At 55.5% G+C, this 57,671-nt stretch carries 37 protein-coding genes, 2 rRNA genes and 1 pseudogene (1 of these 40 running past the window's edge); 24 read left to right on the top strand and 16 right to left on the bottom strand.

The genetic code is table 11. The annotated features are described in order from the left end of the window. The 3 genes in view from CGZ80_RS02285 to CGZ80_RS02275 are tightly spaced (at most 12 nt apart) and all read right to left on the bottom strand, a layout consistent with a single transcriptional unit that may run on beyond the window. Positions 1–636 carry the beginning of a bifunctional alpha/beta hydrolase/class I SAM-dependent methyltransferase gene (locus CGZ80_RS02285; RefSeq protein ID WP_094411157.1) on the bottom strand. It extends 1,179 nt beyond the left edge of the window, so only the first 636 of its 1,815 coding nucleotides appear in the window; the start codon lies at positions 634–636; its stop codon lies off the left edge, out of view. A 12-nt stretch (positions 637–648) separates the two neighbouring features. Next, entirely contained in the window at positions 649–1,278 is a 630-nt protein-coding gene (locus tag CGZ80_RS02280) for a CDP-alcohol phosphatidyltransferase family protein (protein ID WP_094411156.1), read from the bottom strand. Next, on the bottom strand, positions 1,257–2,657 hold the full coding sequence (locus tag CGZ80_RS02275; RefSeq protein WP_143543698.1) for a phosphatase PAP2/dual specificity phosphatase family protein: 1,401 nt from the start codon (positions 2,655–2,657) through the stop codon (positions 1,257–1,259). The genes CGZ80_RS02280 and CGZ80_RS02275 overlap by 22 nt, the downstream gene beginning before the upstream one ends. Positions 2,658–2,826: 169 nt before the next feature. On the opposite strand from CGZ80_RS02275, the gene CGZ80_RS02270 reads away from it, so the two are divergent. Together CGZ80_RS02270 and CGZ80_RS02265 are read left to right on the top strand one after the other, a co-directional pair. Further along, the gene (locus CGZ80_RS02270) at positions 2,827–3,804 is read left to right on the top strand and encodes a phosphatidate cytidylyltransferase (RefSeq protein ID WP_094411154.1); all 978 of its coding nucleotides are present in this window, start codon (positions 2,827–2,829) and stop codon (positions 3,802–3,804) included. Positions 3,805–3,815: 11 nt separating this feature from the next. Further along, positions 3,816–4,466 carry a lysophospholipid acyltransferase family protein gene (locus CGZ80_RS02265; RefSeq protein WP_094411153.1) on the top strand — a complete coding sequence of 217 codons (651 nt, stop codon included), beginning with the start codon at positions 3,816–3,818 and terminating at the stop codon, positions 4,464–4,466. A 63-nt stretch (positions 4,467–4,529) separates the two neighbouring features. On the opposite strand, the gene CGZ80_RS02260 is transcribed toward CGZ80_RS02265, so the two are convergent. From CGZ80_RS02260 to CGZ80_RS02250, 3 genes are read right to left on the bottom strand one after another with little or no spacing between them, the layout of a single operon-like run. Beyond that, positions 4,530–6,494 (bottom strand): IRE (iron responsive element), encoded by a 1,965-nt coding sequence (locus tag CGZ80_RS02260; protein WP_094411152.1) that lies wholly within the window; start codon positions 6,492–6,494, stop codon positions 4,530–4,532. Then, positions 6,491–8,386 (bottom strand): ABC transporter permease, encoded by a 1,896-nt coding sequence (locus tag CGZ80_RS02255; RefSeq protein WP_094411151.1) that lies wholly within the window; start codon positions 8,384–8,386, stop codon positions 6,491–6,493. Before CGZ80_RS02255 ends, CGZ80_RS02260 begins: the two co-directional genes overlap by 4 nt. Positions 8,387–8,395: 9 nt before the next feature. Next, the gene (locus CGZ80_RS02250; protein ID WP_094411150.1) at positions 8,396–9,400 is read right to left on the bottom strand and encodes an ABC transporter ATP-binding protein; all 1,005 of its coding nucleotides are present in this window, start codon (positions 9,398–9,400) and stop codon (positions 8,396–8,398) included. Positions 9,401–9,747: 347 nt separating this feature from the next. Here CGZ80_RS02250 and CGZ80_RS02245 point away from each other — a divergent pair, with 347 nt between their 5' ends. The 4 genes from CGZ80_RS02245 to CGZ80_RS02230 all read left to right on the top strand — a co-directional run bounded on the left by CGZ80_RS02245 (position 9,748) and on the right by CGZ80_RS02230 (position 17,045). Further along, positions 9,748–11,322 carry a bifunctional folylpolyglutamate synthase/dihydrofolate synthase gene (locus tag CGZ80_RS02245; RefSeq protein ID WP_143543697.1) on the top strand — a complete coding sequence of 525 codons (1,575 nt, stop codon included), beginning with the start codon at positions 9,748–9,750 and terminating at the stop codon, positions 11,320–11,322. A gap of 34 nt (positions 11,323–11,356) precedes the next feature. After that, positions 11,357–12,103: a 4'-phosphopantetheinyl transferase family protein gene (locus tag CGZ80_RS02240; RefSeq protein WP_094411148.1), complete on the top strand. Its 747-nt coding sequence runs from the start codon at positions 11,357–11,359 to the stop codon at positions 12,101–12,103. A 204-nt stretch (positions 12,104–12,307) separates the two neighbouring features. Next, a complete protein-coding gene (locus tag CGZ80_RS02235; protein ID WP_094411147.1) occupies positions 12,308–13,066 on the top strand; it encodes a sigma-70 family RNA polymerase sigma factor in 759 nt (252 codons plus the stop codon). Next, positions 13,041–17,045, top strand: coding sequence for a WD40 repeat domain-containing serine/threonine protein kinase (locus CGZ80_RS02230; RefSeq protein WP_094411146.1), 4,005 nt, complete (start codon positions 13,041–13,043; stop codon positions 17,043–17,045). Before CGZ80_RS02235 ends, CGZ80_RS02230 begins: the two co-directional genes overlap by 26 nt. 43 nt (positions 17,046–17,088) lie before the next feature. Here the strand turns inward: CGZ80_RS02230 and CGZ80_RS02225 are convergent, their stop codons facing one another. After that, positions 17,089–17,718 carry a thymidine kinase gene (locus tag CGZ80_RS02225; protein ID WP_094411145.1) on the bottom strand — a complete coding sequence of 210 codons (630 nt, stop codon included), beginning with the start codon at positions 17,716–17,718 and terminating at the stop codon, positions 17,089–17,091. 114 nt (positions 17,719–17,832) lie between these two features. Here CGZ80_RS02225 and leuS point away from each other — a divergent pair. Beyond that, positions 17,833–20,663, top strand: a pseudogene (leuS, locus tag CGZ80_RS02220) (leucine--tRNA ligase). A gap of 194 nt (positions 20,664–20,857) precedes the next feature. Then, complete coding sequence (locus tag CGZ80_RS02215; protein ID WP_094411144.1) at positions 20,858–22,039, top strand: PEP-CTERM sorting domain-containing protein; 1,182 nt, start codon at positions 20,858–20,860, stop codon at positions 22,037–22,039. Here the strand turns inward: CGZ80_RS02215 and CGZ80_RS02210 are convergent. The 4 genes from CGZ80_RS02210 to CGZ80_RS02195 all read right to left on the bottom strand — a co-directional run bounded on the left by CGZ80_RS02210 (position 22,028) and on the right by CGZ80_RS02195 (position 26,486). Beyond that, entirely contained in the window at positions 22,028–23,500 is a 1,473-nt protein-coding gene (locus CGZ80_RS02210) for a PepSY-associated TM helix domain-containing protein (RefSeq protein WP_094411143.1), read from the bottom strand. The two genes, CGZ80_RS02215 and CGZ80_RS02210, sit on opposite strands and share 12 nt — an antisense overlap. After that, a complete protein-coding gene (locus CGZ80_RS02205; protein WP_094411183.1) occupies positions 23,497–24,603 on the bottom strand; it encodes a DUF1559 domain-containing protein in 1,107 nt (368 codons plus the stop codon). The genes CGZ80_RS02210 and CGZ80_RS02205 overlap by 4 nt, the downstream gene beginning before the upstream one ends. Before the next feature lie 312 nt (positions 24,604–24,915). Continuing rightward, positions 24,916–25,503, bottom strand: coding sequence for a hypothetical protein (locus CGZ80_RS02200; RefSeq protein ID WP_094411142.1), 588 nt, complete (start codon positions 25,501–25,503; stop codon positions 24,916–24,918). After that, on the bottom strand, positions 25,500–26,486 hold the full coding sequence (locus CGZ80_RS02195; protein WP_233148171.1) for a gamma-glutamyl-gamma-aminobutyrate hydrolase family protein: 987 nt from the start codon (positions 26,484–26,486) through the stop codon (positions 25,500–25,502). The genes CGZ80_RS02200 and CGZ80_RS02195 overlap by 4 nt, the downstream gene beginning before the upstream one ends. A gap of 762 nt (positions 26,487–27,248) precedes the next feature. On the opposite strand from CGZ80_RS02195, the gene CGZ80_RS02180 reads away from it, so the two are divergent. From CGZ80_RS02180 to CGZ80_RS02135, 10 genes are all read left to right on the top strand, one after another. After that, entirely contained in the window at positions 27,249–28,328 is a 1,080-nt protein-coding gene (locus tag CGZ80_RS02180; RefSeq protein ID WP_094411139.1) for a 3-oxoacyl-ACP synthase III, read from the top strand. A 389-nt stretch (positions 28,329–28,717) separates the two neighbouring features. Further along, positions 28,718–29,326, top strand: a complete 609-nt coding sequence (gene rpsD / locus CGZ80_RS02175) for a 30S ribosomal protein S4 (protein ID WP_094411138.1) — start codon at positions 28,718–28,720, stop codon at positions 29,324–29,326. A 222-nt stretch (positions 29,327–29,548) separates the two neighbouring features. Beyond that, positions 29,549–30,988, top strand: a complete 1,440-nt coding sequence (lpdA, locus tag CGZ80_RS02170; RefSeq protein ID WP_094411137.1) for a dihydrolipoyl dehydrogenase — start codon at positions 29,549–29,551, stop codon at positions 30,986–30,988. A 7-nt stretch (positions 30,989–30,995) separates the two neighbouring features. Continuing rightward, complete coding sequence (miaB, locus tag CGZ80_RS02165; protein WP_094411136.1) at positions 30,996–32,399, top strand: tRNA (N6-isopentenyl adenosine(37)-C2)-methylthiotransferase MiaB; 1,404 nt, start codon at positions 30,996–30,998, stop codon at positions 32,397–32,399. 11 nt (positions 32,400–32,410) lie between these two features. Beyond that, the gene (locus CGZ80_RS02160) at positions 32,411–33,640 is read left to right on the top strand and encodes a M16 family metallopeptidase (RefSeq protein ID WP_233148170.1); all 1,230 of its coding nucleotides are present in this window, start codon (positions 32,411–32,413) and stop codon (positions 33,638–33,640) included. Between the two features lie 50 nt (positions 33,641–33,690). Next, positions 33,691–34,962: a M16 family metallopeptidase gene (locus CGZ80_RS02155; RefSeq protein ID WP_094411181.1), complete on the top strand. Its 1,272-nt coding sequence runs from the start codon at positions 33,691–33,693 to the stop codon at positions 34,960–34,962. 169 nt (positions 34,963–35,131) lie between these two features. Beyond that, positions 35,132–36,286, top strand: coding sequence for a tetratricopeptide repeat protein (locus CGZ80_RS02150; RefSeq protein WP_094411135.1), 1,155 nt, complete (start codon positions 35,132–35,134; stop codon positions 36,284–36,286). Between the two features lie 169 nt (positions 36,287–36,455). Further along, complete coding sequence (locus tag CGZ80_RS02145) at positions 36,456–37,289, top strand: hypothetical protein (RefSeq protein ID WP_094411134.1); 834 nt, start codon at positions 36,456–36,458, stop codon at positions 37,287–37,289. Next, on the top strand, positions 37,214–38,131 hold the full coding sequence (locus CGZ80_RS02140; RefSeq protein WP_094411133.1) for a hypothetical protein: 918 nt from the start codon (positions 37,214–37,216) through the stop codon (positions 38,129–38,131). Before CGZ80_RS02145 ends, CGZ80_RS02140 begins: the two co-directional genes overlap by 76 nt. 400 nt (positions 38,132–38,531) lie before the next feature. After that, entirely contained in the window at positions 38,532–38,738 is a 207-nt protein-coding gene (locus CGZ80_RS02135) for a hypothetical protein (protein WP_094411132.1), read from the top strand. 174 nt (positions 38,739–38,912) lie between these two features. Here the strand turns inward: CGZ80_RS02135 and lpdA (CGZ80_RS02130) are convergent, their stop codons facing one another. Beyond that, the gene (gene lpdA, locus CGZ80_RS02130) at positions 38,913–40,307 is read right to left on the bottom strand and encodes a dihydrolipoyl dehydrogenase (protein WP_094411131.1); all 1,395 of its coding nucleotides are present in this window, start codon (positions 40,305–40,307) and stop codon (positions 38,913–38,915) included. Between the two features lie 235 nt (positions 40,308–40,542). On the opposite strand from lpdA (CGZ80_RS02130), the gene CGZ80_RS02125 reads away from it, so the two are divergent. From CGZ80_RS02125 to CGZ80_RS02105, 5 genes are all read left to right on the top strand, one after another. Further along, the gene (locus CGZ80_RS02125) at positions 40,543–41,535 is read left to right on the top strand and encodes a lysylphosphatidylglycerol synthase domain-containing protein (protein WP_094411130.1); all 993 of its coding nucleotides are present in this window, start codon (positions 40,543–40,545) and stop codon (positions 41,533–41,535) included. A 101-nt stretch (positions 41,536–41,636) separates the two neighbouring features. Then, the gene (locus CGZ80_RS02120; protein ID WP_094411129.1) at positions 41,637–44,657 is read left to right on the top strand and encodes a PSD1 and planctomycete cytochrome C domain-containing protein; all 3,021 of its coding nucleotides are present in this window, start codon (positions 41,637–41,639) and stop codon (positions 44,655–44,657) included. Further along, entirely contained in the window at positions 44,654–46,060 is a 1,407-nt protein-coding gene (locus tag CGZ80_RS02115; RefSeq protein WP_094411128.1) for a DUF1501 domain-containing protein, read from the top strand. Before CGZ80_RS02120 ends, CGZ80_RS02115 begins: the two co-directional genes overlap by 4 nt. A gap of 5 nt (positions 46,061–46,065) precedes the next feature. Beyond that, positions 46,066–48,576 (top strand): PSD1 and planctomycete cytochrome C domain-containing protein, encoded by a 2,511-nt coding sequence (locus tag CGZ80_RS02110; protein ID WP_094411127.1) that lies wholly within the window; start codon positions 46,066–46,068, stop codon positions 48,574–48,576. Positions 48,577–48,580: 4 nt separating this feature from the next. Further along, complete coding sequence (locus CGZ80_RS02105; RefSeq protein ID WP_094411126.1) at positions 48,581–49,945, top strand: DUF1501 domain-containing protein; 1,365 nt, start codon at positions 48,581–48,583, stop codon at positions 49,943–49,945. A 26-nt stretch (positions 49,946–49,971) separates the two neighbouring features. On the opposite strand, the gene CGZ80_RS02100 is transcribed toward CGZ80_RS02105, so the two are convergent. Together CGZ80_RS02100 and CGZ80_RS02095 are read right to left on the bottom strand one after the other, a co-directional pair. After that, positions 49,972–51,021, bottom strand: a complete 1,050-nt coding sequence (locus CGZ80_RS02100; RefSeq protein WP_094411125.1) for a tetratricopeptide repeat protein — start codon at positions 51,019–51,021, stop codon at positions 49,972–49,974. Beyond that, positions 51,018–52,853, bottom strand: a complete 1,836-nt coding sequence (locus CGZ80_RS02095) for an ATP-binding protein (RefSeq protein WP_094411124.1) — start codon at positions 52,851–52,853, stop codon at positions 51,018–51,020. The genes CGZ80_RS02100 and CGZ80_RS02095 overlap by 4 nt, the downstream gene beginning before the upstream one ends. Positions 52,854–53,187: 334 nt before the next feature. Between CGZ80_RS02095 and CGZ80_RS02090 the strand changes: the two genes are divergently transcribed. Then, the gene (locus CGZ80_RS02090; protein WP_094411123.1) at positions 53,188–53,610 is read left to right on the top strand and encodes a DUF2784 domain-containing protein; all 423 of its coding nucleotides are present in this window, start codon (positions 53,188–53,190) and stop codon (positions 53,608–53,610) included. A 570-nt stretch (positions 53,611–54,180) separates the two neighbouring features. Here CGZ80_RS02090 and rrf read toward each other — a convergent pair. Further along, positions 54,181–54,289 (bottom strand): 5S ribosomal RNA (gene rrf, locus CGZ80_RS02085). 114 nt (positions 54,290–54,403) lie between these two features. Further along, positions 54,404–57,252: ribosomal RNA gene (locus CGZ80_RS02080) — 23S ribosomal RNA — on the bottom strand. Positions 57,253–57,671 lie beyond the last annotated feature (419 nt).

Raw genomic sequence — 57,671 nt, 5'->3', positions numbered from 1 at the left:
AATCAGCGGGTCGTTTGCGTAGGCGTCGGCTTGATTTTGATCATGGGTCAGCATGCCCGGTTTGACGTAGCTGCTGATAAAGCTCTTCGGGCGAAATTTGTTTAGCAAACGCAGTCCGGGGATGGCGAACGGAACATAGAGTTTGATTCGCAAAGCGGGCGTTGCGAGCACCATCGCTCGAACCGGTGGGGCATAGTCATGAATCCAGGCTGCGGCCAATACCGCGCCGACGCTTTGCCCGACAACTCCCATTTCATCGATCGAGAGCTGGAACTGATGTTCGATGTGCGAAGCAAACTCGTCCGCATCTTGAACCATGCGAGAGAAACTTTCTGCGGCGCCACGCGGTCCCGACGTTTTACCATGTCCACGGGCATCCCAAGCAAAGAACCAACAGTCATCCATTTCGCTAGTGTCAACAAATTCTTGCCAACGGTCGGAGTGCTCGTGTCCGCGATGGAATAGCAAGACCGAACGCTGGCTTTCGTTCGTCGGTTTCCAATACCGATAGAAAATGATTTGTCCGTCACTGGCAACAAACGACGCTTCGATCGACTGGCGAGGTTGTTCACTCGATTGCGAGGCATCAGCCACTTGAGCAGGACATTGGGCATCGAGTTGTGATGGAAGTGTCATTGTTGCCACGGTTTAGGCCTCTGTTGGCGTGTGAAGCGGTGTCTGGACTAAGAGAGCCTGGCGGCAGCGATTCCAAACGGAGACAGTCGATAAAAAAAGCAAAACGATGAAGTAGATGCTTGCCCCGAGGGAATTGATCCATCCGCCCGCCACGAGAACTGAGAACAATCCGATCCAAAACGCTCGATCGCTTTTTCCCATCGGCCCGTCGTAGCGTCGTTCCGATCCGACTTGCAGCGCCGCGATACCGGCAAATTCGACAATCACAGCCGATAGGACGAACAGGACAGTCGCCGGAGCCGAAACCATTGGGACGAATGCCAGCGGCAAGTACAGAAATGCGTCACTGATCACATCGCCTAGCTCGTTCAGGATCGCACCCAGGCGACTTTTTTGGTCAAACTCACGCGCCAGCATGCCATCGATCGCATTGAGCCCCATTCGGAGAAGCAGCGTGAAGGGCATCATCGCTAGCGCCCACCAAGACGTCGGGTACAACGCAATCAACAAACCTTGGCAGACTGACAGAAAAACAGCGAAGAGGGTGACTTGGTTGGCCGTGACTCCACTACGGGCAAGAGTGCGGACCAGAGGTCGAAGTGTGGCTTGGAACTTGGGTTTTAGATCGTAGACGCTAGGCATGGTTGTTCTTGTCGCAGGGTATGTTCGTGAAGGTGTGTGGCGAAGTCCAACGTGTTCGATTCGAATCGCAGGTTTCGGATCTCGGGTCGAACGACGATCTTTGGACGCGCTCGACGAATCAATTCAAAGGCGTCCTCTGTCGATCCGCAGCGCCCTGTCATGACCAGCCAACCGGCAATCAAAGCCGCGCTGCGTGAGTAGCCCGCTTTGCAATGAACCAGCACACCGCGTTCGCGATTGGATTCGATGAACTGGGCGGCTTCGATCAGTTGCTCTGTGGTCGGTGCTGTCAGATCCAGGATGGGCAATTCCAATCGTTCGATCGTTCGGAGCTGAGGTGTTTCATCAAATGCGACGCAGACGTCAATCACCGCACTGATCGCACGATTTACGAGTTGCGTCGCTTCGGATTGATTTGGCAGGCGTCCGATCCAGACGTTATCCAAGACATGGTCGGCCACGTTTGATTGTGTCGCGTAGTACTTCCAGGAAAGCCACTGGCCGGCAAGCACTGGCCCCAGGACGAATCGAGTTGGCCAGGAGAGGCGTCCGCCGCAGCGGCGGTAGATCGATTCACCAAGACAAAGATAACCAAGCGAAGTGATCGCACAGGCGACGCCGGGCCAAAGCGTGAACCAGCCAAGTTTCGGATAAATGGTAATCGGGACGATAAACAGCATCGCAGAAAACGCATAAATCCCTGCGATGCCAAAGCTAGGCGTGTGGTTGCGTCGCCATCCCAATCCGTCGAAGACGTACATGACAAAGGTCGCTAGGATGAATCCGCCTAGCACGTCAATGAAATGGTGCTGGTAAAGAAGCAACGTCGAGCACCCAATCAAGAAAAACCAGATGTTCATTGCGATGCGTGTGAGCCCGCGACAGTGTTTGCCGTAATGGACTGCCAGGACGGTCCGCAGCGCGATATGCATCGATGGGCACAGATTGAAAGGTCGATCCATCGCGGTAAACCAAGTGTAGATATCGCCAAACAGTCCCGTCGGTTGTGGTCGCTGTACGGCAAGTTCAAGTGGATAGATCAGGAAGCAAGCGGCGGCGACAAAAACGATTGCCGAAAGTCGTTTTCCCAGGACCCGCAGTTCACTTCGACTGGAACAAAAGAACGGTGCCGCAATAAAGAATGCGTCGATCGACATGTAGGGGACGATCATGATCGGAACGAATGGGATGATCTGCTCCCACTCGTAGTACCACGTTCCAACATCTTGGCGAAAAGATGTCAGGTACGCGGCACCTCCGTAGAAGACCAAAAACAAGGCAGAAGTGACGAGGGCGACCGCACCCGCTTCGGTCCACGAAGGGCATTGGCGATTTGCCGAGTTCACAGTGGATTCGGCGAATTGTGGGGTTTGAGACATGCTTGGCCCAGTTGTGCGGAAGTTGTTTCCGAAACAGAGCCTTTCTTGACCGGTTTGTTCGCGTTCGTCCACGCAAGCGAAGTCTTGGCGGGCTCCTAGAAAACTCTCCCCAATAGAGGCCCGTCGCACGAGGCAACGGGATGTCGAAATCGTCTATCTTGGTAGCCCTATGGAACACCTCGCCCCCGAAGTCCGTTACTCCCTACTAGGGATTGCCGTCGCCCTTGTAATTTCAACACTCGCGATCACGGGGGCCAAGTGGATGTTTGGCCGCGACCGTGATGGCGAGTTGGTCAGTCGGATCAAAACTTGGTGGGTAATCGTCGGCTTGTTTGTCGTGGCGATTTTGCCATCGAGCAGTTCTGCGGTTTGGCTGTTCGCATTCGTCAGCTTTTTGGCACTCAAAGAGTTCCTGTCGATGACGCCAACTCGCAGGGCTGACCGGCGCGTGTTGTTTTATGCCTATGCTTCGATCCCGCTCCAGTATTACTTTGCCGCGGTGAACTGGTACGGCATGTTCATCGTGTTTCTACCCGTGATCATGTTCATCGCGTTGCCCGCACGAATGATTACGATCGGCCAAACGGATGGGTTTTTAAGAGCTGCGGGAACGCTTCATTGGGGGTTGATGCTGACAGTCTTCAGCTTGTCGCACGTCGCAATTCTGTTGATGTTTGATCCGGGATCGTCAGGGCAAGCTCGGTTGCTTGGGCAGTATCCGTCCGAAATTGGCAAGCTTTATCCAGGGCCGGGACTATTGTTGTTCCTGGTTCTGATGACTGAGTTAAACGACATCTTTCAGTTTTGTTGGGGAAAGTCGATTGGCGGATCAAAGGTCGCGCCGTCGGTCAGTCCCGGCAAGACCTATGCAGGGCTGATCGGTGGTGCATTGACCACGATTGTGGTGTCGTTGTTGTTGGCACCACGATTGACGCTGATGGATTGGAAATGCTCCGCCATCGCGGGCGTCATTATCGCGTTCGCCGGGTTCTTTGGTGATCTGTGCATGTCGTCCTTGAAACGCGACTTAAAGATCAAAGACTTTGGGGCGACACTGCCCGGGCATGGTGGGGTCTTGGATCGTGTGGATTCATTGATCTTTACAGCTCCCCTTTTCTTTCACTTCGTTTACTACTTCTACGGTTGAGTCGCAGTCCAATGAATCACATGCTGCGCTGGCTGTTTTTTGCGATCGTCGTGCGTCCTTTGATGATCATCATCCTCGGTACCAACTTGAGGCACCGCGAACGGATCCCCGCACGAGGTCCCGCGATCATCGTTGCGAACCACAACAGTCACTTGGATGTGTTCGCTTTGATGCACGTACTCGGGCTTGAGCGGTTGCGTTACGTTCGTCCGGTGGCGGCAGCGGATTACTTTTTGACCAAGCCGATACGAAGTTGGTTTGCCAGAAACATCGTCGGTATCATTCCGATCGATCGGAATCAGGTCGGACGGGATCGCGAGGGGCGACACCCACTGCAGGCGATCTCTGATTCGCTCGACAACGAGGACATTGTGTTGTTGTTTCCGGAAGGTACGCGTGGCGAACCGGAGACGATGATGGATTTTCAAACGGGAGTGGCACACTTGGCCCGTCGTCACCCCGATGTGCCCGTGATTCCCGTCTTCATGCGCGGGCTTGGCAAGGCATTGCCCAAGGGCGAGGCAATTTTAGTCCCGTTCCTTTGTGACATTGTGTTTGGAAGCCCGCTGGAGTCCGGTTTGCCGAAGAAGGAATTCATGGGGCGGTTGAACGAATCGATCGATGCGTTGTCCGCAGAACTTGGCGGTGGCGAGTGGGCGTAGGTCAACAAAAAAGGCACAGGGAGTTTGCCCTGTGCCTTTCGTCGTTCGCGTTGCTAAACCGATCTATTCCGATTCGGACTCGCCTTCGTCTTTCGACGGCGCTTCGCTGGCGGATTCATCCTCGGATTCTGAATCGGCCTCGGTAGCCGGCTCTTCGCTTGCCGTTTGCTCCGGCTCAGTCGCAGTCGCTTCCTCGGTGGTTGCGTCGTCCGCAGTTGCGTCCTCAGCAGTTGCTTCGGTCGCGGTTTCAGCTTCCATCACTTCGGCCGCTTGATCTGCATCAGCCGTTGCCTCGACAGATTCTTCGTTGGTGGCTTCGGCGGTCGCTGGTTCTTCTTCAACCATTTCGGCGTCAGAATCTGCGGCAGCTTCTTCTTCAGCTGCTTTGAGGGCTTCGAGCTCACGAGCACGTTCCTCATCAGCCAGTTCTTGCTTCCGCTTTGCCGCCAAGTCGCCTTGCTCTTCACGGACAAGCTTGTAGGCCTCTGCGTTTTGAATCCCGCCTTCGACGTTCATCATGCGAGCGAAGGTTGCCAACGGAAAGTCATCGGGAAGGTCTTCGGAGTCGATCGCGATCATGTAGCGACGGATGGACATGAAGAGGTCTTCGGCCGAATCATCGATCGTCAGAATCGGGTAATCGTCGAAGATCTCGGCCCAGATCTCGAAGGCTTGCTTGTACTTTTCGATTGCCAAGTAGATTTCGGCATCGGCGTTGGCTTTTTCGGCCTCGTAGATCAAGCGTCGGGCTTCGACGGTCCGTTCTTCTTGCTCGGCCATCGCCAAGCTTTCCCAGTAGATGAAGTTGATCTGACGTCGATAGCTGTCTGTCTTTTTAATTCGCTCATCGAGGTCTTTGATCTCGTCAATCAGTTGGATCGCGGTGAGTTGGGCCGCTTGTGGAAGCCGCTTCAGGACGGTTTCGCGATCGGGCTCAACCGAGGCAAGGATGGCTGGCAAAGCTGCTTTGCCGGCTTCGGTGCGTTCCTCGGGGGCTTTTTCAAGAACGTTGCGGACATCGATCGGAAGCGCGGCGATTTTCTCGTTCCGCATTTCCTCGTAGATCTCGTCGGCGATCTTACGGAACTCGTCCATCTTCTCGCTTTTCTGCTCGTTCAAGTCAAAGATCGAACCGAGTTTGATTGAGAATCCGTCGTTGGTTGGGATACTACGACGTCCGAATTGTTCCCAGCCTTCCGAAGCCTTGGTGTAGGCGCGAACGGCACGTTCATCCAGGACGCCTTCTTTTTCGATCGCCTCGGCGTGCTTGTAGAGCCATTTGGGGCCGGTTTCGAAAAAGTTGATCGGCGACTGGCGACGAATTTTGACTCCCGCATCGACGATGTCGTAACCGTGGTTCAGCCAAAGGCGGCCGACCAGCCAGTTGTCCGGTTTTTGTTCCGGGCCTTTGGCTTCGTTGCTGTCGACGGCGATCCCTTCGTTAGCCAGTGACGCGTGCAGAACTTTGTCTTCCGAGAACAGTCGGCGGAACTGTTTCTGCTCATCGGACATGCCAATTTTTTGGCCATAGAACCAACCGGTGTACCAAATCAAGCGAGGTGCTTTGCGGTTTTGGCGTACACCACGCGTGAGGAACTCCGTTCCTTCGCGGACCATTTCGTAGCGTTGGCGATAGTCGTCGAATTCGATCGAAACGTTGTAGGCCAAGTTGTGTGCTTGGTGTTCCCACACTTTGTCATAGTGTGGTTGCAGCAGTGCAATGTTATTGAGAGACGCCTTCAAGCGGTCCCATTCGTGGGCGACACGGTACTTGTGGGCCTTTTCCCACAGCAGCGTCGCGGCGACACCACGAAGCCCCAGCGAAGCGAGTTTCATTGTTTCACTAGCGGGGCTGATTTCGCCAAGATCACTTTCAGAGATCCCGTATTTTTGCCGCATCAGTGCCAACTGCCCACCAGAGTCGGGCGTCCCATCGGACGGCCGACCCAGCAAGTACAACGGAACCAACGTGGCAACCAGGATGACGAGATAAATGATCTTGCGACGGAAAGCAGTCGACTGGTTCATGCCGCGATCTCGCGAGATTTCAAAAAGAAGTAACTGATGAGGAAGGCCAATAAACAATATCCCAGTGTCGCAACACCGTGACGGGCCAGGACCGCGCCAAAGATGTTCACACCACTGGCAGCATACTCGGCTGTACCGACCATGCGCGGCAAGTTGGGCAGTGCGGTCGCGACGGCATCGAGTGCGTACACGATTCCCGCGTCGGCGGATTTGATCAGCGTGTTAGCGACACCTTCGACGTCAAGCTGCGTCGTCATCGCATCCTGTTTGACCAGACGGACGAGCGATTCGATCGGACCGCCACCATGTTCGATCGGCGAATCGATGTAATAACGGGTGTCATAGATCGTTTCTGCGGAGAAACCCATCAAGACACAAACCGCGGTCGCAACCATCGCGACCGGTCCACTCAGGAACGTGCTGAACATCACGCCGAAGGCGATGATCATCGTCATCTGGAACCAGATCGAGATGTAAGCCTTGGTCAAGTTCCACTCGAAAGAAGATTCGGCAGGACGCAAGTAAACCCCACTCTTGGTCACACCCAGGTATTGGCTGCGGTCCAAGCAACGAAGCAGGATCTGCATGCGGCCGTCTTCGGTGGCCAAGTCTTGGTAAACATTCAGTTCGCGGGTTTCGCCGTTGGCATCGGTACCTTCGATGTTCAGCGGCAATGTTCGTTCGTCGATTTGATACTCTTCGACGATGAAGGGGATCGGGTTTGACTCCGCACCTGTATCGGGGTTTTTCATGGTCAGTGAACCACGGATTCCCGATTCGATGTCACCCTTGTACGAACGGTACGCTCGCACTGAAAGGTCGACGGGGATACCATCGGGGTACAGCGATTCGACTACGTTATCGAACGTGAACTCGGCCATACCGAGTGTTCCGCCTTCGACATAACCGTGCTCCAAGCGACGTGGCCCGCGGGCCACACCGATCAGACGCGAAATACCGGCCGACCCATAACCGCCGTCAGCCTTTTCGGCACCGACGTCAATCCCGGCGTCCTTTGGGGCACCGGCACGGTCATAAAACTGGATCTCGCCATAAACGGGAATCCGGGCACGCAGTTGTTGAATCGGAGGGCCGATTTCAAACGTTTGGTCATCAACCTGCGTGACGATGTGGCGGTGTCCTCGATCAAAGTCGGTCAGGCCAACGGATTCGCCCGAGTCGATTGTGAACTCATGTTCGTGCTTGCGGACAAAATCTGTCTTACCGGTGACAGCGCCGCTCTCGTCGCGTGTCGCATCGACCACTTCGACGTGGCTGTGGTCGAGACCTCGGCGAACGAACAGATAGCTCAATACGCCCATCGGTACCAGCATCATGGTGCCGACGCCGATAAATCCGAGCATCCGTCCCAGCACGATCTCGCTGGAGCGAACCGGTTTCGTCACGATCGTGTAGATCGTTCGCGACTCGATATCTTGGGGCAGTGAAAACGCACTGATAAACAATGCAAGCGCGAGCACCAAGTAGTTCGTCGCCGTCAGCACAAAGCTGATATACAGACGCGCGGGGTCGTCACTGTCGGGGTTAAGGAACCAGCCCGCCAGTAGCAGCAGGACCACGAACAAGCCGAAGACAAACAGCACCCTACGGCGGATTGCCTCTTTAAATGCGAGTCGTGCGAGCGCGGTGATACGGCGTGGGCTGGTGCCAGGCAAATCCGATCGGAAGAAATCCCGGATCGCGCGTGCGACAGCGTAAAAGCCTTCACCCGGCCCATAGCGGGCTGACGAAATGATGTAGCCCACCAGTACGCCCAGCACGATCGCCAACACGATCAGCACGCAGCCTTTCAGGAGAGCGCTTTCCAGGAACGCGCCTGGACGCATCAGCCATTCTGAGAATGTCCAGAAATCATCAGGTTGTAATTTCATGACTGGTCACTATTCCCCTTGCCCTTCGGCCGCTTCAGATTGCTCTGCCGCTGAAGCGGAAACACGCCGAGCACCGGGGCGGGCCTCACTTTCGCGAACGATGTCAAGGAACAGGTCTTCCATCGTGGCGGTTGGGTTGTCCATCGATTTCAGGTCGCCGCCGTGGCGGGCGATGACATCGCGGATCTCTTGTTTGGCTTCTTCGCTCAGGCCGGTCGCGTGGACTTCGGTGATGTCGCGGACCTTCAACAAGTCGCTGACGCGGCCGAGTTCTTTTAGTTCGCCTTGGTGCAGAATCGCGACGCGGTCACAAACGTCTTGTACGTCGCCAAGTTGGTGGCTGCACAACAGAACGGTCTTGCCTTGATCACGAAGGGCCAAAATCAGGTCCTTCATCTCGCGGATCCCGATCGGGTCCAAGCCCGTGGTCGGTTCGTCAAGCAAGACCAGGTCGGGGTCGTTGATCAGGGCTTGGGCCAGACCGACCCGGCGTCGCATCCCCTTACTGTATTCGCGCAGTTGGCGGTGACGTGCGGCTTGCAACCCGACCAGCGACAAGAGCTCGTTGACTCGCTCGCGACGCTGCGTTCCGGACATGTCAAACAGCCGTCCGTAGAAATCCAGTGTCTCCTCGGCGTTGAGGAACTGGTACAGGTACGACTCTTCGGGCAGATAACCGATACGTTCGTTCTTTTTGGTTTCTGTCGCGTCTTTGTCAAATACCAGCACACGTCCGCTGGTGGGGAAGAGCAACCCCAGGATCAATTTAATCGTCGTCGACTTGCCGCTACCGTTGGGGCCCAGCAACCCAAAGATCTCGCCTTTGCGGACTTCGATATCAAGCGATTTGACTGCGTGGACCTTCTTTCGGCCCCAGAAATCCTTGTAAATCTTGTTCAGGTTGCGAGTTTCGATAACGACGTCGCTACTGGTGGGCTGGCTTGCCGCGGGGGCGTTTGCATTTTCGACGCCAGCCCCGGTGGTGCTTGCGACAGCTGTTGAATCGGTGTCCACGAACAGCGTTCCGTATCAGAGGAGAGTAAGAATTCCAGTGGATAATCGAGGATTGTTACGCTACGCGAGCCACCCGAAACCGGTTCGAACATTTTCCATGCCAAATTCTGCGGCAGGGGGCAATGATTGCAGCCGTCGATGTTCGTGCGGCGTCGGAGCGGGCTGCCTGCACCATTTTGGCCCGCCCGTGGTATTTCACGTTCACGGTAGCGGACGCGAGCCTGCCCGCCGTAGCGGCTGGTGAGCTGGCCCAGAAGGGGATTTCAACGCTCAGGCGGTGATTCGAATCAGATCGGTCGTTGCCAAAATCGCAGTCTTCTTGCCACAATGCCGCTGACGTGCCCGAAATGAATGATGTGGTCGGATCGAACGACGTGTCCGGATTAAATACCAACCCTACTTCCAGCGTTTCGCCGACCGAGTTTGAATCGACGGCCTACGCCCAAGCTGTCGAATACCTCTATGGAAGGATCGACTACGAGCGGCAAGCGACCCACAGCGGTCCACCCGTGTTTCGGCTCGACCGAACCGCCGAGCTGTTCACAAAGCTGGGGTTAAGCCGGTACCTGCATCCGAGCTATCGAGTCAACGGTTCAGACGACCAAGCGGCCGCGACTCCGCTGGTCCATATCGCAGGCACCAAAGGCAAAGGTTCGACGTCGACAATGGTCAGTTCAATTCTGACCTCGGCCGGGAATCGGGTCGGTCTCTACACGTCGCCGCACCTGACCCATTTGAATGAACGTTTTCGTATTGACGGCGTTCCCTGTACTGACCAGCAATTGGTGGACCTGGTGGGCTGCGTTCGCCCCGTGGTCGAGGCCATGGATGCGAGAGGTCAGTGCGTTTCGTTCTTCGAGCTGACCACTGCAATGGCAGTGCTCTATTTCCATCAACAGCGTTGTGATGCGATCGTTCTCGAAGTGGGCTTGGGCGGGCGGCTGGATAGTACCAATGTCTGCCAAAGTTCTGTGACGGCTGTCACCTCGATCGGACTCGATCACCAACACGTCCTTGGCGAAACGGTCCAAGAGATCGCCGCCGAGAAAGCTGGGATTTTCAAGTCTGGCGTTCCCGCTGTCTGTGGCGTTCGCGACCCTGATGCGAGGCAGGTCGTCCACGAAATCGCGAAGCAGCGGCAATGCGAACTGTTTCAGTTCCAATGCGATTATCAGGCCGAGGACATTGTCGAAACCGAAGCGGGGATTCAATTTCGCTATCGAACGGAAGGGTCAATCGCCGCATCACAACTCGACGTTCGCTTGCCATTGATTGGCAATCATCAAGCAGACAATGCGTCAGCGGCAATCACCATTTGTCGCTTGCTTGACCAGGCGACTCAAAACTCATTGCCACTCCTGAAGCACCGCGTCGATCAGGCAGCAATCGAGAAAGGATTGGTGACGGTATGCTGCGATGGCCGTTTAGAGTGTTTCCAATTGAAGGATCATGGAACGCGATTGGTGCTCGATACAGCACATAATCCCGACTCGGTCGGTGCGTTGTGTCGTGCTGTCCGTTCTCGAATTCAAAGTGATCGTGACGAGGTCATTTTCAGGCAGCCCGTCGTGGTCGTCTTTGGGACCAGTCGGGACAAAGACGTCGCTTCGATGGCAGCACAGCTGGCAACGATCGCTGATCAAGTCATCGGTACACAGTACTGCACCAACCCGCGAGCTTTGTCGGTCGATGCGGTGGTGTCGGCGTTCCGTGATGCAGGTGTCCGACCCGAGAATCTTCAAGCGGAGTTAATGCCCGACTCCGCATTGCAACTCGCGTTGGGGCATGCCGCAGGCGGGACGGTGATTGTGTGTGGGTCGTTTTATCTCGCCGGTGAACTTCGCCCAACGATGATCCGCATGGCCGCGCCAGAAGCGGGGCTTGATCGCGAAACGACAACAGGGTTGTTGGCCCGCTCCTAACTGCACTATCGATTCAGCAATCCATCATTGAATCATGTCTTCGCTTCAGCAATCCGAGTCAACTGATGTGACATTGGATGTTTGGCATGCGCCTGCTGACAGCGAACGACGTGGCCCTTTCGAGAAGGAATGCGAGAAGTGTTTGGCAGCCGACGAGTTGCGAGACGCGGACCGTTTTCGTTTGGTTCGGAGTCGCAACCAGCATGTCGTCGGTCGTGCGATGGCAAGGCGTTTGTTGTGTACCGAAGAGTTTGCCCCCCAGGCGATCCGGTTTGGTATCGGCGCACACGGCAAACCCCAGGTCGAGTATCCCGAATCGGTCAGACGTCCTTTTAATATCGCCCACACCGACGGAATGGTGCTATGCGGCGTCGCTAGCGAAGGTGTTGACTCCGTCGGTGTTGATGTTGAATCACTTCATCGACGCACCACAACCGAGGTGGCTGACCGTTACTTCGCGCTGCCCGAAATCGAGTTCCTAAGAACACGACCTGCCGAGCAGCAGAAGTTTTACTTCTTGAAGATCTGGACGCTGAAAGAGGCGTTTATCAAAGCGATCGGGACTGGGCTGCATACGCCGCTGGCTGACTTCGCTTTCGAGTCAATCGAATCGGATCAGCCAACGATCCGGTTCCTCGATCCAAAGTTGGACAACGGGCAAACTTGGTTGTTCGTTTGCAAGCAACCAAGTGAAGGCTTCATCGCGTCCGCTGCTGTCGCGACAAAAAAGCGTTCTGCGACAGCTTCTGTCACTTGGAATCCATTCGAGCTATTTCGATAGTGCCGTTTTGTGCAGACGTCTGCAAGAGTGCGTAATCGGTTGCATGGATACGCACTCCCGATGTCAAGAGAGTCTGCGAAACGCGCGATGTGAACGTCGAATTCTTTGACATTAAGTGGGTGTTTATGTCAAAATCAGAGGGTCGAGGGCTGGCGGCTCGGCGCTGAGAAATCCGACCACTTCTTCTCTCCCGCCTTGAAATCGATGTCTGATAGATCAATCACATTGATTCTGGATCGTCTACGTCAGGCGATCACAGAAGACGAACGACAAGCAGCGGCTGCAGAGCTTTATCGTCGTTACCGAGCGCCGGTGGAAAAGATCGCCCGTGGGCGACTGAGTCCGGGTGGTGGGTTGGCTGACGAAGAAGATGTCGCCCAAAGTGCCTTTCGGAGTTTCTTCGATCGCATCGAAACGGGGCAATTGGATGCGTTGGTGACCGGCGGGCAAGCTTGGGCGATTTTGGCGCGGCTGACCCGTAACAAGGCGATCGATTCGGTTCGCTATGACAACGCGCTCTGTCGCGGTGGCGAGGGGGCACGGCGGGCAAACAAGGCAAACGCCAACGCGAGTACTTGTCAAATGTCGGCGAACGGCACGACAAGAACCGCCAGTGACCGTTTGGGCTTGGGGGAATCCGGGGAGACCGCACTGCGTCGTCGCTTGGATGATCGTGGCGGTGTCGGACGGCGCGAAGAGTATCCGATGGATGCTGTGAGTGATCGGAATCAACTCAGCAGCGATGAAGAGGCAGCGTCCAACGAAGTCGTGGAACGTTTTTTGGAAGAACTCTCTGAAGCAACATTGCGAGGCATTGTCTCGTTGAAGTTGCATGGGTTCACCAACGAAGAGATCGCGTCCCAACTCGGATGTGCCACCCGAACGGTTGAGCGAAAGCTGAACTTGATCCGGCGGTTGTGGAATCCGATTTTGGAGAATGCCGATGAACAGCGGCGAGCCTGAGCCTACCAATCAATCGGCCGGCGATTCCCGCGAGAAGTGGATCACCATCGATCGATTGTGCGATGCCTACGAAGCGTCCTTACAAGAAGGCCGCGCCGAACGCGCGCCATTCTTGGCCGGGGTACCTGTCGGTTGGCGTGAGCAATTGATGCAAGAGCTCGACGCGATCGATGCGGCCTATCGCGACGCAAAAGAAACACGCGAGCAGACCGTTACCGCTTCGCCGGGAGAAGTCGGCAGTCGTCGTTTGCCCAAGCAGAGTCGCTTGGCCGAATTGGCGACTTTGGATTCGAACAAGGTCTGGTTGGGAAGGTTCGAAATTCGCAAGCGATTAGGAACCGGTGCGACCGGAAGCGTGTGGTGTGCGCGTGACGCCCGCTTGGCGCGTTGGGTTGCACTTAAGGTCCCGCACGCAACGCGGGTGATGAGCGAGACGAACGCCGCAAGGTTTCAAACCGAAGCTCGCGCCGCCGCCGCAATTAGTCACCCCAACGTCGTTCAAGTACACGAAGTCCTGATCGAAGACGGCTTACCGATCCTGATTCAGCAATGGATCGACGGGCCCTCTTTGGCGAAGTACTTAAAAGAACACGGCCCGCTGGATTTCGATTTAGCGGCGGATTGGATGACGCAGATCGCTGACGCCGTCTCAACAGCACATGAATGCGGGATCGTGCATCGTGATGTGAAGCCTGCCAACGTGATGCTGGACAAGAATCGTCCAATGGTGTTGGACTTCGGTTTGGCAAGTTACCCACAGTTGTCCAACGGTTTAACCAGCGAAGGGACCGTGCTGGGGACGCCAGCGTACATGAGTCCGGAGCAAGCCGAGGGCGGTGAAAACTCCAACAAGCCGCCGACGGACATCTACGCACTCGGCGTGATTCTTTATGAAATGCTGACCGGCGCACCGCCCTTCGTCGGCAAAGCGCGTGAAGTTTTGCAGGCCAGCAAGACCTCGATCCCGGTGCCGCCACGATCGCGTCGCGCTGGCGTTCCACGCGATTTGGAAACCATCACGTTACGCTGCTTGGCAAAGAATCCAGCCGCACGCTATCGAACGGCGGCGGATTTGCGAGATGACTTGATTCGATTTCGTCGCCGCGAGCCGATCAAAGCTCGCAAGGTTTCGGTCTCGGAAAACATTCGTGTCTGGATGCGATTGCACCCGGTCGCATCGCTTTTGGGAGCGATGATTCCGTTAATCCTTATGCTGGCGATTTTCTTGGGAGTGTCGCAATTTCGGCAAAACCGATTGGCCGACAAGTTGATTGAGGAAACCGACGAAAAACGTGAACTGGTGAGCGAACGCTACATGGTTCAGCTCGCTCGCGCATCACAGGAGATTTCTAGCGGTGACCGAAGCCGCGGCCTGGCACTGCTGCGTGACATTCCTCCTGCCGCTAGGCAATGGGAATGGGATCTACTCAACATGGTGTCGCACTCACCATCGCATGTCATCCTGGATGGCAACGCATCGAAAGACTTAGGTGCTCCGATTAATGCGCTCGCGATCGCATTGGGACGCAAGCAAATCTTTGCGGGATCCGAAGACGGAAAGTTGCTCCGCTGGAAACTACCGCCGCAAAAATCGATGTTCTTGCGATCGCCGCAAAACCGTGCACGGATCGATACGCCGGTTGTCATGTACAGCGGCGTGTTCGAGATCACTGACTTGGCGGTCAGTCCCGATAATCGTTGGTTGGCATGGGCCGACCTGGACGGCGATGTTCGGGTTTGGGATCTGGACGAAAACGAGTTGTCTCAGTTTCTAGAACATCCGACTCATACAAACGCTTACGCGGTCGGGTTCTCTACCGATTCGAAGCACTTGGTCGTCGCTGGTGGTGCTCAGGCGACAGCCCAGCGAGCCGCAGATACATCCAGTTGGATGACTCGCTATGACCTGTCCGATCGCAACGCATTCGAAAAACGTGATTCGAGCCGCTGGGAGCGTCCCGCGATCACATCGCTCGTTTTTACAAGTGCATCTGAGTTCTACACCACTCGTGGGGCCCGCGCGGCGGCCGGGCAACTGTTGAATCACAGCGACATCGGTTTGGTGCAGCGATGGAACTTTGAAAAGGAATCGATGCGATCGGTCAAAATGATTTGGCGGGGCGCGGCGATGACGGGGCTGGATTATCACGCCGGGACTCAGCGGATCGCGTGGTGTGATGAAGCAGGCACTGTATTCCTCCGCTCGCTTGATAATGATTTGCCCAAGTCACTCAGTCAGTTCCGCGTGGGCCGAATACCGATCACTCAAGTACGGTTTTCTCCGAGCGGTCGAGAGCTAGCCGTGACCACCGTCAATGGCGGTGTCTCGCGATGGAATATCGGTGCGCCTGTGCCAATTCCGGTGGAGCAGCCCGCGCTAACTCAAACCAACGAAAACGACGTTCCAGAATCCGGCGTCAAATCGAACAGCCCGCAAGCGGCCAGCGCGTCGCAACAGTCAGCGGAATCAACTTCACAGAACAACTTACCTGTGATCGAGCATCGTCCGGCTGAGTTGGTGCGGCATGTCAAAGATTACTATGGTCACGAATCGGCAGCGCGCGACATGGTTTACATCCCGCCGCCCGTGGTGAAAGGACGTGAGGAGCGTTTGCACTACAAACTCGCCTATTTGGTTTCTGGCGGGGACGACGGTAATGTGATCCAGTGGGGGCACGAAGAACATCAGACCATCGATTCGATCGAATTGCCCACACAGAGTCTGTTTGATGCGAACTGGGATTCGGATGACCGAATCGTTGTGCTCAGTAACAGTCATCGCAAAAGCCCGTTGCCTGGCTACCAGCCACGGGCGTTCGAAAGCATTGCCGTTGATCATCGGTCCGTTCGCCAAGCCAAGCAGTTTGCTTCGTCGTCGTTCCCGCTTTCGACATCGGGGAATATGCAGTTTGCCGCTGTATGTGGCGATCGAATTTTCGTTTTGAAACCGGGCTCGCCAACTCCATCGCATCAATTGGATGCACCTGCGGGGCGACGAGTTGCCTTCACCGCCGCCTGTTTGGTCAACGATCGATTCTTGATCGCGGCGACGACGCGATTGATCAAACCGGTCAAGCTGCTTAAACCGCGTTCGCCACAGGCCATCGCCGAAAACCGTCAGACGAGTTTGTACCTGTTTGATTTACAGCGGCCTGAAGCACCGGCAGAACTGCATTTGAACCAAAAAGACGCGATCGAATCGATCGAGCTCTCTCGGGACCAACAATGGATGCTGATGGGCACAGACAACGGGACGTTGTTGTCGATGCCATTAAACTGGCCCGGGATGATTGCCAAAATTGCCCAAATTCAAATGCGTCAAGCGCACGGGGAGGGCTCGGCGGCGAACTCGAAACCGACAACGATGACTCCGGCAAACGTCAGTGATTCTGGTGGTTCACCGATCGCAGCGAAGGAATCCGCTGACAAGCAGACGCGTCCATCCGATCAGGTCAAGAACGAAGAAGCTGCGATCAAAGCGGTCCATGATTCAGTGCATTCCTTCGACGGGCATCGCGGAGCCGTTTTGGACATGACGCTGGTTGGGAACGACCGAATAGCGACGGTGGGTCGCGATGGCGTCTGCAGACTTTGGGATTTGCCGCGGTTGACTGAACGGAGGGCGAAAGAGTCAGGTTTTGCCAACGTCGCCAAGCTGATGGTCAGCGCTTCGCCAGTCACGAAGGTCGATAGCAACACCGACGGCACACGCCTCGCGACCGTTGGTGAAGATCATATGATTCGCATTTGGGACACGGCCAGTGGGCTGGAGCTGGTTTCGATTGGTCCACGCAAATCGAGAGTGATGTCAATCGAATTCAGCCCCGATAGCGAAAAGCTGTTGATTGCTGAACCGACCGGTGTGATCGAGGTGCTGTGGTTATTCGGCAAACCAGATCCGCCATTTGCGGACAGCGCCGAGTCGGAAGACGATGTGTTGCCAGAAGCGGAGCATCTCGTACTCGACGAGCTGATGTAGATTTCACGCGCGTTGGAAACGCAGCGTTGCCGTCTTGCTCGTGCTAGCGAGGGGGCAAATCGATGTCGTCGAGGAAAGGGAGTTCGTCTGGGGTGCGTTCGCACATGCCTTCTTTGAAATGCAGGCGGCAAACGGAGACATAGCGTTCGTTGCCGCCGATTTGGATCTGCTGACCTTCTTTGATCGGGCGACCTTGGTCGTCCACACGCAGCACCATCGTCGCTTTACGTCCGCAGTGGCAGATCGTCTTGATTTCAGAAAGCGTGTCAGCCCAGGCGAGCAGGACTTCACTGCCGGTGAACAAATTCCCCTGGAAATCGGTCCTCAATCCGTACGCCATCACGGGAATGTTCAATCGGTCACAAACATCGCTCAGTTGACGGACTTGTAATTTGGTCAAAAACTGGGCTTCGTCGACCAAGATACAGTCCAAATTCGACTGTTCATGACGGGATTTGACGAGCGAAAGTAGGTTGTCGGCGGTGGTGAAGGTGATCGCTTTGGCGGCCAATCCGATCCGACTGGTGACCATGCCTGGTTTGTCGCGAGTGTCGATTTCCGGCAGCAGGATCAGGGTTTGCATGCCTCGTTCCTGGTAGTTGTAGCTGCATTGCAGCAGGATCGTCGACTTCCCCGCGTTCATCGTTGAATAGTAAAAGTACAGTTTCGCCATGCTGTCGGCTTATTGCGTCTTCACGTTTTTCCTAGAATCGTCGCCGCCGGACCCAACCGAACATCGCGAATAGGCCGCCAATCGACCTATCGCCACATTTAACGTCACTTTGATATGCCACGCTACAACCCCTCCGAAATCGAACCCCGTTGGCAAGCCTACTGGGACGAAAACAAGACTTTCGCTACGCCAGAGAACCCTGGTGCGAATAAACGCTACGTCCTGGACATGTTCCCGTATCCAAGCGGCGACGGTTTGCACGTCGGGCACCCCGAGGGCTACACCGCGACGGATATCGTGTCGCGATTTGCCCGTATGCGGGGAGAAGGCGTCCTTCACCCGATGGGGTTTGATGCGTTCGGTCTGCCAGCCGAAGAGCACGCAATCCGCACCGGCGAGCACCCTCGGATTCAGACACAGCGGAACATCGACAACTTCACACGCCAGTTAAAAATGCTGGGATTCAGCTACGACTGGGATCGCGTGTTGGCGACGACCGACGAAGACTACTTTCGCTGGACGCAGTTTATCTTTTTGGTGCTGTTCGATACTTGGTTCGATCACGACCAGCAAAAGGGGCGCCCGATCAGCGAATTGCCGATTCCCGACGCCATCAAAGCGGAAGGCGAATTGGCGATCGCCAGCTTTGTCGATTCACATCGTTTGGCGTACCTGGATGACGCGCTGGTCAACTGGTGCCCGAACCTTGGCACGGTGTTGGCAAACGAAGAAGTTGTCGATGGCAAGAGCGAAGTCGGCGGCCACCCCGTCAAACGTATTCCGCTGCGCCAGTGGATGTTGCGAATCACCGATTACGCCGAGCGACTGTTGGAAGGTCTCGACGAACTTGAGTGGCCGGTCGGAATCAAAAAATTGCAATCGGACTGGATCGGCCGTAGCACCGGTGCGGAAGTCGATTTCTATGTTGGCGAAAGCGACCAGTACGATGCATGGAAAAGCGAACGAGCGGCGAGCGGTTTTCCGGCAGCACCCGGTGCCAGCGCGTTGCGTGTTTATACGACGCGTCCCGACACGCTCTACGGCGCGACCTACATGGTCGTGTCGCCCGAACATCCGATGTTGGATCAGTTGACCAGCGACGCGCAATCGGCGGCCGTCCGCGAGTATTGCGAAAAAGCCTCGTTCAAATCCGATCGCGAACGCACCGAAGGCGACCGAGAAAAAACGGGCGTCTTCACAGGAGCTCATGCGATCAATCCGGTCAACGGCAAGCCGATCCCGGTTTGGGTCGCCGACTATGTCTTGGCGGGCTACGGAACGGGCGCGATCATGGCGGTACCCGCACACGACGGACGCGACTTTCAATTCGCGGTGACCTATGATTTGCCCGTGATCGCAGTTGTGGATCCACCGGCGGACTTGGAAAACCGTGACGAAATCTTGGCCGGCAAGGCCTGCTTCGAAGCCGTCGGCAACGCGATCAACAGCGGGCCTTTTGATGGGCAAGAAACCAACGACGTCAAAGCCGCGATCACGTCATCGTTGTCCGAACAAGGCATCGGCAAAGGCGCCGTCAATTACAAGCTTCGCGATTGGTTGTTCAGCCGCCAGCGATTCTGGGGCGAGCCGTTCCCGGTGTTGCACGAACTGGACAGCGATGGCAATCCAACCGGTCGGATGCGAGGTGTCGATCCGAGCGAACTGCCGGTGCGTTTGCCAGAGCTAGAAGACTTCAAGCCGCACGGCCGTCCCGAGCCACCATTGGCCAAGGCGGACGACGATTGGTTGTACGTGACGATCGATGGCGTCAAGTATCGTCGTGAAACCAACACCATGCCGCAGTGGGCAGGGTCGTGCTGGTATTACCTGCGATACATCGATCCGAAAAATGAAACTGCCTTGGTCGATCCCGAATTGGAATCGAAATGGATGCCAGTCGACTTGTACGTCGGTGGTGCCGAACACGCGGTGTTGCACCTGCTGTATTCGCGATTCTGGCACAAGGTGTTGTTCGACCGCGGCCACGTGTCAACGCCTGAGCCTTTTGGCAAACTTGTCAACCAAGGGATGATCTTGGGCGAGGTCGAGTACTCCGCGTACTACGACGAAGACGACAACGTGGTTTCCGCAAAGGACGTTCGTAAATCGGCCGAAGGCGGACGCCAAAGCAAAGACGGTCGTGCGGTCACCAGCCGCCCGGTTCCCGAGGACGCGGTGCAAAAGAAGGGCGAGTCATTTGTCTTGGTCGCCGATCCGAAAGTCCGTGTCGAAAGCCGCGCACACAAAATGTCCAAGAGCCGTGGCAACGTCGTGAACCCTGACGTCGTCGTGAAAGAATACGGCGCCGACGCGTTGCGTTTGTACGAGATGTTCATGGGGCCGCTCGAAGCGACCAAGCCATGGTCGATGGACGGTGTCGGTGGCGTTCGCAGCTTCTTGGATCGTGTCTGGCGAATGGTGGTTGATGACAACGAAGATGACTTGGTGATGCAGCCGGCTTTGACCGATCAGCCTGCGACGAAGAACAAGCTCGGATGCTGCACGCGACGATCAAAAAGGTCACGCAAGACACCGACGAGATGAGCTTCAACACCGCGATCGCTCGCATGATGGAGTTCACGAACTTCTTCACCCGTAGCGAATCACGTCCCACCGAAGCGATGAAGACGTTCCTGATTTTGCTTTCGCCGTACGCGCCGCACCTTTGCGAAGAGCTTTGGAGCATCCTTGGCGAAAAGGAATCGATCGCCAAGCAATCGTGGCCAGCGTGGGACGAAGCCGCATTGGTTCAGAAGTCGATTGAAGTGCCGGTGCAATTCAACGGCAAAGTGAAAACCAAGATTCAGATCGCGCCGGACGCCAAGCCAGATCAGATGATGGAAATCGCATTGGCCGATGAACGTGTCCAATCATTTTTGGGTGACAAGACGATCGTCAAAAAGATCGCCGTCCCCGGACGCTTGGTCAACTTTGTGGTGAAGTAGCACTGACGCCACCACGAATATCTTCGGCGTGACAACGTCACGCTGAAGATGTATTCGACCCGACTTGGATCGACCGATGAGAAAGCGTTGCGAAGGAACGCCAATCTGATCGGTGCTCTAGCCAGAGCCCAAACGTCTTCGACTATCATCGCCACAGGTTGATTAAGTGGTGCACGAATCTAGTAGAGGCGGTTATGGCGACGTTGTATCAGCAGGTGCGTTGGGGCTTGATCTCAGTGATGGCGTGGCTCTGTGCCACTTCTTCGATTGCAATGGCACAGTCGGTCACTCTTGAGCGGACTGATTTCAAAGGTGTTGATTTGGATCTTGATCAGGATCCTCTGATACCCGTTTTCACGACCGACGCAAACATCTTTTCACGGGCGACTTTCGCTGGCGACAGTGAGAATCGAGTCGGAGCGGCGTTGTCGGAATATTCGCTTGATGGCTTGAATGCTGACGGAATCTTTGCAGCAGAGTTTCGCGCGAACGTGACTGGTGTGGCACAAGATCCGCCGGGGACACGTGGATTGAACGTATTGTTTTACGAAGCGGACGGTGTCGTCGATACCAATGATTTGAGCAACCCGTCAATCCGCGACCCTAATCGTCTCTATCCAAGCCACAGCTACGAATCGAACACGGAATCGGGGTTGAGCATTTCGATGGATGTTACGAATGAAGTACGCGAAGCGATTTATCGTGGTAGCGGCTATGTGGGAGCATCAATCAGTGCGGCCTATCCACAAGGCACTTCAACGATATTTGCTTCGGACGCACCCGTTTTTGAAGTGACGGAATACTACGACGATCCTTTCGATGCTTTGCCGGTTTTTTCCGGTTCGACTGGCTTGGTGTATCGCGGCCACTCGGGAGAATTTGTGACCAATGGCGAGACAGAGGTGGTGGGCGACGACATCGCAACGTTCAACACCTATGTGCGAAATGATCATTCGATCGATGTGCAGATCTTTGAGGACAGTTCACCGGGAGATTTCTATCTGCTCTCGCTCAATTCGGATGACGGCGAATTGTTGCAGGCCGGCGATTCATTTGAGGGCACACGCACGTTTTTGTCGAATGGCGCAAGTCTTGATTTTTCCGCAAAGGGGTCAGGGCTAAGTGAAGCAATTTTCGGATTTACCATTCACGACATTGCTTACGACAGCCAGGACGATTTAGAAAGAATCGACGTATCGTTTTGGCAGGGCGCCTATCAGCAACAAACTGATGAGCTTCCGTTTGGCGGCCCCAAGGCTTTTGGCAGATTGCGAATCAACATCACCGCCGTGCCCGAGCCTTCGTGCATTGCAGCGATCGGCATGGTGAGCGGCGGTGTGTTGCTTCGACGACGTTCCCGCCGTTCAGCTCGGTAAACCAAGTTTGGGCTTCATGAATTTGGCCGCGATTTGGTCCAAGATCAAAACGATGATCAATGAAACGCCGAACAGCGGCAGGTAGATACCGAGTCCGATCGCGAACAGCAGCACGAGTGCCGATCGCTTCGCAGAGACGGTTGGGATGGACACCTGCTGACGTTTGGCAGGCGGCGATAAGCCCAGTCTGTCAACACGCCGGTTCGATGGCGAGCGTCTTCGCCACCAAAGTTTGACGCCACTGACGCTTAGGATCACCAGGGCACTGGTGGCAAACAAAGCCAGTGCTTGATTGATCCATCCGTACGGCAGGTGGATCAAGCGTTGGCCTTCGTGCAAGGCGATTCCCTGGCCGACGACTTGATCAACCCAGTGCTTGTCGGCAAAGGTTTCGTGCTCGACCACCCGGTTTTCAATCGCGTCGTACTGAAGCGATTGGCGAAATGGTCGATTCGCCGTCGTTGACTGGATCGTCCAGATCGCACTGCCGTCCTCTGGCGGATTGATTTCTATCGGCGGCAACCAATTTAGGGTCTTGGCGTAATCAGCGACCACGTCGATTTGTTGTAAGTCATAGGTTGATGGATCGACCGCAGACTTTCTCCATGCCGGTTTGCGTTGTGGCTTGGCCTCTGGCTTTTCCGGAGAATTGGGGCTGTGTTGATGGATTTCGTGACCTTCGTGGCCGCCCTCCCAACTTTGTTTTGCAACCGCTGTACCAGTCCAGCGACGTGCGGATTTGAAGTAGTCGCCCCAGAAGGTCGACCAAGGGAGCCCGGTCGCAATCAGGAAAACGATCAAACCCGAGCTCCAGAATCCAATCACGCTGTGCAGATCTTTCCAAAACACTTTGCCTTGGCGGCTCAATCGTGGATAGAACACGCCAGCGATTCGAGCACCTTTGGGCATCCACAATGCGATGCCCGTGACCACCATCACGATGGTCCAACTGGCGGCAAGCTCCACCAAGTACGAGCCTCGTTTGCCCAGCAGCAGTTCGCCATGAATGCTTCGGATCCAGCGGATGAAACGCTCGGAATCATCGATCACGCGTAAGACTTCGCCGCTTGCCGGTTCGACGTACGAGCGCAGCCGTTTACCTTTCGATTCGACAACCACACGTGTTGCTGACACTGAACCTGACGGTGTCGCCGGTTCACTGGCCACTTCCAATGCGGCAAGCCAGCCGCCCGTTTGTGTTTGGGCACTCCGTACCTGATCGGCATAGGCTATCGCTTGTTGACCGCCGGGCAGTCGATCGAATTCGCGTTCTTCCCAGGCTTCGATCTGAGGCCGAAACAAAAAGATCGTTCCTGTCACTGACAGGATCATCACGAATGGAATGCAGAACAGTCCTGCATAAAAGTGCCAACGCCAAATCGTGCCATAGTTCGGCCAACGTTTTCGATCAGGCATCGCTGGTTGTTCGGCCGGGGCGTTTGTCGTATTCGAAGCGATCATAGGTTCAATCCCTCGATCACTTCGCGTCCGTTCGCACTGTGCAGGTTGCGGTGCATTTCGGTATCGGTGCTGTCGCTCAAAAAATGAATTGAGCCATCAGCAAACAACAGATGCGCGCCTCCGCTGTGATAGCTGCGCGGTGCAAAGTATCCCGTCCAGTGAGTGACGATGTCGGGAGTGTGGCTGTTTGGTGGCAAGTAGCCATTGGTGAGCGAATTGATGGCTCCGGTAAACGCCCAGCTCATCCCTCGTCCTCGGATCGCGGGACTTGAACCGCCTCGCCAATTGGTGAAGGTGTTCCAGAAAGCGTTGACGTCTGGGTTGGCGATCATTCCCGCCGAATTCACGTACGCGGTCCATGGTCCGCCAGTCGCTTCCATGCCTGGCTTGGAGCCCAGCGACGTGCCAACTCCGGAGGACCCGTTTAGCGTCAACGTGTAAGGTCGTCGAGGAAGTTCGCCCGCTTCCATCGTTTGATCGGGGCCTTCGCTGCGGACCGTTTCGCTCATCATCGCGGTATTCGAAAGACCGTCTAAGACATGATTGAATCGAACGCCATAGGGCTCAAAGAACAGCCCATCGGTTTTCCAGCGGAAGTCGTAATTCTGGTCGCGGTTGCTGCCGAAGCTGGCCATGTAATTTACGCCGCCATAGGTGAAGTTTTCCCCGCCGACGGAGACGATTGTTTGTGACTGCGCGGGATCACTGGGGCAGAGGTAAGTCGGGATGACTTTTGAAAATGCTTCCGCGTTGCTCGGATGAGGTGACTTGCCAGACCAGCCACCTGTGAATGCCGGGACGTCGAAGTGAAGCTGTGCATCCAAACCCGATTGTTCGATGAATGGCAGGATCCGAGCTTGGACAGAGAAGTCTTCGTCGCGTCGCCCTGCAGGCGGCAACATCTTGTATGCCGATTCGTAGTTGTGCAGTGCGAGTCCGATTTGTCGAAAATTGTTTCCGCAGCTCATCCGACGCGCCGCTTCGCGAGCGGCTTGGACGGCGGGAAGCAGTAGGCCGACAAGGATGCCGATGATCGCGATCACGACCAGCAACTCGACGAGTGTAAATGCGGAACGGTGGTAGGCGTGTGTTTGTTGATTCACGGGAAAGATGATGGGTTTGGTTGTGGAGTGTTCGGCGTGTGCGCGCACCGCTAGCCCGCCAGCTTTCGAATCGTTTTCGGAGCCGAATTGTTTGTTGTGTGGGCAGGCGTCGGTGGGACGGTCGAGGTCGCTTCCCCGCCAAAGAGACGAGAAACACGTTGTTGTGAGGAACGAGCTGTCGCCGTTCTTCGACGGTGGAAGCGGTGTCGAGTGCGCGAACGCATGCGGACCGAGAGCCGGGCGTTTCAATCACGCTGGCAATCGGGGCGGATAGATCAATGAAACGCAGTCAGGTCTGCGCGGATAAGAGGCCTAAGGAACCGGCGGTTCGGGAGGCGTTCGCATCGAGATCGCGGTTTCGTCAAATGAACCGAGGCGGTCGATCAACAGCGGTTCGGTAAGGATGACGCGATGCATGGGTGAGACGTAGGCGGCAGCAAGCAACGACCAGATGTAGGTCAGGCCACGGCACTCGGCCGCTTTCCAAAAGATCAGTGTTTTAGATCCTGTGGCAACGGTCGGTTTGGTTGTCTTCGAGACCGCGTTGTTTCGGTCGCGGTGCGAGCAGTGGCAGCAGCTTGTTTTCGCCGGGGCCGTGTCACAGGCGTTGGCAACGCGATCGACAAGGAACTGAGGCGGCGTGACACCATTTTCGCGAGCCCACTGCAGTTTTTCCTGATCGGTGTGGCAGCAGCAGCGATCCCAGCAGTGTTCTGCCGAGGGGCAACCGCAAGCACAGGATTCACAGGGGAACCGTTCCGCCGTTTGGTTGGAGGTGTTCGAGAGCGGCGGTTGAGAGATGAACCCGGTCAGCGCAATGACGATCGAAAGCAGAAGCAGCCATAGCAGGCTCTGCCGTGTTCGACCGTCTCGGACCAGAATTCGAATCAGATAACTCAAAGCGGACAATCGCTAGAGGTGAATGCCGCTCGTTCCTCACGGCGGCGATTATGGCTGGAACCGTTTGGTTGAGCAATGGTGACCGCGTGATTGTGCCGGTTTGCCACACCGGCCAACGAAAAACGGCCGGGTCTGTTGGTGGCAGGCCCGGCCGTTTTTGGATGATTGCAAGCGAGTGGACTCGCTATGTTTCGACTTGGTGCGGATGTCTTACGCGACCAATCGCAGGCTGTCTGCTTCTTCGGCTTTGCCAGCGACGATGCCTTCGATGAATCTTCGAAGATACGGACGTCGAGTGCCGAAGCGGCGGCGCATTCGGGGTGGAACTGGGTGCCGATGGCGAACCAGTCCATCATTTCGCTTTCGATGGCTTCGATCACGCCATCGGGGCAGCGAGCGGTGACGCGGAATCCGGGAGCAACTTCATCGATTGCCATGTGATGGCGGCTGCTGACACGGATTTCACCGTCACCAAAAACACGTCCGACCAGCGAATCGCTGACCACTTCCAGGGTGTGGCGGTGGTTGGGGTCGTGTGGGTCGAGGTGAGGAACGGCTTCGGGAAGGTCTTCTTTGATGTGCAAGAACAGGTTTCCACCCTGCTGCACATTCATCAGTTGCATGCCAGCACCGATTGCCAACAACGGGATACGTCGCTCGGCGATCTCCGCCATCAAGAGGCGGTCGCTGGTTTCGCGGACGGGGTCCATCGGCCGGACACTGCTGTGAAGCATGAATCCGTCGTTACGTGGGTCTAGGTCTCCGCCACCGATCATCATGAATCCATCGACGAAGTCGAGGACTCGTGCGATCGAATCAGCGTCGTCCATTGGCGGAACGACAACCGGAATGCCCCCTGCTGAATCAATCGACTGAAAGTAACCTGCTGCGAGGTACGCGAAGCCAGGTTTGTTGCGATCGGCCGCCTTGTAGTCGCAGTTAATTCCGATGATCGGCTTGCGAGTCATGTTATCGCTAGACATCCGACATTTCCTCATTGAAGTCGAAATTGCAATCTAAGACACAACAACGTGTTGCATCTGATGAAACGCGCTTGGTCCCTCGAACATGAACGGGTGGGGGGAGACTTGAGCGCCGTACCTGGCGAGCAAGTCGATCGACGTTTTTGTTCGATTAGAAAAGTCGTAGAGAAACGCGGTAGCGAGCCAAGAAGAAATTTCCTTAAAGTGCAGCCCTGCAAATGGCAGATATTGACGCAATGTCGATCGCAGGCTCCGTGGCGACGTGGCCAAGCGCATTGGGGCCAAATACGATGGCCGCGATGCCGATGACGACAACACCGTTCCGTCATGGATTCCCACTTTGATCATCCCTGAAGTCTAGGACCGCACTTACGGTTCGCTTCCGGTTAGAGGCACATGCACACTCAAGTGCCTCCCCGAGCGGTGGGAAAACTAGCCTGTCAAAACGCCAAAAACAAATACTCTCCATATCTTGTGGAGAATCGCGTCTGCTAGCACTACAGGCAGTGATAGCATTGGCGTTTTGTGCTAGCAAAAGCGTGTTTCACGACGCGTGAATGCGTAAGCTTTTCGCACCTGCACAGTCAATGCTGCACCCTGTTCGGCGTGTTTCGTCAGCTGGTGTTGCGGGGCGATCCAACTGGGTGGTGGTCGGTGACCTGTCCGCCCCTTTGCAGTTTCTCGGCCGTGCCCGATGATGACGGTTTGATCCAAGGGATTCGAACCCGTCCAACGATTCTTTGACGTTATTTAGGCTGCGAAGTGAAATTTGACCAAGTTCGATTGGCGTCGATCGGCACCGTCCTACCCACCGAAATCTGGACCAGTGACGACATCGAATCGCGTTTAGCCCCACTCTATGAACGCCTGCGTCTTCCCGAAGGACGTTTGGAATTGATGAGCGGCATTGCCGAGCGTCGCGTTTGGCCGGAGGGAACCAGTCCCAGTGGCCCAAGTATCGAAAGCGGCAAACGGGCCATCGAAGCCGCAGGGCTGAACGCGGATCAAATCGGTTGTCTGATCCATGCCAGCGTCTGTCGCGATTTCTTAGAGCCCGCGACGGCCTCGAAGGTTCATCACGGCACCGGGCTGTCGGCGGATTGCTGGGTGTACGATGTGTCCAATGCCTGCTTGGGGCTGATTAACGGTGCGATCCAAATCGCGATGATGATCCAGTCCGGTGCGATCGAAGCTGGCATCGTCGTCGGAACCGAAAACAGTCGCATGCTGTTGGAATCGACAATCGCTGCACTGAACGCTGACAAATCATTGACTCGCAAATCAGTCAAAGGCGCCTTTGCTTCGTTGACGATCGGTTCGGGAAGCTGCGCCTGGTTGTTGACCCATGAGCGATTGGCACCCGACGCGACCAAGTTGCAATGTGGAATTGCCGAAGCTCGCACGCAGTATCACGACCTGTGCGTCAGCGACAGTGACTCGGCGGGGGCCGGGATGCAGCCACTGATGGAGACCGACAGTGAAAAGCTGATGGCCGAAGGGATCGCGACCGGCGTGGCAGGTTTTGAAAAGCTGCTCGCCGAAAGCGGTTGGTCACGATCCGATGTGACGCGCAGCGTGTGCCACCAAGTCGGTATCCGCCACCGCGCCGCAATGCTGGAAGCGATGGGATTGCCACAGGAATCCGACAGCGTCTCGTTTCCCAAACTCGGAAATACCGGTTCAGTCGCATTGCCGTTGACCGTTGCCGCGGCCGCTTCTCGGGGCGAGCTGAACGCTGGCGATCAAGTCGCGATGCTGGGAATCGGATCTGGGATCAACAGCGTGATGCTTACGACGACTTGGGGGCAGACACCGGTTGCCGGGGATATCGACGAGATTTGATTTCGGGGGGAAACGAGAATCGCCTAAAGGCTAGACTCCAGCGGGGAAATTGCCGGCAATTTGTGTCGCCGGACGGCCACGGTGTCGATGATCGGTCGTATCTTCGGGCCCGCGAAGCGTTGTCTTTGTACTGAAGACTGCAAAATGCCCCGTTGGCCTTGAAATCCGGGGCGTCAACAGCGACACTTCGTGGCCCCAAACCGAGATTTTGTGCGTGACCGATGTCAGATGTGTTGTCTGGCGTTCACCCTGCCGATGCCGGCCACCCGAAAGTGGTGCCGTTGATCAGTGGCAGCCGGATCACGCCGCCGACGGAATTCGATTGATCATCGACCCACCGAAGGCATCCCAGACCAGCCGCTGACAGCGGCATTGGAGAAAAACGAGTTATGGCACGTTATACCGGACCAAAAGCACGCGTTAACCGCCGTCTTGGCACCCTGATTTACGAAACCGCCGGTGCAGCTCGCGCGCTCGATCGCCGCAACACACCTCCTGGGATGCACGTCCGTGGACGCCGCCCAAGTAACTACGGTGCGGCCCTGCAAGAAAAGCAAAAGATCAAACACTATTACGGTTTGGGCGAACGCCAATTGCGCCGTTACTTCGACGCAGTTGGTCGTAAATCCGGTAACACCGGTGAATTGTTGTTGATGATGTGCGAGCGTCGTTTGGACAACGTGGTTCGCCGCGTCGGTTTCACCAAGACCCGTCCACAAGCTCGTCAAGGCGTTGCCCACGGCCACTTCTTGGTCAACGGCGTCAAAGTTGACAAGCCCAGCTACATCTTGCGACCTGGTGACATCGTCGAAGTCCGCGGACGCGAAAATCTCCGTAACCTGTACCGTGGCGTGATCGCCAACGCAGCGCCCGATGCATTGGATTGGGTGACCTTCGACAGCGAAAACCTGAAAGCGACCATCCTCGGTCTGCCTGGCCCAAGCGACATCAGCTTGCCAGTTGACGCGAACAGCGTCGTCGAATTCTTGTCGCGCTAATTTGCGTCGACCGCATCGGCGTGCCGCCGGTGGTGGCACGCGGTAGGTGCGATAATACGATTTCGGGCTACTTTCCAGCTCTATGACAGTACTGGCGGTTGAGTTTACTCCACCGCCAGCCTGTATGTTGTGGAAAGCGTAGGTCGGTATCATTCTGTACCGACGTCGTGTCCGCCGAGACGCAACCTGATTCTGAACCTCGCGATAAACGATTGATTAACCATGCATAGCCCTGTTGTTGTCTTGGGCGGTGGCCCCGGAGGATATGCCGCAGCCTTTCTGGCGGCCGACGAAGGATTGGATGTCACCATTGTGGAAGCCGAACCAAGGTTGGGCGGGACTTGCCTGTTGCGTGGTTGCATCCCCAGCAAGGCACTGTTGCATGTCGCGAAGGTGATTCAAGAAGTCGACGAGCTGAAGGAAAAGTGGGGCGTCAGCTATCCTGGTGAACCGTCCATCGATGTCGACAAGGTTCGCGCACAAAAAGATCAGGTGATCACAAACCTGACCGGCGGTTTGGCGAACTTGGCCAAACGCCGCAAAGTCACCGTCATTCAGGCCCGTGGCCGCTTCGTTAATTCGACCACGTTGTCACTCGAAGGCGATCACGAATCGATTCCAGAAGGCGGCCAAATCACCTTTGATCATTGCATTCTGGCAACAGGCAGCGTTCCCGCGATGCCGCCTGTGTTCCAGGTCAGCGATCGTGTGATGGACAGCACCGGTGCCTTGGCACTGGCCGATATCCCCGAAACGATGCTGGTCGTCGGTGGCGGATACATCGGGCTTGAAATGGGCAGCGTCTACGCCCAGTTGGGCAGCAAAGTCACCGTCGTTGAATTGGCCGAAGGCTTGCTGCCCGGCGCCGATCGTGATCTCGTTCGCCCGCTTGCCAAACGCATCGACAAAATCTGCGAAGGCCGCGTGTTGACGAACACCAAGGTCGGATCAATGGCCGAGGTCGACGACAAAGTCGAAGTCACCTTTGAAGGTCCCGGTCACTTCGGGCACGAGCGTTTCGACCGCGTCTTGGTCAGCATCGGCCGTCGCCCCGTCACTCGCGACCTGGGGTTGGAAAACACTTCGGTCGTGGTCACGCAACGTGGTTTCGTCGAAGTCGATTCACAGCAACGCACTGCTGACCCGCACATCCTTGCGATCGGCGATGTTGCCGGTGATCCGATGCTCGCTCACAAAGCGACCCATGAAGGTCGTGTCGCGGCCGAGGTCATCGCTGGAAAGTCAGCTGTCTTTGATAAGAAGGCGATTCCCGCGGTTGTCTTTACCGATCCCGAAATCGCTTGGGCCGGTTTGACCGAAACGGAAGCGAAGCGTGACGGCGTCGCGTACGAAGTCGAATCGTACCCCTGGGCCGCCAGCGGCCGCGCCCAAGCGTTGGGCATCACCGAAGGCCTGACCAAATGGTTGGTCGAACCGGAAACCGGCCGAGTTCTCGGTTGCGGGATCGTGGGATCGGGCGCCGGTGAACTGATTGCCGAAGCGGTTTTGGCAATCGAAATGGGCTGTGAAGTTCATGACGTGACCGAGAGTGTGCACCCGCACCCGACGCTCAGCGAAACGCTGATGAACGCCGGTGAAGTGCACTTCGGAACGGCCACCGAAATTTACAAGCCGAAGAAAAAATCCGCCCCTGTTGCTTGAGACAGCGATGACTCAGCGTGTTTACATCAAGACCGTCGGCTGCCAGATGAACGTTCTGGACAGCGAAATGGTGATCGCCGATTTGAAGCGTCACGGTTACACCGTCGTTGACAGTCCGGAGGAAGCCGATTGCGTCTTGTACAACACCTGCAGTGTGCGTGAGCATGCCGAGGAAAAGGTCTACAGCGCACTCGGCAAGATTCGTTTGTCGAAGGACAAGCATCCAGAGAAAACGATTGGCGTGATGGGGTGCATGGCACAGAAAGATCAAGAGTTGATCTTCAAGCGTGCGCCTTATGTGGATCTGGTCGTCGGTCCAGGGCAGCTGCACACGATTCCAGGATTGCTAGACAAAGTCCGCAACGGCGAAGGCCGCCAGATGGCCGTGTCGTTGTCACGCAAAGATGACAAGCAAGCTGTTGTCGCACGGTCGCACGAAACGTTCGACCCGCTCCGTGATCCAGGCATGCGGCCGACCCCGTTCCAGGCTTACCTGCGGATTCAAATCGGCTGCGACAAGTTCTGCACCTACTGCGTGGTGCCGAATACACGTGGCCCTGAACAAGGACGTGCGCCACAGCAAATCCTTTCTGAAGCTCGCGTGTTGGCCGAGCAAGGTTGCCGCGAAATCACGCTGCTTGGGCAGACGGTTAATAGCTACAAACACATCGCCGATGGCGAAACGACTGACATGTCGTCGCTGTTGGAACTGCTGCACGAAGTCGACGGCATCGATCGCATCAAGTTCGTCACGAACTATCCCAAGGACATGACCGAGCGGTTGCTGGTCACGGTCCGCGACCTGCCAAAGGTTTCGCCGTACTTGCACGTCCCCGCGCAAAGCGGCAGTGACGAAGTGCTCAAGCGGATGAAACGTGGCTACACGATCGCCGATTACATGGAGATGTTCGAGCGAATCGAACGCATCCTTCCCGAAGCCGCAGTCAGCAGTGACTTCATCGTTGGCTTCTGCGGTGAGACCGACGAAGACTTTGAAAAGTCCGTCGCACTGGTGGAACGCTGCCGGTTCAAGAACAGCTTCATCTTCCAGTACAGCGTCCGTCCGGGGACGAAAGCATCGGAGCGTTTCGAAGACGACGTGCCGCGTGAAGTCAAAGCGGAACGCAATCACCGTTTGCTGGATGTGCAGAATCGAATTGCGAAAGAAGAAAACGCTAAACTGGTCGGCAAAGACGTCCAGGTCTTGGTCGAAGGTCCCAGCAAAAAGGCCACCGACCCCAATGCCGCCGTTGTCCAAATGACCGGACGCACCCATTGCGATCGGATCGTTGTGTTCGACGGAAACCTTCGACAAGCCGGACAGCTCTTGGATGTCCATGTCGATGACGTTAGCAGCCACACACTGATCGGGCGGGTCAAAACTGTCGACGTCGTCACGATCGGACTGTAAGAGATATATCTGTGACCGACATTCATCAGCATCAGTTGCCATCCGGCATGACGGTGCTCGCCCAGCCAATGCCCTGGTTGCGAACCGCCGCGTTTACGTTGTCACTTCGCGCCGGCGTGCAAGACGAACCGATGGATCAGTCCGGTTTGTCATCGCTGGTTTGCGAGATGGTCCAGCGTGGTGCCGGACATCACAACAGCCGTGACCTGGTCGCGATCCAAGATAACTTGGGGATGGACAGAAATAGCGGCGTTGCCACCGCGACCGTGTCATTCGGCGGTGCGATGCCTCGTGAATCGATCCGCGATGCGATCTTGCTTTACGCCGATATCGTCCGTCGTCCGCACCTGCCTAGTGACCAGCTAGACGACGCGTTGATGATGATGCTTCACGAGTTGCGTGCGATCGAAGACGAGCCCGCACAGCGAGTCATGCGTCGGCTTCGCGAGATGCATTACGGGAAACGGCTCGGACGCGGCAGCCAGGGAACAAACGAGTCGTTGTCTTCGCTGACGATGAAGCAGGTCCAAGAGTTCTATCAATCTCATTACAACGCCACCGAGTCGATTTTGACGGTGGCGGGTGACATTCGCCCCGACGAGATCTTCGCGATCGCCGAAGAAGCATTCGGTGATTGGAAAAGCGGCGAGCCGTGTCCCATGCCGGTTCCTGATGGGAACCCCGGCTATGAGCACCTGCAAGCCGACAGCAGCCAAACGCACATTGGGTTTTCGTTCCCGAACATCTGGTACGGTCACAAAGATTACTTTCGGATGCGCGCCGGGATTGGGATCTTAAGCGATGGCATGAGCAGCCGCTTGTTCGATCGCGTCCGCGAAAAGCGTGGCTTGTGCTACACCGTTTCGGCCAGTTGTCATTCGCTGCGGAACGCCGGCGGCGTATTTGGCTATGCCGGGACGACGCCACAGCGTGCACAGGAAACACTCGACGTCACGCTGGGTGAGATTCAAAACTTGGCTGACGACTTGGAACAACAAGAGCTCGATCGCTGGAAGGTCCGCATCGAGAGTGCGTTGATCATGGAGCAAGAATCGAGTGCTTCACGGGCCAGTTCCTTGGCGAGTGACTTTATTCAGATCGGCCGAGCGATGCCGACAGAAGAGCTCAGCGCCATGATCGAATCATTGACGCTCGACGACGTGCGTGATTACTGGAAACAGCATCAGCCAGCGGATTATCGGATCGTCACCTTGGGTGTCGAACCTTTGACGGTGAAGTAGGCGATTCCCCGAACCCCACGTTGCGCTTCAAAACCTACCCCGACAATTTCATGCCCGAATTCAAGAAAGCGACACTGAAGAGCGGTCTGCGGATCGTTGCCGAAACCGATCCCCGCAGCTACTCGATGTCGTTGGGCTATTTCGTTCGCGCCGGCGCTCGCAACGAACGTGACCCGCAATCGGGGCTCAGCCATTTTCTTGAACACATGATGTTCAAGGGCACCAAGCGGCGTAGCGCCGAAGACGTCAACCGCGAACTGGATGAACTCGGCGGCCAATCGAACGCCTACACGTCCGAGGAGCAAACGGTTTACTACGCGACGGTGTTGCCGAAGTTTCAAGACCGCATCGTCGACTTGCTGACCGACATGATGTCGCCGGTGCTGGACGAGGGTGAATTCGAAACCGAGCGTCAGGTCATTTTGGAAGAGATCGCGAAGTACGAAGATCAGCCTCCGTTCGGTGGCTTCGAACGCGCGATGGAAGTTTTCTTTTCGCCTCGCGGATTGGGACGCCGTGTCTTGGGAACGCCCGAGTCCATCGAAGCGATGACGGCGGCGCGGATGCGAGACTATTTCTTGCAGCGTTATCGTCCTGAAAACATCGTCGTCGCCGCTTCAGGAAACGTTGACTTTGATTCATTGGTCAGTGAAATCGAGCAACGTACTGGTGACTGGGCATCGCGCTTGCCAGTCAGCGACGTGCCAGATGACGATTTGAATACGCTGCCCGAAGGCATTCAGCTAGACACACGCTTGGCGACCCCTGATGCGTCGCAAGCCTATGCGATCATGATCGGTGACGGGCCTTCTTCCGCGTCGCCGGATCGCTACGCGGCTCGTCTTTTGGCATCGGTGCTGGGTGACGAAGGCGGCAGTCGGATGTTTTGGGATTTGATCGACACCGGCCGCGCCGAAATCGCGACTTGTTGGCCACAGGAGTTCAGCGACTGCGGTTCGTGGTTTACGTACCTTGTTTGTGCGCCAGAAGATCTGCAGAGCAATAAGAAGTTCATTCAGGACATCGTTACCAAATTGCTCGAAGACGGCGTCGGTGAAGCAGAGTTGCGTCAAGCGATCAACAAAACCACCGCTGGCTACATCATGCAAAGCGAGCGGCCCAGCAATCGACTGTTCAGCATTGGCAGTCGTACGCTGATGCACGACGAATACATGTCGTTGGACGCGACTTTGGACCGAATCAAGGCAGTGGACGAAAACGCGATCTCTCGTGTTGCAAAGGAATTCTTGTCCGCCCCGGCAATGGAAATCATCGCGTCGGCCGCCAGTGATGCTGAAGATACATCGGCGGCATCGAACTAGTTGGCGCCAGTAGTCACCCCTCTGTCGGTTTGTGGCGGGCAACTAGAGGCGTTATGATTGGCGTCGGCAGCAAGGTCGCCGCTGCCCTGGTGATAGCGGTGATTGGTTGGTGATCAATGGGCTGCTTCGACGATTCGTGTCCTTCGAAGTCTGAAATCTGGGGGTTGTGATGCCGGTGTTGGTGGAAGGCACCGCCGTGGTGATTCGCAATGATGCGTTGGATCGCTGTTTAGAAGGCGGGGCGGCAGACTTCCACACGATCGCGCCAAACGCAATGTCATTTGGCGACGGCGAACTTTCTCAGGCGAGTTTCATGTCACCGCGTGACGCGGAGATCTTCTTTGAGAAGCTTGTGTTGATGGGCCTTCGTGGCAGCGCACCTGATCCGGAGGTGGTGCTGGTTGATGCTTATCAACAATCCGTAACACCTGATTGCGAATGGTTGCAGTTGATGGAGTACAAAGGAAACTTGATCGCCAGTTTGGCGGGCAACCAATCCAACGTCGTCGTCGCGCCGGAGAGTTGGGATCCCGAAGAAGGCCCTACGCTGCAACACATGTCGGCGGATGAAGTTCGCGAGCGTCTGAAATTTGTTCGTCGCGAAGACAAGGTCGATGTGTACTGTGATAAAGAAACTGGCGAGCTGCTTTACAGTGCCCGGATCAACGAAACGCCCGAGGAAATGTATCAGCGGGCCGCAAACGTTGTGTTAGCGAACATGCGGATGCCCGGTGGCCCGCCACTGAAGCCGGATCAGCAATCAAAAGTCCGCACCGCGATCGGTACGCTACAGCATCTTCTTAGCCGTCACGACGATTCTTGGCGAATCTGGTTTCTGTTGGGAAAGGCCTGGCACGCGGTGCAGCGTTTACCGCGTTCGGTTCAGGCGTATCAACATGCTGACGATGTCGCCGACGAACCGCAAACGGTGATTTTGAAAGAATGGGCCGGCGTACTGTTGGAAATGCAGCGAACGAGTGACGCCTGCGAAATTGGCGAACGTGCCGTAGCAATCAAACCGAACGACGTCGAATTGCTCGGCAACCTAGCCGTGGCGTACTTGTTGGACGAACGGTTGGAGTCGTCGCAAAAGACGATCGAGCACGCATTGTCGATCGGTCCAAATGATAAAACCAATTCGTTCATCCATGGACGAATTCGTGAGATCTGCGAAGGCGATTCACCCCGACCTAAATCAATCGCCGAACTCGAACGACGCGACCCGACATCGAGTCGTGCACCCGAATCGACGTCGCGACCAGACCGGCAACCGCCGTGGTGGCGACGTTTGTTGCCGAAATGGGGCAGGCGAGAGAGGGACTAAATCCCGGTTCGCTCGTATCGCTAACGAAGGGGGGAGGCGGCCGTCCAAATCCAAACCGAAAGCGATTCGGAAGAGTTCAGAGTCTGGGGCCGATTTAGTAGCGAGCTATACTGTCGTAGACGATGGCTACCGTCACCGGCAAACTGTTTTCAAGCATGCTCGCCCTCCTGTGACCCGCAAACCCGCTGCAACCGATTCGACCCATCGATGGCGTGACGATTCGTCATCGCGGTTCAAGCAGGTCCCGAGCCAGCCTTCTGCCGCGGAAGACTCACCCTCGGTGCCTCCGCCGCTACCTTCCGAGCCACCAGACGAGCAAATCGCTGAATCGGCATTGGAGGTTCAAACCGAATTCTCTGATCAATCCGATGAACAGACGCCGCATGATTGGAAGACGCGGATCGGTTCAGTACGATTGTCATCATGGTTGGTCAGCTTGATCATTCACTTAGCGGTGTTGATTCTGCTGGCCGTCTTGACGTTCCAGCTAGGCGGCAACGACACGGGAATCGCGATCGACGGTGCGCAGTCAACCAGCAGCACCGATGTCGCGATCGAGTCGTTGAATCTGTCGCCCGATCTGGCCGAAGACAACGACCAAGCACTTGATACTCAGGTCGAAGTCAACGTGATGCAAGTTGATACCGACATGGCGTCCATTCAAACGGATTCCCTGATTCCCAAGAGCCCGCTTGATATCAGTGATTCAGAATTGCTGAACGCTGGCGGCGGTCCTCAGGTCAGTCAAATGATCAGCTTGATGGGAGGCGGTGGGCTCTCGGCACGCACTCCCGAAGGCCGAATCAAGTATGGCGACAAATACGGAGCCACTTCAGAGAGCGAAGCCGCTGTGGAAAACGCTCTTCGTTGGTTGGCCGCACATCAACAGTCCGATGGGTCTTGGTCATTCAATCTGGACCTTGCCCCGTGCAACGTCGTTGTCGGCATGGCAAGCCGGAAAACGAATCGACACCGACACCCAAGACGGCGGCAACGGGACTAGCATTGCTGGCTTTTCTCGGGGCCGGATATACGTCCGATGCAGGACCCTATCAAGATGAAGTTCGCAAAGGGATTTACTACCTCCGTTCGGTTGCGCTAGAAACGCAATACGGCTTCGACTGGCAACAGGGCGGAAGCATGTATGGCCATGGGATCGCGTTATTGGCGATGTCCGAAGCGATGGCGATGATGAAGATCAACGACCAGTTCGATAGCGACCTGTATCATCATGTCAGCGAAGGTGCGAACTTCACAACCTTCGCTCAACATCCCAACGGGTCATGGGGTTACACGCCGGGGCGGCCGGGGGACATCACGATTACGGGGTGGCAGGTGCTTTCGCTGAGCACGGCAAAGAAGGCGGGAATCGAAACGCGAAGTGATCTTTTCGCACGTGCGAAACGTTTTGTGATGAGTGTTCGTGACGAGCCTAGATACGAGTTCGGCTACAACAGCCCTAAACCGGAGCGGACGACGACAGCGATCGGATTGACATTGCTGCTGTATCTCGGCCAACAGCCCGGTCACAGTTTCTTTGACCAGGAATTCGACCGCCTAGTCGAGCGTGGTCCAATGCTGACAAACGTCTATCACGATTACTACGCGACGATGGCGTTGCACCACGTGCGTCACCGCGATTGGGAGCTCTGGAATACCCAAGTGAGAAACCATTTGGTGCGAACGCAAGCGACCAGCGGTCATGAAGCGGGCAGTTGGCACTTCAAAGACAAATGGGGCGATGTCGGTGGCCGACTATATACAACGGCGATGTGCGCGTTGATTTTGGAAGTCTATTATCGCTACTTGCCCTTGTACGAAGCACCGGAAGAGTTCCCGCTGTAATTCTGATCAAGTCAAGCTGCAAAGATTGCCCGGGGCGATCAAGTTTTAGTCGCGTGGTTCAGCCATCTGCAAACTCCGGCAGGCGTCCGCAGCGATTATTCCGAGCGAAAGCCGGGAAATTTTGGCGGTGAGTAGACAGCGCGCGGCCAAACGTCCGTCGCTTTGCTGCGGTTGAAGCGATTGCGACATGCGTTGCTTGCTTGCGGCGTGAAAAATCTCGCATCAACGCACTAATGTGATGGCGGGCGCAGCAATCTGGCACAGGAGGTGCGTTGGAGCTCTCTCAAGATCATCGCGGACTGAGCCAAAGGCGGATTCAGTCCGGCCCGAATCGACCGGTTCTAGGACCATCGTTACTAGCGACAAAATGATCTTTCCGGTCAAACGAGAGGTAGTTTAGATGTCACGTATCATTCGACATGCATTGGTCGCCGTCGCAGTCATGACGGCATTCAGCAGCGTCAGTTCCGTTGTCTATGCAGGACACATCCGCAGCACTGCTGAGCGTCGCGAGCATCCAGGACGTGGATTGTGGACACACCACAGCGTCCAAACTTCGCAGCCGCAGCAAGTTGACTATGTGGTGGTGTCTTCGGACAAGACCTAACACTTGGTGCAGGTGATTTGAATTGACACTCAGTCTTGATCGATTAGGTCAGTCTTGATTGATTGAGTTGACAAACTTCGTTTGAAAAGAAGAACGCGGAACGACCCGTTTGGGCTGTCCCGCGTTTTTTGTTGTTGAGCGATGTCATTTCATCACGCAGACGTACGGCAATCGCTACGCACTGTGGATCGAACGTTTGTCGACCGCCAACGCGGCTTCGTGAACGGCTTCGGCAAGCGTTGGGTGAGCATGGCAGGTACGTGCGATATCTTCGCTGCTGGCACCGTATTCCATGGCCGCGGCGGCTTCGGCGATCAGGTCACCGGCGCGGGCACCAATGATGTGGACACCCAAGACGCGATCAGTTTTGGCATCGGCCAAAATCTTGACACGTCCATCTGCTTCTCCCAGGGTTTGTGCACGTCCGTTGGCGCCAAAGAACCCGATGCCTTTTTTGTAGTCCACTCCGGCTTCCTTGAGTTGGTCTTCGGAGCGACCGACGCTGGCGATTTCCGGGTGGGTATAAACGATCGCGGGGATCACATCGTAGTTCACATGTGTGTGCATGCCGGCCATCCGTTCGATGCAGACGATTGCTTCTTCCATCGCCTTGTGGGCCAGCATCGCGCCGCCGATGCAGTCACCGGTTGCATAGATGTTCTCGGCTGAGGTTTCAAAGTTCTCGTTGACTGCCAAGAAGCCGTAGCGATCCGTTTCCAGGCCGACGGACTCGAGTCCGATCTGGTCAGTCGCGGGACGACGCCCGGTTGCCAACAACACGCGATCGCATTCAATCGGCTCACCGTCTTGGATTTCGACGATGCACTTGTCGCCTTTGACGGTCGCTGATTTGACAAAGGTTTTGGTATGGATCTTGATGCCTTGTTTCTTGAACTGGCGATCGGCCAGTTTGGCCATGTCGGCATCGATTCCGGGGAAGATTCGATCGGCGGCTTCCAGGACGATCGTTTCGCTGCCCAGGCGATTCCAGACACTGCCCAGTTCCATCCCGATGTAGCCGCCACCGATAACGACCAAGCGTTCGGGGACATCGGGAAAGCTCAGCGCGGTGGTGCTGTTACCAATCCGGTCGCCGTCTTCTTCGACGCCACGCAGTCCAGCCGGGACACTGCCGACGGCGATTAAAATACGGTCGGCTTCGATAACAACATCGCCGTCTTTGCCACTGACGATGACCGAGTTCATGTCACGCAGTTTTCCGCGACCGTTGTAGGGTTTGACCTTATTGGATTTAAACAGCATGCCGATGCCGCCGGTCAGCGTGTCGACGATTTTGGCTTTGCGCTGCATCATCGCTTGCAAATCCAACTCCAAGCCGCTGACTTCTAAACCGTGGTCGGCGAAGTGATTTTTCGCTTCGTCGTACAAGTGGCTGGATTCAAGCAACGCTTTGCTGGGGATACAACCGACACGCAAACAGGTCCCGCCGAAACGGTCGTTCTCGTCGATGCAGGCGACGTCAAATCCCAGCTGAGCGGCGCGGATGGCTGCCACATAACCTGCGGGACCGCCTCCAAGGACAACCAGTTCATGTCGGACCGTTTTCATCTTAGTTTTGCCGATTCTTGTGTGTGTTGGTGCGTGCGAAAGGAGTCGTCGATGCCACACTGTACGGCGCAGACGAATCGCGGTAAATCACCAACAATTCTGCTTGCCGTCTAGGGATGTCTGCACTACCCAGTTCCTATCGGGTCTCGTTAACATAGGCCGCGTTCGATTCATCACTGTTCGTCGTCTTTGTTCGATTTGTAGCTGTTTTTCCACCCTCGCCCCGGCGTCTGCCTTGGTCAAGAAACGAATTCGCAAATACGTTGGGCCGGTTCTGGCAGCCGCACTGTTTTTGTTGGCGTTGCGACTGCTGGTCAATGAAGCTCGGCAGATCACGTGGGAAGAATTCAAACGTGGCTTCACCGGCGTACCTGCGAGTCAGATTGTGATCGCGGCGTTCTTGGTGGCGTTGAACTACGTGATGTTGACGGCCTATGACATCTTAGCGCTGCGCTATGTCGCACGAAGTTTGCCACTGCGGCGAGTCTTGTTGGTGTCGATCTCGGGGTTTTCCCTCGGTAACAACTTGGGGACGCTGCTGGCCGGTGCCCCGATTCGATTCCGCTTTTATTCGCAGTGGGGGTTATCGCCAGGCCAGATCCTGGCGTTGATCTCGGTCGTGGGGTTAACGTTCTGGAGCGGCTGGTGGTTCTTGGGCGGCATGGTGCTCGTTTGGGTTCCGTTGCAATTGCCGCCTGACGTGAATTTGCCGTTCGGGACTCAGACACTTGGCTGGATGCTGTTGTCGCTAGCGCTCGGGTATTCGGCTGTCTGTTTCGTCTGGCGAAAACCTTGGCCGATCGGTGAACTGCACCTTCGCCCGCCGCGTCCGGGATTGATGTTTGTTCAAGCTTCCGTTGCGGCGACTGACTTGCTGATCTCGGCGACGGCACTTTATCTGGTACTGCCGGGCGATTCCGCAGTGCCCTTCGCGCAGGTCTTGGCGGCCTTTCTTGTCGCGATTGGGGTCGCAATGATGACGCAGGTACCGGGCGGACTCGGCGTTTTGGAAGTGATTCTGTTGGCGCTGCTAAAAGGGTCGGTGGGCGATTCGGTGCTCGCGTCGGTACTGATCTTTCGGATTCTGTATTACTGGCTACCCCTGTTGGCTGGGATGGCTTGTTTGGTCGGCCACGAAATTCACAGTGGCGCACTGGCGGCGAAACAGGCCGCGAACTCCGGTGAAGTGAAGTGTGAGCCCGTCGAATCTGAAGCACCAGCGGAATAGCGGATTCGTGCGGAATCGCAAAGTCGATTCGGGTATGATGGTGGGACCCGCCAGCATTGTCGGCCTGCCTCTCGCCCGCCCGCCTATTACCCACCGCCGCGATGATTTTTTCGTTCCCTCGTCATCTGGCGACAGCGTTGCTGTTGGCCGGTCTGACGAACGCCATGATCGGCGTGCGATCAACCGCCGCTGGACCGCCAGCGATCGATTTTAACCGTGACGTTCGGCCGATCCTTGCCAAACATTGTTACGCCTGTCACGGGCCCGATGAAGACGCGCGGGCGGCAGGCCTAAGACTTGATACCGAAGCCGGGGCTCGAGAAGACCTCGGTGGTTATCAAGCGATCATGCCAGGTGCACCTGATGACAGCGAACTGATGATTCGCGTCACAAGTGATGACGAAGATCTGCGAATGCCGTCGTCCGATCGTCATGAACCGCTGAAGCCGGCCGATGTGGATACCTTGCGACGCTGGATTGAAGGCGGCGCCGAATACAATCCACATTGGTCCTTTATCGCGGCAGAGATGCCTGCGATACCAGCGGTCGAAAACCAAGCTTGGTGTCGGAACCCGATTGATCGCTTCGTGTTGGCCAAGCTGGAACAACAAGGTCTGCACCCCAGTGCCGAAGCAGACCGGGCAGCGATCGTTCGCCGTGTCTATTTGGACTTAGTGGGTGTCGTGCCAAGTGTAGAGGAGGTGGATCAGTTCTTGGTTGACGAACGTCCTGACGCCTACGAACGATTGGTCGACAAGTTGCTCGCCTCATCACGTTATGGTGAACGTGCCGCAAGAAGCTGGTTGGACTTGGCGCGGTACAGCGATACCAATGGCTACGAGAAAGATCGGCCGCGAACCATTTGGCCTTATCGAGATTGGGTTATCAACGCGATCAATCAAGACCTGCCCTACGATCAGTTTTCGATTGAGCAGCTTGCGGGTGACATGTTGGAAAGCCCGACAACGGATCAAAGGGTTGCGACGGGCTTTCATCGCAACACCATGCTGAACGAAGAAGGCGGCATCGATCCGCTGGAGTACCGCTTCCATGCCGTCGTCGACCGCGTCGCCACGACGGGAACCGTATGGCTTGGTTTGACCACCGGTTGTGCGCAGTGCCACACGCACAAGTTTGATCCGATCACGCATACGGACTACTACGCGTTGATGGCGCTATTGAATAACGCTGACGAACCGGAAATGGCGGCCGATTCTGTGGCGACGATCTCCAAACAGGACCACCTACAAGCCGCGTCGGACGAATTGGAGCATTCAGTCGTCAGCAAGTTGTTCTTCGAAACGACCAAAGACAACGATGCGGTCGCAGGCTTCGTCGACTGGGCCAAGGCACGTTTGGGATCGATCGCGAACTGGAACATCGTGGTGCCAACCCAAATGAATTCCACGATGCCGTTGTTGCAGTTGCAAGATGACGGATCGGTGTTGGCATCCGGCGATGCGACGAAGCGTGACGTTTATAGGCTAACGATGCCGGCGATCGACGCGGGGGCAGTGACCGCAATCCGCATCGAAGCCCTGACCGACGTTTCGCTTCCCGCCGAAGGACCAGGACTAGCGTATTACGAAGGTCGGCGAGGCGATTTCTTTCTCAGTGAAGTCGACGTCGCAATCAATGGCGAGGCATTAGAGTTGGCCGTCGGTACAACGTCGGTACCTGGTGCGGCAGCCGGAAATGGCAAAACCTATCCGGGCAACGTCTTCGACAACGATGGCTCAACCGGTTGGTCGATCCCTGGCGGCAGCGGTCAATCCCATCGTTTGGTGATCCCCTTTGCCAAGCCAACGACTTTGGATCAACCCTGGACGGTCGAGTTGTTGTTTGAACGACACTACGTTGCCGGGCTAGGCAAGTTTCGTCTTTCTGTGACAACCGACCCGAACCCGATCGCATCGGACATTACGGTCGAATTGCAACAACGATTGACAACGACGCGTCGTGACCACGGCGATCAATCGTTTGATCTCGATCAATGGCCTGCTGATGTCTCATTCGATTTGGCGAAAGAATATTTTCGCACCGAACCGTCGCTGGCGTCGCAGCGAAAGCTGATCGAGGACATGCGACGAGCGATCCCGGTAAGTGTTCGTACATTGGTGATGAAGGAACGCCCGGAAAGTAATCCAAGAGACACACAGCGTCACCATCGTGGCGAATACCTGCAAGGCAAGGAAACGGTCGAGCCCGCAGTGCCGGAGTTCTTGGCGAACCCAGATGACCCGATGCCAGCGGACCGGTTGGAAATGGCAGAGTGGCTGGTTAGTCGTAGCAATCCTTTGGTTGGCCGTGTCACAGCGAATCGAGCTTGGCGTGAGTTCTTCGGCACCGGCATCGTAAAAACCTCGGGCGACTTTGGGACTCAAAGCGAAACGCCCACACATCCAGAACTGATCGATTACTTGGACCAGCGTCTTCGTGATCAGTCACCGAACGGATGGCAGTGGTCGATTAAACGCCTTCATCGCGAAATCGTTTTGTCGGCTACCTATCGCCAGGCGATCGCCCCGCCACCGGAGACGGATCCTAGTAACCGATTGTTATCGTCGTTTCCCTATCGACGTTATGACGCGGAACGAATTCGTGACGCGTTCCTGTCGGCCGCCGGATTGCTGTCCGATGAAATTGGCGGACCCAGTGTTCGGCCGCCACAGCCATCGGCGGTGACGCAAATCGCCTATGGAAATCCTGCTTGGCAAGCATCCGATGGGGCCGACCGTTATCGGCGTTCGTTGTACACGTTCAGCAAACGGACCGCGCCGTTTGCTGCCTATGCGACGTTCGATGCGCCGTCGGGCGAAGTCTGTATCGCCAAACGCGACCGCAGCACGACGCCACTGCAAGCGTTAACGTTGTTGAACGACGCGATGTACCTTGAAATTGCATCTGCGCTTGCCGAACAAACGTTGCGAGACTGCGGCGATGGTGCAAAACCACAGGCGATCGTTCAGCGGATGTTCCGGCGTGTGCTTTCACGTCATCCGGACGCTAGCGAAGCCGACGCCATTTTGCAGTTTTACCACTCACAGTCCGAGCATCCGCAGCCGTGGATGTTGGTTGCACGCACTTTGATGAATCTTGACGAGGCAATTACAACGCCATGAGCCATGCATTAAAACAGATCACCCGTCGACAACTGTTTCAGCAGTGTGGCGTTGGCCTGGGCAAGATTTCACTGGCATCGATGCTGGCCTCGGATCTTGCCGCCGGCGAGCCCCTGAGCGGCTTGCATCATCCGGCCAAGGCAAAGCGAGTCATCTATTTATTTATGGCCGGGGCACCCAGCCAATTGGATCTGTTCGACTACAAACCCAAGCTCGTCGAACTGGAAGGCAAACCGATTCCGCCGTCGGTGATCGCTGGTCAGCGATACGCGTTTATTCAGCCTGATGCTGCTGTCTTGTCACCCCGCTTCAAATTCGCACAGCACGGTGAATCCGGGGCGCAGGTTTCTGAGGTGATGCCGCATTTGGCAGGTGTGGTGGATGACATCGCGTTCATCCGCAGTGTCCACACTGACCAGTTCAATCACGCCCCGGCGCAGATCTTTGTTAATACGGGCAGCGGTTTGCCCGGACGTCCAGCGATGGGATCTTGGTTGACTTACGGGCTTGGCAGCGAGGCCGATGATCTGCCCGGATTTGTGGTGCTAAAAAGCGGTGACAGTTTGTCGGGCGGTGCCGCGATGTGGGGCAACGGTTTCTTGCCTGGCGAATATCAAGGCGTTCCGTTTCGTGCCAGCGGCGATCCGATTCTTCATGTCGCCACGCCAGAGGGCATCAGTGAACCGTCGCAACGCGCAACACTTGACCTGCTGGCCAAGTTGAACCGCAAACGGCTCGATACCGTTGGCATCGACGACATCGCGTCAAGAATCGAGTCCTACGAGATGGCCTACCGGATGCAATCGCGAGCGCCGGAGTTGATGGATTTTTCGGATGAATCGGATGACACCTTGGCGATGTATGGCATGGCACGCGACGATGCCGGATCATTTTCAAAGAATTGTTTATTGGCGCGGCGACTGGTCCAACGTGGTGTACGGTTTGTTCAGCTTTACCACGCCGGTTGGGATCATCACAGTAATGTCGAAGGCGGATTGCGTGGGCAATGCAAACAAACTGACCAGGGGTGCGCGGCACTGTTGAAAGATCTCAAACGTCTCGGGATGCTAGACGATACACTGGTAGTTTGGGGTGGTGAGTTCGGACGGACGCCGATGGTCGAAGCCAGCGCAGCACTCGGGCGAACGCTCGGACGTGACCACCACCCACAGGCCTACACGATGTGGATGGCAGGTGGCGGGATTCGACCGGGGCAAACGATCGGACAAACCGATGAACTGGGTTTCCATCCGGTGGAAGACCCCGTCCATGTTCACGATATCCAAGCCACCATTTTGCATCAGTTGGGAATCAATCACGAGCGTTTAACATTTACCTATGCCGGTCGCGCGTTTCGTTTGACCGATGTCCATGGGCATGTTGTGAAGAAATTAGTGGGATAACGTCTATGCATCGCATCGAACGACGCGCCGATATGGCTGTTTTGCAAGGGACACGCTGTTTACTAGTCGTACGTTGTTTTTTGTATGCATGGATGTTCGTGCAGACCTCCGCGGTCGGCACCGCGTCTGAACCCGTCGACTTCGATCGCGATATCGCACCGATCTTTCAAGATCATTGTGTGGAATGTCATTCAGCCGACGACCGCAACGGCGGGTTACGTTTGGACGGACCGTCTCCGGTTGAGTTGGAAACCGATTCGGGCGAGCCGACCATCGTTCCCGGGGATAGCGAAGCGAGTGAATTGTGGTCACGTATCAGTACCACGAGCGAAGACGAATTGATGCCTCCCGACGGCGAACGCTTGTCGGACAAACAGCTCGAATTGATCCGCCGTTGGATCGATCGTGGCGCCCAGTGGTCCACCGAGTCACCTGATGCGAACCATTCCGATGGCATTGATCAGGCTGCGAATCACTGGGCGTTTCGACCTCGTCAAACGATTGATATTCCCAATGATCCGACCGGATGGGCCAAGACTGATATAGATCGCTTGGTTGCGGCCCGCCGGCAACTCGCCGGAGTTGACGTTGCCAGCGATGCCTCACCGATCACTTTCATTCGTCGCGCGACGTATGACTTGACCGGATTGCCGCCTTCGCCGGAGGAGGTCGACGTTTTCGTCGAACGTTGCGAACAGACGGGGATGGAGACGGCGGTTAAGGAATTAGTTGATCGCTTGTTGGCGACTTCCGCCTATGGTGAGCGCTGGGGGCGTCATTGGATGGACTGGGTACGCTATGCCGATACGGCCGGTGATAACTCAGACTATCCCATTCCGCAAGCATACTTGTACCGCAATTACATCATCGATTCGCTCAATCAAGATGTCCCTTACGATCGTTTTGTTACCGAACAGATCGCGGGCGACCTGTTGCCCGCAGAATCGCTGGAACAACGAAACCGACAAACGATCGCGACCGGTTACTTGGCGATGGCTCGGCGTTTCGGATCCTTGGTCGAGCGTTATCCGTGGCATTTGACGATCGAAGATACGATCGACAATGTCGGACGTACGATGTTGGGGATGACGCTTGCTTGTGCACGTTGTCACGACCACAAGTTTGATCCCGTTTCGACCCGTGAGTACTACGGCTTGTACGGTTTCTTTGCCAGCACACAGTATCCGTTTCCTGGGTTAGAACTATTTCAAGCTCAGCAGAACTTTGTCAGTCTGATTGATCCGGCTGAGACGGAATCGCACTTGGCCAAGCATCAGCAGAAAACGGATAAGCTGACAGCCGAGCTCAATGAAAAATTGCAGCGGTGCCGCGAGCAAGCGCTCGAGAACGCCGAGCGTGAAAAGCAGTGTTCGCTCGACGAAAAGCGACAAATGCAGGATCATCTTGATGGGATGTTGATCGACGCACGCCGGGCTGGCGAAAAGCTCGCCGGGCACCTCAAGCAGATTCCTGATTATCCGACTGCCTATGCCGTCTCGGAAGCGACACCGACGAATGCCGCCATTCAGATCAAAGGCGAACCGACGCGACCCGGCGGAATCGTTCAACGCGGTTTTCCAGACGTGCTCGGCGGGCAAACGTTGACTTCGAAAATCTCAGAGCGATCCAGCGGCCGGTTGGAACTGGCCGATTGGATCACAGCACCAGACAATCCGTTATTCGCCCGCGTGATCGTCAATCGCGTTTGGCAAAAGCATTTTGGAACGGGGATTGTCCCTTCAACGAGTGATTTTGGTATCCGAGGTGATACGCCAACGCATCCAGAACTGCTGGATTATGTGGCGAACGAATTCATCGCTGGCGGCTATTCGCTCAAGCAATTGCATCGCATGCTGATGACCAGTCGGACCTATCGGTTAAGCAGTTTTGGCGACACCGATAACGAAGCAATCGACCCGAACAATCACTGGCTATGGCGATTTAATCGACAACGATTGGACGCCGAATCGCTACGTGATTCGTTGCTGCTGTTTTCGGGAGAACTTGATCGGACCCCGCAAACAGAGCCATATCCGTTCCCCAAGAAAACCGATTGGACGTTCACCCAGCATCACCCATTTAAAGGCTCCTATCCCAATAACAAACGGAGCGTCTATCAAATGACAAAGCGTTTGACGGCGGAGACTTATTTGCAAACCTTTGACGGTGCCGACCCCAATGTTTGTACTGCAGAACGCGACCAGTCGGTGACATCATTGCAAGCTTTGTATTTCTTGAATGATGACTTTGTGCATCAACAATCGTTTGGTGTTGCGGAAATCTTGCTCAAGTCCCAGACCAGTCCCCAATCACGAGCAGCCGAGTTGTTTCGTCTGGTTTTGGGGCGGAAGCCAACGGATGCTGAATCCAATTTGATTCTCTCGCATGTCGGTCAGGCTTGTCAGCAATTAACAGGTCAAGTCGAAGAGTCGGCTTCGGTTGACGTGCAAAAACAAGCTTGGGCCAGTGCGGCACGCGGAATGTTCCGACTCAACGAATTCCTATACTTGGATTGATCCGATGATAAAGTTTCAGAGTTCGCGTCGTACCTTGATGCGATCGATGATGGGCGGTTCGTTGTTGATGCCCGGGATCGTCAGCCAACTGCTTGCCGAAGATTCGATCGATACTGGCAATCCCTTGGCGCCACGGTCAACTCATTTCCCGGCCGCTGCCAAGAACGTGATCATGATCTACGCGACCGGCGGTGTATCACACATCGATACGTTTGATCCAAAGTCGACGAGCAACGGGCGTGACGGAAGCGGAAAAGACCGCTTGATGGGCAGCTTGTTTGGTGCATCTCCTAACAAGAGCTGCGGAACGATGGTCAGCGATATTTTTCCACACGTCCGTGACGTGATGGATGAGATTTGCCTAATCCGATCGATGAAGGCTTCGCATTTCGATCACAGCGAAGCGACGCTTGGAATGCACACCGGATCGCCGACCTTCGCCCGGCCCAGCATGGGATCATGGGTTAGCTATGGGTTGGGCAGCGAAAATCAGAACTTGCCAAGTTTCATCGTCATGGCGCCTCACTTGCCATACGGCGGGACACAAGTATATGCCAGCGATTTTCTACCGGCGTTCCATCAGGGAACACGTATGATTCCGGGCGAAAATCCGATCGCGAATCTCGTGCCACCCAATCAAACGGGAACGCTGCAATCATTGGAAATTGATTTCGCTCGTCAATTGAATCAGCAACACTTTGCAGCGAGAACTTCTGACAGTGCATTGGCAGCACGCATGAAGTCGTTCGAGACAGCGTTCCAAATGCAAGTTGCCGCTCCCGAAGCGTTCGACGTCGATAGTGAGCCGGAACATATCCGCACGCTATATGGGCTGGATCGTAAGACGAAGGGGCCTGGCGCGGACTTTGCTTGGCAGTGTTTAGTCGCGCGTCGGTTGGTCGAACGCGGCGTCCGGTTCATTGAGCTGATCGATACGGGATCGCGTCCCAATTGGGACAGCCATGGCGAAATGAACGAACACAAAGACTTGGCGGCGAACGTCGATCAACCGACTGCCGCATTGATTAAAGATCTACGCCAACGTGGCATGTTGAACGACACCATTGTTTTGTGGGCGACCGAATTTGGGAGAACGCCGACCAAGGAAGGGCAAAACGGTCGCGGCCACCATCGTGATTGTTTCAGCGTTTGGCTGGCCGGCGGCGGATTCAAAAGAGGACACGTACATGGTGTCACCGACGAGATCGGCAAGTACACGGTCGAGAATCCGGTAGAGGTGCATGACTTGCACGCGACCATACTCCACCAATTGGGTTTGGATCACGAGAAGCTTACGTTTCGTCATGCCGGTCGGGACTTTCGTCTGACCGATGTGCATGGCACCGTGCTGAAAGAGCTGATCGCGTGATGAAAACGGCGATTGGTTAGGACGTCTTAGTGACGGATCTTTTCGAGCGCTGCCGCGACGAACTCAGGTTCGCGTAACTCGCTGCTCGCTCGACGTGTTTTTTGGGCCCAGCGTTCAGACGCCTGTTGGTTGCCTTGAAGCGAATACAGCCGCGTCAGCTCAAGTCCACTCTTGGCTCGTTCCCAGTGTCTCCCTTTTCCTTCCGTGTCGCGGAATTGGTTTTCGCGAACGCGGATCGCCTCGTGCAAGTCTCCCGATTCTTCGCGGTAGGCCGCGGCGAAGTCATAGTTCAGCGAAGATGGCTCGCAACTGGAAAGCGGGTTGCGAGATTCCCGGAACGATGTCGCTGCCGCTTCAGGGTCACCGAGATGAAGCAGCGCGCGGGCTCTGCCAATCAATAGTGTTGCGTGTGCGGAAGGTTTCGGCGGGTTGACTAGGCCTTCTTCTGCTAGCTCTAAAACTGCATGCCACTTGCCAAGACTCGCTTGAAGCACCGCCATCCGCATGCAAGCGGAGCTGTAGTATTCATAACCCGAGTGTCGCTGGACGCAGCGTAGCAGTCGCTCGACGGCAAAGGTGGCTTGTTCGAACATGCCAACTTCGGTGTACACGGCCGCCAGATTGGACCAGTAAACGCAACCATGCTCCGGTTCATCTTGGCAAATCGAATCGAGATACTCGACGCCCTTTTCGATTTCATCTAAGTATCCGTGCGGATCCACGTCACCCATGCGATCGATGGTCAATACGTTGACCATGATTTGCTGGGGAAGACCGTTGTACCGTGCATGGCGTGCTTCTACAGCAGCCTTCATGAGGCCACGGAGTGATTCCCCATACAGGCCTGCAGAACAGGTTTCCATCCCGATCCACGCGTCACACCAAAGGGCGAATTCCTTGTCGCCGCAAGCGAGTGCGGCGTCTTTGGACTCGCGATAATAGATCAGTTTGACCTCAGGATCTTCCGCCTCGGTGGCTTCCGCAAAGAGTTCGAATTTCATCCAGTCCGTCGCGGTTGCGTCCGGGTTCGCCTCCAGCCGTTCGGCGTGATGTTGGTACCAGTCCCAGACACTCATTTCACGATCTCCATTACGGCACCACTGAATACGTCAAACGACTGGATCATTTTTCTGGCATCCATCATCCGTCCGCTAAACAGCTTCGCCATTTCACAAACCAATTCGCAACAGGCCCGTTCGAGAGTGCCTTCGTTCGCCGCGATCGCCAATTGATTGACCAACGGGCTGTTGGCGTTCAGCGTCAGGACGCCTTCTGAAGATTCGCCAGAATCCGTCAAGTCGTCGACGATGCTGGAAATTGCGTCTGCGATGCCGGGGAACAATTGATCTTTGGCCAGCGCTTCTTCCGACTCGGCAATGAATTCGGCGTGCTCGCTATACAAAAAGACTGCCGGTATCGCGTTCGGTTGAAAGTCTGCGATCTTCGTTCGCGGACAGACCTGTTTGAATGCGTCGACAAGGTTGTCAAAATAGTCCGTCGGTACATCATGCATTAGCGACTGCAAATCGGAATCCGTACGGACCAGCCGAACCGATCGATCTCGTCGGGCATATTCTTGTAAAAATGGCAAGACGCCAAACCAAGTCGCATCGATAACGGGTTTCGATTGACCTTCGAGCAAGACCTGCTCAAAGAAACTCGGTGACCGAGTCGTTTCGTAGTAAATTTTGTCGCCGGGACATTCAGCGCGGTATTGGCCAACCGTCATCATCCCACGCGTGGTACGCAGCTGAATACAGTCAGCGATTTGATCGAAAAACTCGTCGCAGGTCGCCGCCCAGCCCATGATCAAATCGGTGTGGCAGTCAACGATCAGGTTCCAGCGCCGAATGTCCTCGCGGCAAAGTGTTGCGATTTGGTGCAGCAACTGCTGTTCGATTGCTTCACGTACCAACTCGAAGTTCTCATCTTCATGAATGTCTTCGCGTGAAGCCGTTGGCTGCAGCATTGGCGATTCAATGTAGGCGCGAACAAAACGAGCCCAGCTTGGAAGAAGTGAGCGGTTGCTATCCGTGATAAACATTTTGCGAATAAAAACCGTTGCATCGCCAAACTCGTTCAGCGAGACCGTGGAACGCGACGGAACATAGATCACGCCGGAAAGTGGGATTTGAACCGTGTCGTGCCCGAGGTCGATCTGCCAATCATCAAGCTGGAATTTCCAAAGCGCATCCGCTGACCTGGGATGTGATTCGACGAAATCCTGCCACGCCAAATCAAAGTCGTCTTCATCCCAAGGTGCGTGTTGCCGGTTGATCGGATAGCGGCGATGACCGACATAAATCGGTACTGGCAGCAAGTCACAGTACATCTGGACAAGGTCTACCAACGCGTCCTCGCACAGCAGAAAACGCATCGAGGGTTTGCACTTCAATCGGATCGTGGTGCCGATTTTGTTTCGGCTTCCCGGGGACAATTCGTACGTCTCGTCCCCAGTGCTTCGCCAGAGCATGGGCTCGCTGCCACGCTGAAACGACAGTGTGTGGACTTCAACTTCCGAGGCGATCAGAAAGGCGCTCAAAAATCCGAGCCCGAATTGTCCGATCAGTTCCCGATAGCTCTCAGGATCGGTGAGCGCCGATTCCTCTCGCAACTGACGTGTGTAGCCACGTCCAATCGTGGCCAGATAGCTGACGATTTCGTCTCCGGTTAAACCACAGCCGTTGTCTTCGACGATCAAGTCGCCGGCTTCGCGATCTACAGAGATCTGAATTCTTGCCGAGAACCCATCGGCCGCTTCGATCCGTCGTCTGCTGCAGGAGTCATGCGCATTTTGTAGCAGCTCGCGCAACCCAACACGCCGGTCGGAATAGAGATGTTCGGCCAGAACCTTTAGCAAGCCAGGAAGGTGCAAATCGAATTTTGCGGACGACGAATGTGATGACATGACTCCAATCCTTGCGGGGTTTCAAAAACCACTCAAACGACCGAAGGATGGGCCCCCGATAGTTCACCGCAATCGAAGGAGGAGCAATCAGCCCCCGAATAGGTTTACCGTCAACGTCAAATATTAGTTCTTCAGATTCTTCGGGTTCCTTCGGATTCACCAACACAGCGGCAAACCGCACAAATCGCCGAGCAAACTGTCTGATCAACGACGACATGATGGTTTGACCTCACGGATGTTCCGGAAACATGAAATCCGTCACGCCACCTGATTCGTCTTATTGAGCATTGGATAGAGATCCCAGTCGTTTTCACCAATGCGTGGGTAATTGCAGATGCAAGCTCGCTATTTTGCAGATCTGACGGTGGCAATTCACTTTGCCTACGTCGCATTCGTGGTGTTCGCTCTACCGGTAACACTCATCGGCGGCGCAGCTGGTTGGAGGTGGGTTCGCAATCGATGGTTCCGTGGGCTGCACCTCGCGATGATTGGAATTGTTGTCGTCGAAGCATGGGCTGGTGTCACGTGTCCGTTGACCCTGCTCGAAAACTACCTCCGTGCCCAATCTGGAAACGCGACCTACCGGGGCGATTTTATCGCCACCTGGTTGCATGAGGCGATGTTCTTCGATCCTGAGCCTTGGGTGTTCACAGTGCTCTACACGACTTTCGGATTGGCTGTTCTCGCCAGCTTCTTTGTCGTGCGTCCGAATTGGGCGGTTGCGTCTGATGCTGAGCCGTATGGCAAAGCAACATGAGACAACTGAAAATCGCCTGAAGGCTAGTCTCCAATCGCTGGTGTCTCGCCTTTAGGGGATTCTCGGTTCCCCGAGGCTCTGAGACCACTGAGAGACATCGCGAGCGACGACTACACGTTTCACAAAACCACACGGACTCCCGTCTCCTTCGAGTCCTTAGCGCGGTCACGCCGCTTATCGAATCCGAGCGGAAAGCCGGGACGAAACCGACGCTAGCGCGTAACGGCTAACCGGATGCGCGCTGGAGTCTAGCCTTTAGGCGATTCCCGGTTCCCGGTTCCCCGAGGCTCTGAGACCATTGAGAGACATCGCGAGCGACAACTACACGTTTCACAAAACCACACGGACCCCCGTCTCCTTCGAGGCCTTTGCCAGATCGACGCCGCTAGCCGAATCCGAGCGGAGAACCGGCACGAAACCGACGCTAGCGCGTAACGGCTAATCGGATGCGCGCTGGAGTCTAGCCTTGAGGCGATCCGCGGTCCGCACCCCGCCTGCTTGCGTCAATTCCCACTACATTCAGCGCATAAAAAAGCCCTTTTGGTTCGAAGAACCAAAGGGCTTTTAAAAAAATGGCGAGACCTACTTTCACGCTGGTGGGCACTATCATCGGCTCGGAAAGCTTAACTGCTGTGTTCGGGATGGGAACAGGTGGGACCTTTCCGATATGGTCGCCAAAAGACGGCATGAGAGATATTTCGCCCAGCATGCCGCCGGTTGTTTGGTAATGGCAGTCCTTACGGGACTAGCGATCGAATCGGAGTCATGACAGGATCATGAGTGCGGGATATCGATGGCCAACCCTTCGTCCGTTAGTACCGGTTAGCTGAACACGTTACCGTGCTTACACATCCGGCCTATCAACCAGGTCGTCTTCCTGGGGACTTTCGCTGTTGCTAACGAAACCTAATCTTGAGGCGGGCTTCACGCTTAGATGCTTTCAGCGTTTATCCTTTCCGAAGTTAGCTATCCAGCCGTGCCGCTAGCGCGACAACTGGTACACCAGAGCTTCGTCCAACTAAATCCTCTCGTACTAAAGTTGAATCCTCTCAAGTTTCGAACGCCCACGGCAGATAGGGACCGACCTGTCTCACGACGGTCTGAACCCAGCTCACGTACCACTTTCATTGGCGAACAGCCAAACCCTTGGGAGCTTCTACACCCCCAGGATGTGATGAGCCGACATCGAGGTGCCAAACCGCATCGCCGCTGTGGACGCTCGGATGCGATAAGCCTGTTATCCCCGGAGTACCTTTTATCTGATGAGCGATAACCCTTCCATTCGGGATTACCGGATCACTAAGACCAACTTTCGTTCCTGCTCGACTTATGGGTCTCGCAGTCAAGCACACTTTTACCTTTACGCTCTACGCCTGATTGCCGACCAGGCTGAGTGTACCATTGCACTCCTCCGTTACTCTTTGGGAGGAGACCGCCCCAGTCAAACTGCCCGACTGACACTGTCCTTTGCCTGGATTCACAGGATCAAAGTTAGAATTAAAATATGACCAGGCTGGTATTTCAACAACGGCTCCTTCGACACTGGCGTGCCGAGCTCAAAGCCTCCCAGCTATCCTACACAAGACATATCTCAACCCAATATCAGCCTACAGTAAAGGTTCACGGGGTCTTTCCGTCTAACCGCGGGTACGTGGCATCTTCACCACGACTACAATTTCACCGGGTCGGTGGTTGAGACAGTGCTGAATTCGTTACGCCTTTCATGCAGGTCGGAACTTACCCGACAAGGAACTTCGCTACCTTAGGACCCTCATAGTTAGGGCCGCCGTTTACTGGGGCTTCGGTCGCGAGCTTCGCCGTTAGGCTAACCCTCTTCCTTAACCTACCAGCACCGGGCAGGCGTCAGTCTCTATACATCCACTTGCGTGTTAGCAGAGACCTGTGTTTTTGATAAACAGTCGATACAGCCGATTTTCTGTGGCCTCCCTCAGCGTGAACCAAAGGAGGCGCCCCTTATCGCGAACTTACGGGGCCATTTTGCAGAGTTCCTTAACCACCGTTCTCCCGAGCGCCTTAGAATTCTCATCTCGCCTACCTGTGTCAGTTTTAGTACGGTCAGTTGCTTAACCTAGCAGCTTTTCTTGGACGTCCTTCCAATGACTTCGAGAACTTAAACGCTCTCGAGCTATGCCTTGTATTACGCAGGTCATTTAATCCCCGCCAACTCGGCCTTCGCTACGGACATTTCTATTCGTACCGCTCACTTTCTGGACGCCGTCCCTGCATCGAATACACAACCGGCGAAGGAATGTTGACCTTCTGTCCATCGTCTACGCCTTTCGGCCTCGACTAAGGTACCGGCTAACCCTGGGCGGAATTACCTTCCCCAGGAAACCTTAGGCTTTCGGCGAACAGGATTCTCACCTGTTTTATCGTTACTCATTCCGGCATAATCACTCGATGACCCCGACACCACTCGTTTCCGTATGGCTTGTATCTGATCATCGACGCTCTCCTACCGCTTGTGCAAGCACAAGCCCGCTGCTTCGGTGTCATACTTACTCCCGTTCATTATCGGCGCAGAAATGCTCGACTGGTAAGCTGTTACGCACTTTTTAAATGGTGGCTGCTTCTAAGCCAACATCCCAGCTGTCACGGCACTTCAACTTCCTTAGTGACTAAGTATGCCTTAGGGACCTTAGCAGGCGATCTGGGTTGTTTCCCTCTCGACCCTGGAGCTTATCCCCCAGGGACTGACTGCCGAGATAATTTTACCGGTATTCGGAGTTTGGTTGAGTGAGGTACCCCGGGAAGGGCCCCCATCCCATTCAGTCTCTCTACCCCCGGTAAATAGTGGCTCGACGCTATCCCTCAAGATATTTCGGAGAGAACGAGCTATCTCCTGGTTTGATTACACTTTCAGTCCTCCCCACAGGTCATCCCCTCAGTTTTCAACCTAAGTGGGTTCGGTCCTCCACGCAGTTTAACCCACGCTTCAACCTGCCCATGGGTAGATCACACAGGTTTCGCGTCTGCAGCATACGACAATTTCGCCCTATTCAGACTCGGTTTCCCTTGGGCTACGTTCCGGAGGAACTTAACCAAGCCGCATACCACAACTCGCCGGATCATTATGCAAAAGGCACGCCGTCACCCGTTCAAATCGGGCTCCGACCGCTTGTAGGCACATGGTTTCAGGTTCACTGTCCTCCCCTTGCAGGGGTTCTTCTCACCATTCACTCACGCTACTGGTCTACTATCGGTCGTTAAGGAGTATTTAGCCTTACGGGATGGTCCCCGTCGATTCAATCCAGGTTTCACGTGACTGGACCTACTCAGGTGCTCCTACGGTGTGTGTCTATTTTCGTGTACGGGACTGTCACCCTCTGTGGTTGGGCATTCCTGCCACATTCCACTAACAACACACAATCCGATATTGGAGTCCTACAACCCCGGAAGGGAAACCCTTCCGGTTTGGGCTATTCCGATTTCGCTCGCCGCTACTGACGGAATCGATTTTTCTTTCTCTTCCTCTGGTTACTTAGATGTTTCAGTTCGCCAGGTTGGATTGGGAATCCCGGGATCATCGCTTGTTTGTCAACTCCCCCAGGCATTTCGCAGACTTCCACGCCCACACTCTTAACGCCAAGGCATCCCCCATGTGCCCTTGGTAGATTGGCCAACGATATCCCGAACTCAAGCTAAGTAACGTCATCCGCGAACAAGCCGCAGAGAACACACTGGCCAAAGCACCGAAGAAACCGCTGGTAGTTCAACTACCGCAACGATATCACATGGCTGGATAAGCTTTGCTTGCTAAGCTACCGAAGTAACTTCGCTCGCATCACTATTCAGCTTTTCGCACAGAATCCTGTCAGATTTCGCTCTAATTCTAAATTAGCCAACGTGCTGGTCGCTTTCGCGAGTCAGTCGCTGGCAACGCTAATTCCAAAAGAACTTTGTAGTCGCCAAGTGGTTCGTTAAAACCGCTTGGCAGATTACTGATGCCAATTACCAAACAACCAAATTGTCAAATATCAATGTTCCGGCGTTCGCCCTTTCAGGCACGTCTCGGAAGACGCTGCTTATCCGCAGCCGAG

Source organism: Rhodopirellula sp. MGV (genome assembly GCF_002251265.1).
Taxonomy (GTDB): domain Bacteria; phylum Planctomycetota; class Planctomycetia; order Pirellulales; family Pirellulaceae; genus Stieleria; species Stieleria baltica_A.
This window is presented reverse-complemented; position numbering and strand designations above follow the sequence as displayed.

Excerpts from the sequence above, each read along its gene's own strand:
- CGZ80_RS02280 (WP_094411156.1), bottom strand. The coding sequence starts at position 1,278 with ATGCCTAGCGTCTACGATCTAAAACCCAAGTTCCAAGCCACACTTCGA.
- CGZ80_RS02275 (WP_143543698.1), bottom strand. The coding sequence starts at position 2,657 with ATGTCTCAAACCCCACAATTCGCCGAATCCACTGTGAACTCGGCAAAT.
- CGZ80_RS02270 (WP_094411154.1), top strand. The coding sequence starts at position 2,827 with ATGGAACACCTCGCCCCCGAAGTCCGTTACTCCCTACTAGGGATTGCC.
- CGZ80_RS02265 (WP_094411153.1), top strand. The coding sequence starts at position 3,816 with ATGAATCACATGCTGCGCTGGCTGTTTTTTGCGATCGTCGTGCGTCCT.
- CGZ80_RS02260 (WP_094411152.1), bottom strand. The coding sequence starts at position 6,494 with ATGAACCAGTCGACTGCTTTCCGTCGCAAGATCATTTATCTCGTCATC.
- CGZ80_RS02255 (WP_094411151.1), bottom strand. The coding sequence starts at position 8,386 with ATGAAATTACAACCTGATGATTTCTGGACATTCTCAGAATGGCTGATG.
- CGZ80_RS02245 (WP_143543697.1), top strand. The coding sequence starts at position 9,748 with ATGAATGATGTGGTCGGATCGAACGACGTGTCCGGATTAAATACCAAC.
- CGZ80_RS02240 (WP_094411148.1), top strand. The coding sequence starts at position 11,357 with ATGTCTTCGCTTCAGCAATCCGAGTCAACTGATGTGACATTGGATGTT.
- CGZ80_RS02235 (WP_094411147.1), top strand. The coding sequence starts at position 12,308 with ATGTCTGATAGATCAATCACATTGATTCTGGATCGTCTACGTCAGGCG.
- CGZ80_RS02230 (WP_094411146.1), top strand. The coding sequence starts at position 13,041 with ATGCCGATGAACAGCGGCGAGCCTGAGCCTACCAATCAATCGGCCGGC.
- CGZ80_RS02225 (WP_094411145.1), bottom strand. The coding sequence starts at position 17,718 with ATGGCGAAACTGTACTTTTACTATTCAACGATGAACGCGGGGAAGTCG.
- CGZ80_RS02215 (WP_094411144.1), top strand. The coding sequence starts at position 20,858 with ATGGCGACGTTGTATCAGCAGGTGCGTTGGGGCTTGATCTCAGTGATG.
- CGZ80_RS02210 (WP_094411143.1), bottom strand. The coding sequence starts at position 23,500 with ATGATCGCTTCGAATACGACAAACGCCCCGGCCGAACAACCAGCGATG.
- CGZ80_RS02195 (WP_233148171.1), bottom strand. The coding sequence starts at position 26,486 with ATGTCTAGCGATAACATGACTCGCAAGCCGATCATCGGAATTAACTGC.
- rpsD (WP_094411138.1), top strand. The coding sequence starts at position 28,718 with ATGGCACGTTATACCGGACCAAAAGCACGCGTTAACCGCCGTCTTGGC.
- lpdA (WP_094411137.1), top strand. The coding sequence starts at position 29,549 with ATGCATAGCCCTGTTGTTGTCTTGGGCGGTGGCCCCGGAGGATATGCC.
- miaB (WP_094411136.1), top strand. The coding sequence starts at position 30,996 with ATGACTCAGCGTGTTTACATCAAGACCGTCGGCTGCCAGATGAACGTT.
- CGZ80_RS02155 (WP_094411181.1), top strand. The coding sequence starts at position 33,691 with ATGCCCGAATTCAAGAAAGCGACACTGAAGAGCGGTCTGCGGATCGTT.
- CGZ80_RS02150 (WP_094411135.1), top strand. The coding sequence starts at position 35,132 with ATGCCGGTGTTGGTGGAAGGCACCGCCGTGGTGATTCGCAATGATGCG.
- CGZ80_RS02135 (WP_094411132.1), top strand. The coding sequence starts at position 38,532 with ATGTCACGTATCATTCGACATGCATTGGTCGCCGTCGCAGTCATGACG.
- lpdA (WP_094411131.1), bottom strand. The coding sequence starts at position 40,307 with ATGAAAACGGTCCGACATGAACTGGTTGTCCTTGGAGGCGGTCCCGCA.
- CGZ80_RS02120 (WP_094411129.1), top strand. The coding sequence starts at position 41,637 with ATGATTTTTTCGTTCCCTCGTCATCTGGCGACAGCGTTGCTGTTGGCC.
- CGZ80_RS02115 (WP_094411128.1), top strand. The coding sequence starts at position 44,654 with ATGAGCCATGCATTAAAACAGATCACCCGTCGACAACTGTTTCAGCAG.
- CGZ80_RS02110 (WP_094411127.1), top strand. The coding sequence starts at position 46,066 with ATGCATCGCATCGAACGACGCGCCGATATGGCTGTTTTGCAAGGGACA.
- CGZ80_RS02105 (WP_094411126.1), top strand. The coding sequence starts at position 48,581 with ATGATAAAGTTTCAGAGTTCGCGTCGTACCTTGATGCGATCGATGATG.
- CGZ80_RS02100 (WP_094411125.1), bottom strand. The coding sequence starts at position 51,021 with ATGAGTGTCTGGGACTGGTACCAACATCACGCCGAACGGCTGGAGGCG.
- CGZ80_RS02095 (WP_094411124.1), bottom strand. The coding sequence starts at position 52,853 with ATGTCATCACATTCGTCGTCCGCAAAATTCGATTTGCACCTTCCTGGC.
- CGZ80_RS02090 (WP_094411123.1), top strand. The coding sequence starts at position 53,188 with ATGCAAGCTCGCTATTTTGCAGATCTGACGGTGGCAATTCACTTTGCC.